Annotated in this window: 54 protein-coding genes (2 of these 54 cut by a window edge); 38 read left to right on the top strand and 16 right to left on the bottom strand. The window is 42.4% G+C overall.

Annotated elements, in window-relative coordinates:
* From G7B18_RS17835 to G7B18_RS17825, 3 genes are all read left to right on the top strand, one after another.
* Positions 1-911, top strand: partial view of a sensor histidine kinase gene (locus G7B18_RS17835; RefSeq protein WP_164111703.1) — the 3' portion only. Its footprint begins 85 nt before the window's first position; only the last 911 of its 996 coding nucleotides appear in the window; the start codon falls outside the window, past its left edge; its stop codon occupies positions 909-911.
* Positions 898-1,629: a LytR/AlgR family response regulator transcription factor gene (locus G7B18_RS17830; RefSeq protein WP_164111704.1), complete on the top strand. Its 732-nt coding sequence runs from the start codon at positions 898-900 to the stop codon at positions 1,627-1,629. The genes G7B18_RS17835 and G7B18_RS17830 overlap by 14 nt, the downstream gene beginning before the upstream one ends.
* A gap of 92 nt (positions 1,630-1,721) precedes the next feature.
* Positions 1,722-2,111: a hypothetical protein gene (locus G7B18_RS17825; RefSeq protein ID WP_164111705.1), complete on the top strand. Its 390-nt coding sequence runs from the start codon at positions 1,722-1,724 to the stop codon at positions 2,109-2,111.
* Positions 2,112-2,316: 205 nt separating this feature from the next.
* Here the strand turns inward: G7B18_RS17825 and G7B18_RS17820 are convergent, their stop codons facing one another.
* The 10 genes from G7B18_RS17820 to G7B18_RS17775 all read right to left on the bottom strand — a co-directional run bounded on the left by G7B18_RS17820 (position 2,317) and on the right by G7B18_RS17775 (position 13,793).
* Positions 2,317-3,132: an endonuclease/exonuclease/phosphatase family protein gene (locus G7B18_RS17820; protein ID WP_164111706.1), complete on the bottom strand. Its 816-nt coding sequence runs from the start codon at positions 3,130-3,132 to the stop codon at positions 2,317-2,319.
* Positions 3,133-3,217: 85 nt separating this feature from the next.
* Entirely contained in the window at positions 3,218-4,078 is an 861-nt protein-coding gene (locus tag G7B18_RS17815) for an endonuclease/exonuclease/phosphatase family protein (protein WP_164111707.1), read from the bottom strand.
* A gap of 3 nt (positions 4,079-4,081) precedes the next feature.
* Entirely contained in the window at positions 4,082-5,680 is a 1,599-nt protein-coding gene (locus G7B18_RS17810) for a RagB/SusD family nutrient uptake outer membrane protein (protein WP_240452901.1), read from the bottom strand.
* Positions 5,681-5,692: 12 nt separating this feature from the next.
* A complete protein-coding gene (locus tag G7B18_RS17805; RefSeq protein WP_164111708.1) occupies positions 5,693-8,968 on the bottom strand; it encodes a SusC/RagA family TonB-linked outer membrane protein in 3,276 nt (1,091 codons plus the stop codon).
* Between the two features lie 102 nt (positions 8,969-9,070).
* Positions 9,071-10,111 (bottom strand): FecR family protein, encoded by a 1,041-nt coding sequence (locus G7B18_RS17800; protein ID WP_164111709.1) that lies wholly within the window; start codon positions 10,109-10,111, stop codon positions 9,071-9,073.
* Between the two features lie 39 nt (positions 10,112-10,150).
* Positions 10,151-10,705 (bottom strand): RNA polymerase sigma factor, encoded by a 555-nt coding sequence (locus G7B18_RS17795; protein WP_164111710.1) that lies wholly within the window; start codon positions 10,703-10,705, stop codon positions 10,151-10,153.
* A 767-nt stretch (positions 10,706-11,472) separates the two neighbouring features.
* Positions 11,473-11,904 (bottom strand): hypothetical protein, encoded by a 432-nt coding sequence (locus tag G7B18_RS17790; protein WP_164111711.1) that lies wholly within the window; start codon positions 11,902-11,904, stop codon positions 11,473-11,475.
* Positions 11,905-11,953: 49 nt separating this feature from the next.
* Entirely contained in the window at positions 11,954-12,703 is a 750-nt protein-coding gene (locus G7B18_RS17785) for a hypothetical protein (RefSeq protein WP_164111712.1), read from the bottom strand.
* Positions 12,622-13,053 (bottom strand): hypothetical protein, encoded by a 432-nt coding sequence (locus tag G7B18_RS17780; RefSeq protein ID WP_164111713.1) that lies wholly within the window; start codon positions 13,051-13,053, stop codon positions 12,622-12,624. Before G7B18_RS17780 ends, G7B18_RS17785 begins: the two co-directional genes overlap by 82 nt.
* A 104-nt stretch (positions 13,054-13,157) precedes the next feature.
* On the bottom strand, positions 13,158-13,793 hold the full coding sequence (locus tag G7B18_RS17775; protein WP_164111714.1) for a fibronectin type III domain-containing protein: 636 nt from the start codon (positions 13,791-13,793) through the stop codon (positions 13,158-13,160).
* A 1,082-nt stretch (positions 13,794-14,875) separates the two neighbouring features.
* Here G7B18_RS17775 and G7B18_RS17770 point away from each other — a divergent pair.
* From G7B18_RS17770 to G7B18_RS17635, 28 genes are all read left to right on the top strand, one after another.
* Positions 14,876-15,070 carry a cold-shock protein gene (locus G7B18_RS17770; protein WP_079643937.1) on the top strand — a complete coding sequence of 65 codons (195 nt, stop codon included), beginning with the start codon at positions 14,876-14,878 and terminating at the stop codon, positions 15,068-15,070.
* A gap of 172 nt (positions 15,071-15,242) precedes the next feature.
* On the top strand, positions 15,243-15,749 hold the full coding sequence (locus tag G7B18_RS17765) for a winged helix-turn-helix domain-containing protein (RefSeq protein WP_164123668.1): 507 nt from the start codon (positions 15,243-15,245) through the stop codon (positions 15,747-15,749).
* A 46-nt stretch (positions 15,750-15,795) separates the two neighbouring features.
* Positions 15,796-16,299 carry an adenylyltransferase/cytidyltransferase family protein gene (locus tag G7B18_RS17760; RefSeq protein ID WP_164123666.1) on the top strand — a complete coding sequence of 168 codons (504 nt, stop codon included), beginning with the start codon at positions 15,796-15,798 and terminating at the stop codon, positions 16,297-16,299.
* A gap of 102 nt (positions 16,300-16,401) precedes the next feature.
* Positions 16,402-17,397 carry a mannose-1-phosphate guanylyltransferase gene (locus G7B18_RS17755; protein WP_240452900.1) on the top strand — a complete coding sequence of 332 codons (996 nt, stop codon included), beginning with the start codon at positions 16,402-16,404 and terminating at the stop codon, positions 17,395-17,397.
* Positions 17,398-17,402: 5 nt separating this feature from the next.
* Complete coding sequence (rfbB, locus tag G7B18_RS17750) at positions 17,403-18,452, top strand: dTDP-glucose 4,6-dehydratase (protein WP_164123664.1); 1,050 nt, start codon at positions 17,403-17,405, stop codon at positions 18,450-18,452.
* Between the two features lie 61 nt (positions 18,453-18,513).
* On the top strand, positions 18,514-19,083 hold the full coding sequence (rfbC, locus tag G7B18_RS17745; protein ID WP_164123662.1) for a dTDP-4-dehydrorhamnose 3,5-epimerase: 570 nt from the start codon (positions 18,514-18,516) through the stop codon (positions 19,081-19,083).
* Between the two features lie 76 nt (positions 19,084-19,159).
* Positions 19,160-20,020 carry a glucose-1-phosphate thymidylyltransferase RfbA gene (rfbA, locus tag G7B18_RS17740; protein ID WP_164123660.1) on the top strand — a complete coding sequence of 287 codons (861 nt, stop codon included), beginning with the start codon at positions 19,160-19,162 and terminating at the stop codon, positions 20,018-20,020.
* Positions 20,021-20,025: 5 nt separating this feature from the next.
* Positions 20,026-21,333, top strand: a complete 1,308-nt coding sequence (locus G7B18_RS17735; RefSeq protein ID WP_164123658.1) for a flippase — start codon at positions 20,026-20,028, stop codon at positions 21,331-21,333.
* A 2-nt stretch (positions 21,334-21,335) separates the two neighbouring features.
* A complete protein-coding gene (gene glf, locus G7B18_RS17730) occupies positions 21,336-22,451 on the top strand; it encodes a UDP-galactopyranose mutase (protein ID WP_164123657.1) in 1,116 nt (371 codons plus the stop codon).
* A 271-nt stretch (positions 22,452-22,722) separates the two neighbouring features.
* Entirely contained in the window at positions 22,723-23,499 is a 777-nt protein-coding gene (locus G7B18_RS17725) for a glycosyltransferase (protein ID WP_164123655.1), read from the top strand.
* Positions 23,500-23,502: 3 nt separating this feature from the next.
* A complete protein-coding gene (locus G7B18_RS17720) occupies positions 23,503-24,630 on the top strand; it encodes a glycosyltransferase (protein ID WP_164123653.1) in 1,128 nt (375 codons plus the stop codon).
* On the top strand, positions 24,623-25,783 hold the full coding sequence (locus G7B18_RS17715) for a hypothetical protein (RefSeq protein ID WP_164123652.1): 1,161 nt from the start codon (positions 24,623-24,625) through the stop codon (positions 25,781-25,783). Before G7B18_RS17720 ends, G7B18_RS17715 begins: the two co-directional genes overlap by 8 nt.
* Positions 25,784-25,818: 35 nt before the next feature.
* The gene (locus G7B18_RS17710; protein ID WP_164123650.1) at positions 25,819-26,880 is read left to right on the top strand and encodes an EpsG family protein; all 1,062 of its coding nucleotides are present in this window, start codon (positions 25,819-25,821) and stop codon (positions 26,878-26,880) included.
* Position 26,881: 1 nt separating this feature from the next.
* Complete coding sequence (locus tag G7B18_RS17705; protein WP_164123648.1) at positions 26,882-27,883, top strand: glycosyltransferase; 1,002 nt, start codon at positions 26,882-26,884, stop codon at positions 27,881-27,883.
* Positions 27,880-28,788, top strand: a complete 909-nt coding sequence (locus G7B18_RS17700; RefSeq protein WP_164123646.1) for a glycosyltransferase — start codon at positions 27,880-27,882, stop codon at positions 28,786-28,788. Before G7B18_RS17705 ends, G7B18_RS17700 begins: the two co-directional genes overlap by 4 nt.
* A 3-nt stretch (positions 28,789-28,791) precedes the next feature.
* Entirely contained in the window at positions 28,792-29,397 is a 606-nt protein-coding gene (locus tag G7B18_RS17695) for a sugar transferase (protein ID WP_164123644.1), read from the top strand.
* Between the two features lie 9 nt (positions 29,398-29,406).
* Positions 29,407-30,048, top strand: coding sequence for an acetyltransferase (locus tag G7B18_RS17690; protein WP_164123642.1), 642 nt, complete (start codon positions 29,407-29,409; stop codon positions 30,046-30,048).
* 14 nt (positions 30,049-30,062) lie between these two features.
* Positions 30,063-30,287, top strand: a complete 225-nt coding sequence (locus G7B18_RS17685; RefSeq protein ID WP_164123640.1) for an acyl carrier protein — start codon at positions 30,063-30,065, stop codon at positions 30,285-30,287.
* A gap of 2 nt (positions 30,288-30,289) precedes the next feature.
* Complete coding sequence (locus G7B18_RS17680) at positions 30,290-31,342, top strand: 3-oxoacyl-ACP synthase III family protein (RefSeq protein ID WP_164123638.1); 1,053 nt, start codon at positions 30,290-30,292, stop codon at positions 31,340-31,342.
* Positions 31,342-31,734: a VOC family protein gene (locus G7B18_RS17675; RefSeq protein ID WP_164123636.1), complete on the top strand. Its 393-nt coding sequence runs from the start codon at positions 31,342-31,344 to the stop codon at positions 31,732-31,734. Before G7B18_RS17680 ends, G7B18_RS17675 begins: the two co-directional genes overlap by 1 nt.
* Positions 31,731-33,317: an HAD-IIIC family phosphatase gene (locus tag G7B18_RS17670; protein ID WP_205601727.1), complete on the top strand. Its 1,587-nt coding sequence runs from the start codon at positions 31,731-31,733 to the stop codon at positions 33,315-33,317. Before G7B18_RS17675 ends, G7B18_RS17670 begins: the two co-directional genes overlap by 4 nt.
* Before the next feature lies 1 nt (position 33,318).
* The gene (locus G7B18_RS17665) at positions 33,319-33,537 is read left to right on the top strand and encodes an acyl carrier protein (RefSeq protein ID WP_164123634.1); all 219 of its coding nucleotides are present in this window, start codon (positions 33,319-33,321) and stop codon (positions 33,535-33,537) included.
* Between the two features lie 8 nt (positions 33,538-33,545).
* The gene (locus tag G7B18_RS17660) at positions 33,546-34,298 is read left to right on the top strand and encodes an SDR family NAD(P)-dependent oxidoreductase (protein WP_164123632.1); all 753 of its coding nucleotides are present in this window, start codon (positions 33,546-33,548) and stop codon (positions 34,296-34,298) included.
* 14 nt (positions 34,299-34,312) lie between these two features.
* Complete coding sequence (locus G7B18_RS17655) at positions 34,313-35,464, top strand: DegT/DnrJ/EryC1/StrS family aminotransferase (protein WP_164123630.1); 1,152 nt, start codon at positions 34,313-34,315, stop codon at positions 35,462-35,464.
* Positions 35,465-35,508: 44 nt separating this feature from the next.
* Positions 35,509-35,928, top strand: a complete 420-nt coding sequence (locus tag G7B18_RS17650) for a WxcM-like domain-containing protein (protein WP_164123628.1) — start codon at positions 35,509-35,511, stop codon at positions 35,926-35,928.
* A 417-nt stretch (positions 35,929-36,345) separates the two neighbouring features.
* Positions 36,346-37,116, top strand: coding sequence for a polysaccharide biosynthesis/export family protein (locus G7B18_RS17645; RefSeq protein ID WP_164123626.1), 771 nt, complete (start codon positions 36,346-36,348; stop codon positions 37,114-37,116).
* 2 nt (positions 37,117-37,118) lie between these two features.
* On the top strand, positions 37,119-39,515 hold the full coding sequence (locus tag G7B18_RS17640; RefSeq protein WP_164123624.1) for a GumC family protein: 2,397 nt from the start codon (positions 37,119-37,121) through the stop codon (positions 39,513-39,515).
* Between the two features lie 362 nt (positions 39,516-39,877).
* A complete protein-coding gene (locus G7B18_RS17635; RefSeq protein ID WP_164123623.1) occupies positions 39,878-40,675 on the top strand; it encodes a tyrosine-protein phosphatase in 798 nt (265 codons plus the stop codon).
* Between the two features lie 145 nt (positions 40,676-40,820).
* Here G7B18_RS17635 and G7B18_RS17630 read toward each other — a convergent pair whose 3' ends face one another.
* From G7B18_RS17630 to G7B18_RS17610, 5 genes are all read right to left on the bottom strand, one after another.
* The gene (locus tag G7B18_RS17630) at positions 40,821-42,155 is read right to left on the bottom strand and encodes a sensor histidine kinase (RefSeq protein ID WP_164111743.1); all 1,335 of its coding nucleotides are present in this window, start codon (positions 42,153-42,155) and stop codon (positions 40,821-40,823) included.
* Entirely contained in the window at positions 42,152-42,832 is a 681-nt protein-coding gene (locus G7B18_RS17625) for a response regulator transcription factor (RefSeq protein ID WP_240452899.1), read from the bottom strand. Before G7B18_RS17625 ends, G7B18_RS17630 begins: the two co-directional genes overlap by 4 nt.
* A gap of 21 nt (positions 42,833-42,853) precedes the next feature.
* Positions 42,854-43,711, bottom strand: coding sequence for a hypothetical protein (locus tag G7B18_RS17620; protein WP_164111744.1), 858 nt, complete (start codon positions 43,709-43,711; stop codon positions 42,854-42,856).
* A 2-nt stretch (positions 43,712-43,713) separates the two neighbouring features.
* On the bottom strand, positions 43,714-44,070 hold the full coding sequence (locus G7B18_RS17615; protein WP_164111745.1) for a hypothetical protein: 357 nt from the start codon (positions 44,068-44,070) through the stop codon (positions 43,714-43,716).
* Positions 44,071-44,145: 75 nt separating this feature from the next.
* The gene (locus G7B18_RS17610) at positions 44,146-44,910 is read right to left on the bottom strand and encodes a hypothetical protein (protein ID WP_164111746.1); all 765 of its coding nucleotides are present in this window, start codon (positions 44,908-44,910) and stop codon (positions 44,146-44,148) included.
* Positions 44,911-45,398: 488 nt separating this feature from the next.
* Here G7B18_RS17610 and G7B18_RS17605 point away from each other — a divergent pair, with 488 nt between their 5' ends.
* The 7 genes from G7B18_RS17605 to G7B18_RS17575 all read left to right on the top strand — a co-directional run bounded on the left by G7B18_RS17605 (position 45,399) and on the right by G7B18_RS17575 (position 57,195).
* Positions 45,399-48,620: a discoidin domain-containing protein gene (locus G7B18_RS17605; RefSeq protein WP_164111747.1), complete on the top strand. Its 3,222-nt coding sequence runs from the start codon at positions 45,399-45,401 to the stop codon at positions 48,618-48,620.
* Between the two features lie 255 nt (positions 48,621-48,875).
* On the top strand, positions 48,876-49,400 hold the full coding sequence (locus tag G7B18_RS17600) for an RNA polymerase sigma factor (protein WP_164111748.1): 525 nt from the start codon (positions 48,876-48,878) through the stop codon (positions 49,398-49,400).
* Between the two features lie 52 nt (positions 49,401-49,452).
* Complete coding sequence (locus tag G7B18_RS17595) at positions 49,453-50,598, top strand: FecR family protein (RefSeq protein WP_164111749.1); 1,146 nt, start codon at positions 49,453-49,455, stop codon at positions 50,596-50,598.
* Positions 50,599-50,688: 90 nt separating this feature from the next.
* Positions 50,689-54,078: a TonB-dependent receptor gene (locus G7B18_RS17590; RefSeq protein WP_164111750.1), complete on the top strand. Its 3,390-nt coding sequence runs from the start codon at positions 50,689-50,691 to the stop codon at positions 54,076-54,078.
* 31 nt (positions 54,079-54,109) lie between these two features.
* Positions 54,110-55,951, top strand: coding sequence for a RagB/SusD family nutrient uptake outer membrane protein (locus G7B18_RS17585; protein WP_164111751.1), 1,842 nt, complete (start codon positions 54,110-54,112; stop codon positions 55,949-55,951).
* A gap of 16 nt (positions 55,952-55,967) precedes the next feature.
* Positions 55,968-56,387 carry a DUF5017 domain-containing protein gene (locus G7B18_RS17580; protein WP_164111752.1) on the top strand — a complete coding sequence of 140 codons (420 nt, stop codon included), beginning with the start codon at positions 55,968-55,970 and terminating at the stop codon, positions 56,385-56,387.
* Entirely contained in the window at positions 56,365-57,195 is an 831-nt protein-coding gene (locus tag G7B18_RS17575; RefSeq protein ID WP_164111753.1) for a family 16 glycosylhydrolase, read from the top strand. Before G7B18_RS17580 ends, G7B18_RS17575 begins: the two co-directional genes overlap by 23 nt.
* Positions 57,196-57,438: 243 nt before the next feature.
* Here G7B18_RS17575 and idi read toward each other — a convergent pair whose 3' ends face one another.
* A protein-coding gene (idi, locus tag G7B18_RS17570; RefSeq protein ID WP_164111754.1) for an isopentenyl-diphosphate Delta-isomerase crosses the window boundary here: on the bottom strand, positions 57,439-57,671 show its end. The gene runs 292 nt beyond the window's last position; the window shows 233 of its 525 coding nt (coding positions 293-525); the start codon falls outside the window, past its right edge; the stop codon is at positions 57,439-57,441.

The raw sequence follows: 57,671 nt of genomic DNA, 5'->3' as shown, positions 1-57,671 counted from the left end.
ATATCGTCAATATCATACGGTACCGGGATACCACCTTTTTACAGTTTCTTGGAGGGATACCTTTAATTATGGCAGTTTTTTATCTGAGCTTTCATTTTGCAAAATCTAAAAAGGGATTTACCCTACGTAACGGATTTGTTTTATTGGTCATTCCATTTGCTGTGTTATTTTTTTTTATTTGTGATTATTGGATTTATGACCTCCTGCCGAAAATCAATATCCGAATCTCGAATTATGAGAGTCGGGATACGGTCGATTTTGCGATGAATTATTTGCAATATCTGATCAAGTATAGTTTTTACGGCGTTTTTTTTGCCAAGTTGGAACAGGTTAAGAAAGTGAAGGTACTAGAGGCCCGCTTGTTATTGAAAGGGATAGATCCACATTTTAATTTTAATGCCTGGAATGGGATTTTGGCACGTGTAGGAGGTAATATCAAGGAGTTGATGTCTTTTATCAATGGGCATATTGCCTTACAGCTGTATGTTTTAAAAGCCCAAAAGCTGGATCAGGATGTTGTTGTTGTCGAAATGGAATTGGCTAAGATGCAATCTTGGATCAAAGCCCTCGATCGTGATGTTCAGATCGAAGTTAAAGGCGAGCCAAGTGGTCAGTTAATCTTACCTACAGCAGGAATAGAGCTGCTGGGCAATGCGCTGAAGTATAGCAAGGCTGGTACACCGATCGTGGTTCTCTTTTCTTTGGAAGCAAATGGATTAATATTACAGATACAAAATGTGGTAGATGATACAAGGTCGGCAGCTGGACTTGGCTCTGGAATAAGGGATATCAAAAAGAGAATACTGTTAAATCCTATTCTCAAAGGCGATATTCAGCACTACTGTACAGATGGGCTATATACAATCAATTTGATACTCAAATCAAAAAATAAGAAGTATGAGGAAAATTAAAACAGTGCTTTTGGATGATGATTCAAATGCAAATGAGCTTATGAACGGGATTTTAAAAAGTATCCCCCGGATCGAAGTCGTAGCAATGTTTACAGATCCGGTAAAAGCACTCAATTATTTGTATAAAAAGCCTGCCCATCTATTGATCTTAGATAAAGAGATGCCCGGTGTAGATGGATTGGAGGTCGCGCAACAGCTACCCAGCGAGATGGTCTGTGTAATGGTTACGGGTTACGACAGCTTTGCGCTCGAAGCTTATGAGTATAATATTGTGGATTACCTACTCAAAAATCTTACGTTCAGCCGGGTCAATCAGATGGTCCGCAAGGTAGAGTCTGCGCTTGGCCTCAGTAATTCCCTGCCTGCCGAGGCGCTCAGCAGTCGTTATTTTACGGTTAAACGTTCCAATGAAAAGCGTTTAATACCGTACGATGAGCTGTTTTACATTGAATCGGCAAAGGATGAATCCGAGTTGTACTTTATTGACGGTACGCATTTGACGATAACGGAACGTATAGGTGTATTTCAAGATGATCTGCCAGTTAGTGATTTTAAGAGGGTTCATAATAAGTATATTTTAAACAAGACCTATGCTCGAACATTAAAAGATAAAATGATTACTATTTCCTGCGCAGGTAATAGTAAGGTTATTAATGTGGGCAATACCTATGAAAAGAGTGTAAACGAATGGTTTAATGATAAACTGATCAAGGGCTAATTGTGGTTTAAAACTTAATTGATTAATTTTTTGCAGTTCTTATGGTTGAATTTGGTCGTGTTGCAGGAGTTGCAAAAGGAAAGTTTAGGCATATGGAAAGAAAAAAAAGAAAAGAGATTTTGGTAGAGACTGCTATACAGATCCGACTGCTCCTGGAACAGTTGCTTGCACACAAGATGCAGCATGAAGGAGGGAAGGGAGAGGGGTTTAAGGCCGTGCAAGTTGAACCTCTGGTACAGCATCGGGTTGGACGTCGTGTCATCCATGTGCGCGACCTGGTATTGGCCGAGGGCGACTGGCTCATGACCACCCTGGAAGCACTGGATGTGCTAAATTTCTCGCGCGGTACGCTGTTATCGCATCGGGAGCAGGGCTTGGTCACCGAGGTGCGGATAGGAAAAGAAGGAGGTGGCGTGCGCTTTATCTCCAGCGAGGTGATGCGACTGCGGGAGTTGTATTCGGTGCCGAAGGGGAAGGTGTAGTTTCAGGTTATGGAGGTTATAGGGTTAAGAAGGTTAAGAGGTGATGAGTGACTAGTGACTAGTGGTGGGTAGGGAGGAGGTTATTTAGTTACGAGGTTGTGTATTTATAGGGTTAAAAAGGTTAGGAAGGGTATAATAAAATACGCCTGAAGTATTTTGCTTCAGGCGTATTTTATTTAGATAACTTTTCGACAGAGGTAGATTTTTAATCGTATTGGTATATGGCGACCACGGGTAGGTGATCTGATGCATATTGACCGGTCATAGCTATCGCCGACAATAAGCTATACGTTTGTTTTGCCAATGGGTTATACACGATAAAATCAATTGCTTTAGTTGGGTTTACGACAGGGATCGTAAACTGGCAATTACCCATGCAGGAAAAGTTGAACCCTTTCTTGAGCAGAGTCATTTCTTCCGAATCTGGTGTCGCATTAAAATCTCCGCCGATGAAAAGCGGCTTTTTGAGCTGCTCACTCATATCATTGAGAAACTGTGCCTGTGCTACGCGGATGGTATTCAGATCAAAATGTGTGGACCCAAATTCCATAGTGTTGCCATCCGGCAAGGACACGGTAGCTAAAGCAATACTACGCTGCTCGCCTCCCACAATCGCAGGCAGATCAAAGCGACGTTTGTTGCTCAGCGGATATTTACTAAGGATTGCATTCCCATATTCTCCTCCTTTATAATCAATGGATTTGGAAAAATAATACTCCATGCCGAGCAATTCGGCTAATTTTTTGATCTGATCGATCTGATCGGCGACATTGGGCGAACGCGTGGTGTTCACGTCGACTTCCTGTAAAGCGACTACATCGGCGTTGCTTTTCTTGATGACGGCCGCAATATTGTTCAGGTTGATCACGTCCGAATTGTAGGGTGCACCATGCCTGATGTTATACGTCATCAGCGTCAGTCTCTTTTTTGGTGTTTCGGGCTTGGTCTCTTCACCTGAGCTGCTGCAACAGGTAATGACCAAAAACAGAAGTGCCGTGATAGCAAGTAATCCTTTTCTCATTTTTTTGATTTGTTAGTGGTGAAACCACCAGATTTATATAGCTTCCTAAGAGCCCTATAAATCTGGATGATTTACTATTGCGTTTCTATTTTTGCGTTTTTACTTTGATTTCTGCTGTTGTAGGGAAAAAAGTGTTGGCCGTTTCTGGATTTTTGAACGCTTCTAACATCTTATCCACAATAAGCACGTTTGCAGGATCCTGATAGGTGATGTAATCAAAGGTGCCAGTGGGGTTAGCCTTAGGAGCATTAAAAACACAGCCTGTAGCAGGACAGGCATATTTGAAATTACCTTGTATATAAGTCAGTGCAGCCCCTGGTGCCGACCACTGCTCATTAAAATTCCCAACGAAAATAACAGGATTCGTTAGATTCTCTGTAGCACGAAGGATATCAATGGCTTGCAGCCTCCGGTCGTCAGCATTGGTTTCTAACTCTGTCCCTGCAAATTGAACAAATATGCCATCCTCCACCTCTACTTTTATCATAGCCAGCATCCGTTGCTCCCCTCTATTTGGATCCTTGGTCAGATCGAGGCCAAACCTTTCGGTGATAGGGAATTTAGAAAGCACGGCATTGCCAAACTGTCCTCCGCCATAGCTCCGGCCTTTCATGAATACCTGCATCCCTAGCTCGTCACCGATCACCTGCGGTCGGTCAACACCTCCGGCACGGGTTGTCTTGCTGTCACATTGTCTCAAGAATAATAGATCCGGATTGTACGCTTTTATCATCGCGACCATAGCCGGAAAATTTGTAGCGTTACTTCCCAAATTCATATTCACCGACATGATTTTCAATGTCTTGACGGGGCCGGTATATTCATTAGGATCTAGAAATTTGGTAGGAGTAACATTCCAGTCCCCGGCATCAACCGATTTACGGCAGGACTGCGCCAGGATCAGCACTACACAAACGCCTAATAGGGTAAAAAATATTTTTTTCATCTCTTAATAATTTGGATTTTGAACCATGTTCGGATTTGTACTCGTTTCCGTTTCCGGTATCGGCCACAGGTATTCGCGATTGCGGTTGTATTTGCGCATCTGCACTTGTACAATTTCGCCAGTAGCCGGGTTGGTGGCCCCATAGACCTGTCCATTCATCACATCGGTGTCTATACCCCAACGGCGTATATCAAAATAACGCCCACCTTCAAATGCTAATTCAGCCTGTCGCTCACGGCGGACCAGTGTACGCATACGCTCCTGAGAATTGTACACCGTAGTCGTTACAGCTGGCATAGTAGCCCGCGCACGCACCTGATTGATGGCATCAAGTGTCTCTGCATCGTTCCACTCACCCAGCTCGATCTTGGCTTCGGCATAGGTTAATAAAATCTCGGCATAGCGAATGATCATAAAGTCAAGCTCACCTGACTTTTTCTGCTGATCACGGGCATCGATATATTTCTTGATCCAATAACCTGTAGCCGTAGATTTGGTCAAACCAATCTTGTCGGCAGGACTATAAAAGGGATCTAGTGTGTATTGTCCCAAAAACTTTTCATTGGGCACAAATACGGAGGCCGAAAGCCGTGGATCCCGTCTATTCAGGTGGTTAGGGTCTTTACGGTAGATGGCCAGCGAATCAGGCCCCAGCTCATAAATGGTTTTTCCTTGTTTTGTTTCATAGTTGTCAACTACCCGGTTAGTGGGCGAAAGATAGGTTTCGCCACCTATACCATACGGGGCAAAGGAAGTCCAGGCATTGCTCGCTCCCTGCTCTTTGAAGAAAATACGCTCATTGTTCAACTCGCCTGTATAACTGAACAGCTCGCTGTAGCTGGCCTGCATATTAGCGGTATTCTGCCACAATTTGTACACCTTCGAATCAATGATCTTCTTGGAGGCCATCTTTGCGAGTTCATAATCTTTTTTGTAAAGACCCAATCGCGATAATAGCGCCCAACAGATGCCGCTTGTGATTCTTGTCCTATCGGCATTGGTATAGGTCGACGGCAACAGCTCCGCACATTGTTTCAGCTCTTCGGCGACAAAATCATACACCTGATCCTGTGGGATCCTCGATTGATTATTTTCCTCGAGTTTTAAGGAAGCCGTCAATAAGGGAATATCTCCATAGAGCATCATAAGCTCCATGTGGTAGTAGGCCCTTAGCGCACGGGCTTCCAGCTTCATCCTTTCTTTCAATCCTGCATCTGCAAATACCTTGTCCACATTTTCCAAAAAGCGATTCGCTCTTCGGATGCAGGTGTAATCATCCTGCCACAAGGACTGCGAAACACCCCAGCGACTGGTAGCTAACCCTCTGGTAAAACCATCGTAATCTCCCTTAAACTCGCCCCGTTGTACTGCCTCGTCCGTAAGGCCTGAATAGTACATGATGTTACGTCCCGAAGAACCTCCCGGGATTCCCGCATAAATGGAAGACAGTGCGTTGTAGGCATCGGTTTCGGTATTCCACCACTTGTCATCCGACACCCCCGTAGGACTGTCTATAGTCAGGAATTTTTCGCAGGATACCTGCAGCATTCCCACCGCAACCAAGCTGTATATCAATATTCTCATCTTATATATCGTGTTCATATTTTCCCCTAATTAAAAGTTTGCAGTCAGTCCCACGGTAAATGTTTTCATAATTCCATACGTCCAAGAACCACCTTGCGACTCCGGATCTGCCATTTTTACACCGGAGAATAAAAATGGATTCTGCGCGTTCAGATAGATACGTGAACTCTTGATACCGTATTTATTCAACGTCTTTCCGCTCAGACGGTAACCTGCCTGGATAAATTTGACCCGCATATAGCGCGCATTGAACAGCCAAAAATCACTGACGAATACGTTGGTACCCGGTGTGGTCTTTATGCGTGGGTACATGGCATCCTGATTGTTCTCGCGCCAAGAATTGGCAGCACGATACGTAGTAGGTACACCGCCCGAAGCGCTCATATTGAGCGGATGCCATAGGTAACCACTCGATTTACCACCCAGATTGGCAGAATAGTCGTGATTGCCCGCTCCTTGGAGTAGCACCTCTATATCAAACTTTTTATAATTCACACTGAAGTTTGCAAAGTAATTAATACGAGGTGTAGGGTCGCCGATCATCTGCTGATCATCGTCGTTGATCAGGCCATCTTGATTGAGGTCCTTATAATGAATATCACCCGGGCCTTGGCTCTGGTTGGCCAACAGCACATTAGCACGCCCGTACTCATCAAAATTGGAGAGCTGCAGAATACCATCCGATACATAACCGTAATAACTGCCCAGTGCATAACCTTCACGCTGCCGTATGATTCCTGTTTCACCAAAGACACCACCAGCCAGTTCTATAATTTTATTCTTATTGTAAGTGATTCCAGGTTTTACGGAGATAAAAAGGTCAGGAGTGATCTGCTCATTATACGTGATCTGGGCCTCTACCCCTCTATTCATCACTTTTCCGGCATTCAACCGGATAGCCCCCAAGGACCCGGATGGAGGGATCATAGGGCGCATCAACATATCTGTCGTCAGCTTATCGTAGTAGTCGAAGGTCAATGCAAACTTGTTATTGAAAAGTGACATATCAAATCCAAGATCCGTGATCCGTACCTTTTCCCAGCTGATATCCGGATTGCCCCATACCGACTCGGTCCCATTGCTCTCATTGATCAGATTCTGATATTGGTAGTAACCTATATTCTCGTTGCCCAAGTGACCATAAGATGCCCTTAGCTTCAAATTATTGATCGCATCCAGTTTGAAGAAATCCTCATTGTGCACATTCCATCCGACGGCAACCGAAGGGAAGTAACCCCATTTGTTGCCTGCCCCGAATTTGGAGGATCCGTCGGCACGGAAAGCCAACTCGGCCAGGTAGCGGTCGTCGTACGAATAATTAACTTTACTGTAGGCCGATGCTAAAGCGGACATATCCCAGTAACCTTCATTAAAACGCTCTATAGAAAACCCTCCTAAGGCAAATACATTGTGCTTATCGAATCGTTTTGAATAATCTAAGGCTCCACTGCCGAAAATGTAAGTATCCCGCTTGTTCGAGTATGAATTGCGCTGTACCGCCCAGGTCTGTACGAGCTGCTTGCTGTAATAATCAAAGAAATAAAAATTATCACGGTTCTGTTTATACACATCGGAGTTGAGTCGGTAACTAAACTGTCCTGTTAGGTTAAGGTTATCGGTAATCGTCCACTTAGGCTGCAAATTGATGGTAGCTTGGTCAAATTGATAACCGATGGAGCCGCCGACCTCTGCATAGGCCACTGGATTGACGATATCTGCATAGCGTCCATAGATGGTAGGCCATCCTTCTTCGGCCGGATATTTGGGCAATATATTAGGCGGGAGCCTGTACAGGTCGTCCAGCATACGGATACCACCGTTGCCCAATCCACGATTGGGGTACAATACATTACGACGGATACCGAGTACATCTAAATTGACCAAGAATTTCTTGGATAGTGATACGGATGTATTGGCCCTAATATTGAAGCGGTCCATTTTGTTGACCGGCAACATCCCTTTTTGATACATATAATTGCCCGTAATGGCAAACCTAGCGACATCGTTACCTCCGCTCAGCGCCAGTGAATGGGAGGTCAATGGCGCGTACTCGTCGATGACCTCCTTGGTCCAGTTGGTATTTGGGAAATTGATGGGATCCTCACCCGATTCGGTCTTGCGGATCTGTTCATCATCAAAAAAAGCAGCTTCGCCTGATGCCAGGGCCGCATAATTATAGGTACGCATATAGGTCGCGGCATCAACAAATTCGGGCATCAGTGTCGGGGTCTGCATACCATAATAGCCATCGTACAACACATTGATCTGTCCGGCCTTACCTCGTTTGGTCGTAATCAGGATGACCCCATTGGCTGCTCTGGCACCGTACATGGCAGCCGCTGCCGCATCTTTCAGAATAGTCACACTTTCTACCGTTACGGGGTCGATATGGTTCATATCCATAGGGACACCATCTACAAGCACCAATGGGTCGGAGTTGTTCATCGTAGATATACCTCTGATCTTGATCGTAGCGGCATCTCCGCCAGGTAGTCCCGATCCCTGCTGCACGTTGAGGCCCGTGACACCTCCTTGTAAGGCTTGAGAGAGATTGGTAATTGGCTTACCTTCAATATTAGACTTGACATCTAGGGTAGCTACCGAACTGGCAATATGCTTCTTTTGCATCTCAGTCATCCCCACAACGACGACTTCTTCTACATCTGCTACATTTTCCTGCAACGATAAGCTTAAGTTATTTTCATTCTTATTGACCAATACCTCATATGGACGGTAGCCTACGAGTGTAAAGACCAGTTGTGATCCTTTGGGTACTGCAACATCGTAATATCCGCCGGCACCGGTTCTACCTACGGATGCTCCTCCTTTGATCGAGATACTTACGTTTTCTAAAGCCTGTGGAGGTTCCTGGCTATTGAACACACGTCCTTTAACGGTTATTTTTTCCTGCCTCACCTCTTCTCGGTCTGCCCCTTTGTGGTAAGAGGAATGGGGTACGATCGTGATCTGTCCATCGGACTCCTTGAAGGTGAGGTGATACTTAGGCAGCTCTTTGGACAAGAGCTCCTTGAAATCCCGGTTTTTGGTGTTGACCGTGATCCGCTTGTTAGCCACCAACTGATCCGAATACAATAAAGCCACATCGACCTGTGTCTGTACCTGCTCAAGAAATTGTTTTAGTGTTGCGTTTTCCATTTTGAGGGTGACACGCTGAGGAAAGGCAACTACACTGATCGATAGGAAGATACCGGTCAGTGCTAATGATCCTATTTTCATGCTATAGCTCCATTTTGACGGCAATCGCCATCGAGCGGACGCGTATTGTTCCGCTTGTTTATTTTTCATAATTTTGAATAGATTAAATTGTGCAAACGATTTATTGATCAATCGATAAAGGGGAGGTGCAACTCCTATTTATCTTCTTTGTGATACCATTCTTTTTTTGATTTATCTTTTTCTGATCCAGACCTCCTTTTCTATTTGTGTGATTTCGTAATCATTCAGTTCATAGAGACTTCTCAGTGAAGTCACAATATCCACATCGATATTGAGCCTACCGGAGTAAGCTACTGATGATGCTCTAAGCCGGCTGTCCAGATGTATCCGCACATTGTAGATACGCTCCAGTCTACGTGCCAGCTCATCGATACTCAGCTGCTGCAATACCAATTGGCGTTTGGTCCAGAGGACATCATCCCCCTTGGCATTACGGTTGATACTTATTTTCTTATTCTTGCTATCGAAGCTTATCCGTTCTCCTGGTTTCATGCGGATTCCTTCAAAAAGACCTTTCGTACTCTCCAAAGACACAGCTCCTGTGAGGAGCTCGATGACAGTATGGTTATCCTCCTCGTACGAATTGACATTGAAAGTCGTACCCAATACATGGATTTGGGTCTCGGCTGTACGCACGACAAAAGGCCGCCCGGTATGGGTTACATCAAAATACCCCTCGCCGTTGAGGTATACTTCGCGCGTACCCTGACTCATATCTTTTTTAAAGGTCAGATAGGACCCGGCGTTGAGCCAAGCCGTAGATTGATCGGGCAGTACAAAGGCCTGCCGTTTTCCGTAAGGGACATACACGGTAGCATATTCCACTTCGTTATCCCCGACATGCTCGTCAAGCTTAAGTATATCCTCATCACCATCCACCTTTAGGGGGTTGACCTTGGCGCGATCCTGCCCCCTCACAGAAGATGCCAGTAATAAATCGCTCCCTGCCTGAATAGCTCTTTGATTGTGTTGTGCGGTCTGTATGATATCGTCTTGTTGAATTAGTTCTTTCGCGGGATTATAGGGAAAGTACATGAAAAACAACATCAGCGCAGCGGCGATCCCCGTAGCATACCCCCATACACGTCTATAACGCCTTCTACGGTGTTGCCTCCTTATCGATTGATAGAGTGCGGTCTTGGCATGCGTATCGAACAATTCACTCGTGCCAAGGTTAAAAATCTTTTTATAGTTCTCTTTATTTCTGTCCACAATAAGTGTATTTACTTATATAGAGCAGCGATTGTCGTTTTATTGACTATAAATTATAAAAAAAATAACAGAGAGTGCTTCGGGCGAGTTCAACTCCAGGCGAAGCTGCTTCATCCCCCGAAAAGAAAGTGTCCTACAGGTCTCTATATGGATCGACATCATCTCGGCGATATCCTCATACTTGAAATCCATGTAATATTTTAAGAAAAGTACCTCCCTTTGACGAGTAGGCAATTTTTTGAATTTTTCGCGTAGCAGGATAATTTGCTCTTCCTTCATCTCCTCCTGCTCAAAACTGTTGTCCTCAGACCAGTTCAGGATTTCCTCTAACTGTACATTATTAAACTTGTCCTGCGCGACTTTATTGCGCAACAAACGTCTACGCAGAGAAGCAAATAGATAGTATTTAATATTTACTTCCTTCGCTATCTTGACATTCCCAAATAAATCGGTGAAAAGATCATGAATGCAATCTATAACGGTGGCATGATCGGTATGGTAATGCGTACCATATTTGTACAGATCTTCAACATACTCGTTATAAATCTGTTCAAATGCGCTGGTATCCCCCTCTATAAATTTAACCCAAGACATAGCTAATTTACATTTTTTAATGGCTTAAAAAGCTTTAGCAAAGTTTGATAAATTCTATTAATTAAGTGTTATCTAAAGATTAACTTCAGTTTTACTTTTTGCTCAATGGTTTATTAATCAGATTCAAGGTAAATATTTTATGCAAGATTTGCAAAGTCATCACCAGCCGATACTCTTCGCAAGAATATCTTTGGTAGATATGTGGAGAGGTCCTCTAAAGGAAAAAGTAAGATTATTTTTTTTTGGATGGTTAAGTGTTTGTAGATTAGTTGTATGCGGAGTTAATTGTTGTTTTTGTAATGGTCATTAACTTAATGGTGGTTAAGTTAATGGCGATTAAGTTGTCTGTATCATGAAGTTTATAATAGCGGTTTGAGCTAGTAGATTATCCTGATTTATATAAAAAATACGCCTGAAGGGATTTGCTTCAGGCGTATTTCGATTGGAAGCCTTTTCTCAACGTCATTGCGCGGAGGAAGAATGACGACAAAGCAATCTGATTACAACGAAGTCCCGATTTATCAGGATCAAAAATGCAGATTACTTTCGCGAAGTAAATTCGGGACAGGCACCCTATTTTACCAATGACAGATACCTACGGTGATCTCGCAAGCTCGGTTTGTAAACTGTATCGTCTTTGCGAGGTACGAAGCAATCCCCCTATTAACAATGAGATTATCTACGATGAGCCCTTCGGGGTTGCTTCATTTCATTCGCAATGACGCGTTTTTAGGTTTTTCAACCTTTTTAAGACAGCTTCATTTCGTTTAGATACGTTTTCGCCAGAAGTAAAAATACCCTAAAGATCCTATTCCGAGTAGGGCAATTACATAAATGTACCAGGGGAGTTGCTGTTTTCGGATCCTTTTTTGCTCTGTTTTGGACGAGTATTGTTCGATGGCCGCGCTATCTCTGTTGCTTACATTGGATTGCTGCTCGCTTTTATGTACCCACTGTTCCTCGGCATATAGCCATCCGCTCTTTGCCCAAAGGCCGCTATCGGGATGAAAGTAAAAAATGGAATCGCTCGCAAAGTGCCAGTACCGCCAGTTGCTATCCTGCTGTAGGTAGTATTGCCATTTTTGAAATTCAGAACGGCTTACCTGCTTTATAGCTTTTTGCTCCTCCAGTCTGTGCTTGCTCGTACGGCAAGAGAAGGTGAGGAGAACGAGAAGGGTAACGAGGGTGGTGTTTTTCATGGTTAGATAGTTAATAAAGTTTATAAAGTACAGGGTTACTTGCCACTCGTCACTCATCAACCCAATCCGCTAATGCATGTACCGTGCGGAGATGTCTGCGTCGGGATTCTACCCGGTTGTTGCTGTTACCTTCGATGCTCACTAGGTAATCTCCTGATGCCTGCTTGACCAATCCTACGTGGTTGATACGTTTAGCCTTGGCACCATATATACCGAAGACATTCGCTGCTACTCTGTCTTCATCATGCTGTGTTCCGCCTGTCCCGAGAATCGGGAATTCACTTCGGAGAGGACCCGTCAGTTGGCGGCGACGCGATGATCTATCGGTTGTAAGCAACTTTCCTTGTTTCCAGTACACCCTAGCTTTCGGGAATAGTGCCGGGCTCCAAGGATTGCAGGGCTCTTTTAACCCCGCTTGTCCATAACACCATGATACGAAACTTGCGCACCAGTCGTAGCCTTTGCCCAGGTCGGTGTAGCGGAGGTATTCTTCCACGCGCTTTCCGTCGTTGTTGCCAGTAGCTTCTTTTACGCCTATCTCAGCAGAAGCAATAGCTATTATTGATGGACGAAGTGTTTGATTCTTGTTATTGTCCTCTGTACCGGACAGGCGGGGCACTTGGTATCGGCCAAGTGTCCAAGTTCTTGATTTGTTTGCATCTTTATTCATCAAGGAATAAAGATGAGCCCCTCGCGGCTTGAGCGAGAATAAAAAGTCTAAAATACCACTTCTATCGCCTTCAATACTGCATACAACAGTAAAAAGAATACCGAAAAATAAAGAATACATTGTTGCCATGATGAGAGTTTATTAAAGTGATGATCAAACTGTTTACGAAACGATTGAAAAGGATGCCATAGCAGCTCCTGCAGCCATATGCTGATATATACCGCCAGCCAACCGACCAGTAACCCAAAGATCAGCATAGTCAAGGTGCCAAAATCGAGTACCCCGATGGTGGGATCGAGCAGCTGCAATACGGTAGATAACATGATCCAGCCGATGATTAGGAAGAGGGAGCCGAACATTAATTTCTGTATAGTGTTTAGATCCCTCCACTGCGGTCCCCGATAAAACATCGGGACACGGCGGGATGACGATATAGTGCCTTGAAGCAGCCATGAAGCGTTATTTGTTATTGTTTGCATGATATGTTGTTTATAAGGTTGATAAAGTTTATAAGGTAGGCGGATCTGCAAATCCGCCTAATTATTAATCCTTGTTACTTCGTTACTGAGTCACTCAGTTTGAGCTAACGAACGATCATCGATACGGGATCTGACCAATCGCCTGTGCCTATCTTATTGCGGCCGCGTACACGTACGTAATAGCGTGTGCCAGGTGTCAGCGGAGCGATAATAGTATTGCTGCTGGATGGTGTGAGGTGTGTTTTGTCCCATACAATCTTCTCCGAGATACTATCCATCTCGCCCACCTGTACCTCATATTCGTAAGCATTGTATATTTTGTCAAAATCCACGCGCATCTGTCCGGTCAGGCGGCCATCCCTCAGTATGATCCGGTCCGTGATCCCCGGTTCCTGCAGCGCAGTGGGCTGCTTGTTAAACATCAGGCCGGTGCTGCTCAGCGCCACCGTATTCCCTTGGGCTTCTATATTGACCATATGGGCGAGGTGCGTAAGCATGCCCCGAAGCTTCAGCTTAGCTGCTTTCTTGAGCTCTTTCTCGTGCGAGGAGCCCCCATTTATCGCTACCTCATGCTTGATACGGTAGTCCTCGGCTGCCGCCAGAAGCTCCGCCGCCGTCGGTTTGATGTCTGCACTGAAATTTGTATTGCCTTCCATAAATCCGGCAATCTTGCCCGCCAGGATAGCCAGCTCGCTATCCTTTACATTTGTATAATCTGTTCTTACTTTATCTCTTCTCATGATTTTAATTTTTAAGCCGTAGGCTGTATGTATTAAGCCCTAGGCTGTTTAACTTGTTGTCCTTGGTTTACTTATTTACCCCATCACTAGTCACTCTGTCACTTATTACTAATCACTCATCACTAGTCACTAATTAAGGCGGTGCTCTGATCTGCTTTTTCGTTCTGTTCATACTACGAATTTGAGCTTAATAGCAGGGCTAGTCGATTTTTTGGACAAGATTGTACAAGATTGTACAGGCGTTGTACACACGCTGTACAGGTAGTGGTTAGATTCTCCACTTTGGGTATATAGATCTCGTTTTAGGATTCCTTTTTGCGCCAGCCGTTACATCAAGTGGGCTGGCTGATGCATCAAATGCGCTGGCCGATTTATCAAATCACCTGCACGATTCATCAAATAAGCCGCACGATGCATCAAATGATACATAAGATAAATCAAGTGGGCTGGCCAATGCATCAAATGCCTTGACCGATGTATCAAATAACCTGGGCGTTTCATCAAATAGGTCGCACGATGCATCAAATGATACATAAGATACATCAAGTGGGCTGGCCGATGTATCAAAAAACCCGGGCGTTTCATCAAATAGGTCGCACGATACATCAAATGATACATAACATACATCAAGTGGACTGGCCGATGCATCAAATGTGCTGGCCGATGTATCAAACAGCCCGTGCGTTTCATCAAATAGGCCGCACGATACATCAAATGATACGTAAGATACATCAAGTGGCGCAACTGATAAAGCAGATGCCTCAGCCGATGTATCAAAAATAAAAGCAATAATTCCTTGCTTATTAAAATATTAAGTGTACATTTGTTTTATAATCAGGCTCTGCCTAAGCAATTTTTGAGCTTGTTAAGTTTACTCTTCTCTTCTCTCATCCCTTGCATATCCAGCTGCTATTTTTGTTATCAATTGATGATACGTACGTTTTCGAAACTTGGATATTTTCAAGAACCTTAAAATTACCACTATCTTTTTCTTGCCAGCAAACAGTGTTATATAAGTTGTCCGATGACAGCTTAATGGTGCGGCCTGATGTAACAAAATTTTTTAATAAATAATTAATACAATGCAAGAAGGAACAGTAAAATTCTTTAACGAGACAAAAGGATTTGGTTTTATTACACCAAAAAACGGTGGACAAGACGTATTCGTACATTCAACAGGTTTGATCAACAATATCCGTGAAAACGATAGCGTAACATTCGAAGTAGAAAACGGACAAAAAGGAGTTAACGCAACTAACGTTCGCGTAGCTTACTAAATAGAAAGAAAGTCATATCTTCTTGAAGGAGACGCTCGAAAGGGTGTCTCTTTTCTTTTTATAGCCATTTTGATGGGATATACCCATCCCTGGTTCCTCATCACTTTTTTTCTTTTATATTTTGAATTTTTAATTTATTACGAGTACTTTTGTGACTCAACGCTATTAGCCAATGTTGGATTCATTGATCACGTCTAAGACAAGACTTAAGCTATTAATCAAATTTTTTGTTTCTGCGAGCAATCGCGGGTACCTAAGAGGTATTGCCGAAGAATTTAATGAATCGACCAATGCGATCCGTAAGGAACTCAACCAATTGACCGAGGCAGGCTACCTTATTCGCGAAGAAGGGGAGAAGCGGGTATTCTACCGGGCCAATTCCAAACATACACTATTCGGTTCTCTACAGGGCTTGATTCATCATTTTTTGGGTATCGACCAGATTGTCGATCAGGTACTGGCTCGTGCCGGAGATGTCGAGCAGGTGGCGCTATTGGGCGACTATGCCCAGGGGATAGATTCAGGTCATATAGAGGTATTGGTCACAGGGCAAAATATAGATTCGGCATATTTATTGCAGGCAGCAGAGAAAGCCGAAAAACTGTTAGATAAAAAAGTGAGTTTATATTTAGAGACACCAGAACAGGTGCGATCAAAAATAATATTGTATAGTAAATAAGCAGATAAGCAAATCCGCGAATAGGCAAATAAGCAAATAAACGAATATGCAAAACAACGAATCAACAAATCAGCGAATAAGCGAATCAGCATCAAAACGCCAAGATTACAATCCAGGGCCAAGGGTAGGTATTACTTTCTCGACCTTTGATTTGTTGCATGCCGGTCACATCATGATGTTGGCCGAGGCAAAGCGTCAATGTGATTATTTGATCTGTGGCCTGCAGATGGATCCTACGTTGGATCGACCGGAGAAAAATGCGCCTACACAAACCGTAGTCGAGCGTTATATACAGCTTCGTGGCTGTCAATACGTGGATGAGATCGTCCCTTATTCGACCGAGCAGGATCTCGAAGATATCTTGCGTTCTTTCAAATTGGATGTCCGTATTGTAGGCGATGAGTATGCGGATCGTGATTTTACCGGAAAGCAGTATTGTATAGATAAGGGCATTGAACTTTATTATAACAGTAGAGATCACCGTTTTTCCAGTTCGGGTTTACGTAAGATTGTAGCAGATAAGGAGAATCAGAGAAACGGGAAGGGGTAAAGCCCTATTCGTCATTTCGAGCTCGATTTTTGTCGATGCGTGGCAATCTATTTGGAGAAAACCCTGCAATTAAGCAATAGACATTAAAAACAAAAATATATAGTGAGCGTAGTACACGTATTATTATCAGGAGGAATAGGTAGCCGATTATGGCCTTTGTCCAGAAAACAACAGCCAAAGCAGTATTTAGATTTATTTAATGGCCAATCTTTATTTGGCTTGACGGTACAACGGAATGCAAAAATTGCAGATGAAATAATTGTCGTCGGAAATAAGGATAATGCACATCTTAGTGAGAAAGCAATGATTCATGGTGGACTGCCCTACCGCAGTATTGTGGAAGCAACGCCAAGAAATACGGCTGCCGCTATTGCTTTTGCGGCCTTTGCTGTAAATACAGAGGATATATTGATTGTAACCCCATCTGATCACATGATTTCAGGCGATGAAGCTTATGAATCAGCGATGAAAGCAGGTGTTGCAAAAGCGAAGGAAGGTTTTATTGTTACTTTCGGAATACAGCCTACACGTCCAGAAACAGGATACGGTTACATCGAATTTGATGGCGATAAGGTGAAGTCATTTCGTGAGAAACCAAATCAAGATACGGCCGAAGATTTTATTGAACGAGGTACATTTCTGTGGAATTCGGGTATGTTCTGTTTTCAGGCGTCCGTGTTTTTGGAAGAACTGAAAAAATATGAACCTTCCGTTTATGATGCAGCTAAATTAGCTTGGGAAAGTGCTGAGGAAGGTAAACTAAACACAGAACTTTCTTTACAAATTCCGTCTATATCGGTGGATTATGCAGTGATGGAACGATCCAAGAAAATACGTGTAGTACCTACCGAATTTGAATGGTCGGATTTAGGTTCCTTTGAAGCCTTGTATGATTACTTAGTTGCTAGCGGTTATCCCAAAGATGAAAATGGGAATATTGTAATTGGTACCGATAAATTTGCTGGTTTTGTTGGGCTTAAAAATACCATCTTCGTTCATACAAAAGATGCCTTTTTAATGGTTCAGAAAGAAAAATCACAGGACGTTAAGAAGATATATAATATGCTGGAGAAGCATCAGTCTAAGTTATTGGATTAATAGGGATGAATAAAACTATACTAATCACAGGTGGTGCAGGCTTTATAGGCTCCCATGTCGTGCGAGAATTCGTAAATAAATACCCGGAATATCGCATTGTCAATCTGGATGCGCTGACCTATGCCGGTAATTTGGAGAACCTGAAGGATATAGAGGAAAAAGCGAACTATACCTTTGTCAAAGCTGATATTACGGATGCGAAACATATTTTAGAGGTGTTTCAAGAATATCAGCCCGATGGCGTAATCCACCTGGCAGCCGAATCGCATGTGGACCGTTCGATATCGGATCCGCTAGCATTTGTCATGACCAATGTGATCGGTACGGTAAATCTTTTGAATGCAGCTCGTGAGATCTGGAAAGATAATTATGAAGGCAAACGCTTCCACCACGTCTCTACTGACGAAGTATACGGTACACTGGGTGAGACGGGGTTGTTCACCGAAGAAACGGCCTACGACCCGCATTCGCCGTACTCGGCGTCAAAAGCTTCTTCCGATCATTTTGTCCGGGCTTACCACGACACCTACGGTTTGCCGGTGGTATTGACGAACTGTTCGAATAACTATGGGCCGAATCACTTTCCTGAGAAATTAATCCCATTGTGTATCCACAATATCTTAAACAATAAGCCGTTGCCTATCTACGGTGATGGCAAGTTTACCCGCGATTGGTTGTTCGTGATCGACCACGCAAAAGCCATTGATCTGGTATTCCACCAAGGCAAAACAGGTGGCGCCTACAATGTCGGGGGCTTCAACGAATGGCAAAATATTGATCTGGTGAAAGAATTGTGTAAGCAGATGGATGAGAAGTTGGGAAGACCGGCAGGCACAGCCGCACAGCTGATCACCTTTGTAAAAGACAGACCAGGACACGACTTACGCTACGCCATCGACGCGACAAAGATCAATCAGGAACTTGGTTATCAACCATCGGTCACCTTCGAACAAGGATTATCCATTACGATAGATTGGTTTTTATCGAATCAAGAATGGCTAGACAACGTAACCTCAGGGGAATATCAAAAGTATTATAACGAGCAGTATAAATAGAGTTAAGAAGGTTAATAGAGTTAAGAAGGTTAACCCTATCAACTGTATAAACAACAAACAAATGAAAATCACAGAAACCAGTCTAAGAGGCTGTTATATATTAGAGCCTGCAAAATTCGGGGATAGCCGAGGGTATTTTATGGAAGGCTTTAATGAAAGAGCTTTCAATGAGGTGACTGGTACGAACACACATTTCGTGCAGGACAATCAATCATTTTCCACGAAAGGCGTGCTTCGTGGATTACATGGGCAGTCGGGCGAGCATGCGCAAGCCAAGCTCGTTCGTGTGTTGGATGGCGAGGTGTTGGATGTGGCGGTTGACGCAAGGCCAGATTCGCCAACTTTCGGTCAATATGAAGCCGTTAGACTAACAGCAGAAAACAACCTGCAATTGTTCGTTCCACGTGGCTTCCTGCATGGATTCGTCGTGTTGAGCGAAACAGCAACGTTTTTTTACAAATGTGATAATTACTATAATAAAGAATCCGAATGTGGCGTGTATCCACTAGATGCAGATCTGGCAGTAGACTGGCAAATCCCGGTAGAGGAAATGCTGCTGTCGGATAAAGACAAAGAAGCACCTTCTTTTAAAGAAGTGTTTGGTTCCATAGAGATCAGTAATATTTATTAAGAAACTAAAACAATGAGCTGGTGGTAGATAGCAAATCGCTATAAGCTATAAGCCAATAGCCATAAGCTAAAAACGCATGAAAGGAATAATACTCGCCGGCGGCTCCGGCACACGATTACACCCTTTAACATTGGCTGTATCCAAGCAGTTGATGCCGGTATACGATAAGCCCATGATATATTACCCCTTGTCTACACTAATGTTGGCAGGGATTAATGAGATATTGATTATTTCTACACCGCAAGACTTACCAAATTTTGAAAAGTTGTTGGGAGATGGCTCACATTTGGGTTGTAAGTTTTCGTATAAAGAACAACCAAGTCCGGACGGTCTCGCACAGGCTTTTATCTTGGGTGAAGAGTTCATTGGAGATGATAAGGTAGCTTTGATCTTAGGCGATAATATTTTTTATGCATCGGGTATGTCCAAGTTATTGCAAGGTTCAGCGAACCCAGATGGAGGAGTAGTTTTCGCTTATCAGGTTTCTGACCCAGAGCGTTATGGGGTTGTTGAATTTAATGAAAACAATGAAGTGGTCTCCATTGAAGAGAAACCTACTGAGCCTAAATCCAATTATGCAGTCCCAGGTCTATACTTTTACGACAATGATGTAGTGGAGATTGCTAAGAATATAAAACCATCACAGCGTGGCGAACTAGAGATCACGGATGTGAATAAAGAATATCTGAAAAGAGGAAAACTGAAAGTAGGTGTATTTGATCGTGGAACCGCTTGGCTGGATACTGGAACTATTCAGTCCCTAATGCAAGCAGGGCAATTTGTACAGGTAATAGAGGAACGTCAGGGGCTGAAAATTGGTGCAATTGAAGAGGTTGCTTATCGTATGGGATATGTTAGTAGAGAAAAGTTGAGAAAAATAGCTGAACCTCTGCGTAAATCTGGGTATGGAGAATATTTGATAAGGGTCTGTATATAGTTGAAATGGTTAAGAAAAGAAAGTTGCTAGAAAATATAGCTTCTTTGAGCGTGGTGCAAATGGTTAACTATGTATTTCCATTGATAACAGTACCTTATGTTTCGAGAGTAATTGGACCAGATGGTTATGGTGCAATAAATTATGCGACAGCTTTTGTTGCTTATTTTTCACTATTTATAGGTTATGGTTTTGATTTGACTGGGACTAGAAAAATAGCGAATAATTCTTCAGATATGAAGACTATAAGTCAGACTGTTTCTGAGATTTTATTAGCGAGGATCTTGTTATGTTTCATTTCAATAGCACTTTTTTTATTTAGTGTTCATTTTTTTTTACCATCTCAAACTGATTTAAAAGTTACTTGGATTCTCTTTGTCGGTTGTATCGCAAATGTTATTAGTCCACAGTTTCTTTTTCAAGGCTTACAGGAGTTAAGTATTTTTGCTAAATTAAATTTATTTAGAGGGGTGTTAAATGTTATTTTGGTTTTTCTATTAGTTCGAGATTATAATGATTATTATTGGTTGCCTGTCTTGACCGTATGTTTCAATATTGCCATTAACGTGTTTTTAGTGATTTTTAGTATCAATAGGTTTAAGATAAAATATAGTTTTGTTCCCCTAAGACAATCTCTAAAGTTGATTATAAATGAAAGAATAATTTTTTTTTCAACAGTCGTTATTAGTCTATATACAACAACAAATATCGTTATCCTTGGTTTTTTTGCTGATGTATCCCAAGTGGGTTATTATACCACTAGCCAGAGTTTCTTAAATATAGTCAGTACGGTTATCACTATACCTTTAACAACGGCTTTATTTCCGTACATCGGGAGGGCGTTCGGAGAAAGTCGCGAAGAGGGACTAGATGTGGTACGTAAGATTTTACCAATTGTTTTTTATGGTACTTTAATTGCGTCGCTATTTCTTTTACTATTAGCACCTTGGTGTATAAGGATAATATATGGGAATGAATTTGAACCATCAATAGCTGCTTTACGAATAACCGCATTTTTACCATTTATTATTTGTTTATCTAATATTTTCGGGATACAAGTAATGTTAAATTTAAAACTGGATAATGTTTTTCTTAAAACAACATTGATTGCATGTGTTATTGGAGTCGTATTTAATATTTTTATGAGCAAAAATTTTGGATATATTGGAACAGCGTGGAGCTGTCTGATTGTAGAAGCTTTTGTTACATCTATGATGTATCTGACCTTAAGGTCTCAAGGTGTTGAGGTAGTTTATGGTGCGTATTTCAAACCTAAATTTTTGATTTTTAGTTTTAAACGGTATTTAAAAAAATAATAATGGGTAAGTATTTAATAATAGGCTCTGGTTTTTCTGGAGCGGTGATTGCGGAACAATTATCGCGGGATGTTAAAAATTCTATTTTGCTTGTAGATGAAAGGGCTCATATTGGGGGGAATTGTTATACAGAGAGGGATCCTGAAACCAATGTAATGATTCACAAATATGGACCACATATTTTTAATACGGATAATAAAGAGGTTTGGGATTATATTCAACAGTTTTGTGAAATGGTGCCTTTCGTGAATCGTGTGAAATCCATATACAATAATCAAGTGTATTCATTGCCTATAAATTTACACACAATAAACCAGTTTTTTGGAAAGACTTTTGGACCTGAGGAAGCTAAAGGTTTTATATCATCTATCGCAGATAATTCGATAAATGATCCTAAGAATTTTGAAGAACAGGCTTTAAAATTTATAGGTAAGGATTTATATGAAGCTTTTTTTTATGGATATACCAAAAAACAATGGGGGTGTGAACCAACTAAACTACCGGCTAGTATTTTGAAGAGGTTGCCAGTGCGATTTACATACGATGATAATTATTATGCTAATCCTTTTCAAGGGATCCCTAGAGATGGATATACTGCAATTTTTGAAAAAATGTTAAGTGCTCCTAATATAGATGTTAAATTGAATACTCATTTTGATTCATCATGGGATGTCTCAGGGTATGATCATGTATTTTATACTGGACCTATAGATGCTTTCTTTACGTTCAAACATGGCAGATTATCTTACAGAACCGTTTTCTTTGAACGGTTCATAGAAGAGGGAGATTATCAAGGAAATCCAGTTATTAATTATGCAGATTCCAATATTCCGTTTACTCGTATACATGAGCACAAGCATTTTACTCCGTGGGAAAGCCATGACAAAACAACTTATTTTAAAGAGTATAGTAAGGAAACTGAAGAGAAAGACATACCTTACTACCCTAAAAGATTAAGTGAGGATATGTTAATTTTGGAGAAATATTTACAAGAGGCGTCAGTGCTAAACAATGTAACATTTGTGGGGAGGCTTGCGACATATAGATATATGGATATGCATCATGTAATAAAAGAGGCGCTTGAGGCTTCAAAAAAAGTAAAAAATGATAAACGATAGAATACTAATTTTCGCACCTTATCCATATGGGATTAACAATGGTGGCCCCTCGGGATTTTTAGCCCATAATTTGATAGACAAGCCTCGGGATTTTTTTGACATATCGGGCGATTTCTTTAATGCAGAGTCTTTTCTTTCCAAGCTAAAAAGGAAATTTTATTTTGCAGCACATAAGAAGGACTTTTTTTCCTTTTATTATAAGACGTTAAATGCTCAGAAGTATAAATATATATACTTTCATGATTGTTTATCTTTTTATCACTGTAAAAATTTGATTCCCAATAATCAGGTTGTTATATTGCAATCTCACTCTCCGGAACTTCCTTCTGAGGAAATAAAATCTATTAATCCAAGCGATGTAGAGAGATATAGCCTGAATAAAAAGGCAGAGGAGAGTTCATTTCAAAGAGCAGATATCATTGTTTTCCCGAATGAGGGCTGTCAAAAAATCTATTCCAGTTTGTTGACAAAAAATTGTGATGTAAAGTATATTTTGAGTGGGGCAAAAAACACTTTTGCTGGTCGAGAGGCTGAAAAGGAAGTCTTAAAAGAGGAAAAAATTAATTTGATGTATATTGGAAGAAGAAACAGTATAAAAGGTTTTGATATTGTTTATGAGACGTTTAAGGAAGTAGCAAAAGAGCGAGACGATCTCAATCTCTTTATTGTAGGAAAGGGGGACAATTTAGATGGCCCTGGGATATTTGACGTGGGCTTTTCCAATGATCCTATGTATTGGTATAATAGTGTGGATTATCTTCTAAATGCAAATAGGAAGAGTTATTTTGATTTATCTATTATTGAAGCTTTGACTACAGGAGTACCAATAATTATGTCATCAAATTTTGGTCATGAATATTATATAAATAAATCAGATACTATTACAACATTTAGCGACGTTAATTCAGGCGAACTTAATAATATTCTTCGAGGTCCTTTAAAAAAAAGGGACAGGAAAAATAAGAAAAACTTTGAGTTATATAATTCTGACTTAACAGATAGTCATTATTTTAATAGATTTACATCTTTTGCCGAAGAGCTTTTTTGAGATATGGAGATTGCTATTTACTTAGATGATTACTCTGGTTTAGGTGGTGTGGAAAAAGTTACCCTCGATTTGGCGAATGCTTTATCGGTATACTATAGTGTCACAATAATAAGTAGGACGAAAAGTGCCATTTCTCCTGTGTTTGATTATTCTGACAAAGTGATTGTGTTGGACTCTTTTAAAGGGAAGTCTTTGGATGTTTTATCTGAGGTCTTAAAGCAGCATAAAATCAAGTCATTGATTGTACAAATTCAAAATTTAAGCAAGTGTTACAGAATTGTAAAAAAGGTTCAAAGGGACCTCGGCATTAAAGTTTTTAGTGTCTTACATTCTTCTCCAAATGCATATTTAAAATTTTTGGAGAGTTTTGGTGCTGTCTCTTTATTAGGTGTTGCAAAAAGAATGAAGTTTTCTCTGTATTGGAAGCCGTTAAATTTTTTTTTGCTAAAAAAAATTGTGAGAATTTCAACAAAATTTATTTGTATTAGTGAGGGGGCTATGAAAGAAATGTATATGATATTTTCTTCTGATTTTTTAGAGGATAAGGTAATATTAATATATAATATCTTGTATACGGATTCGGAGAAAGTTGATTTTGTTAAAAAAGAAAATTTAATCGTTTATGGTGGAAGGCTTTCAAAAGATAAAAGAGTTGATTTGTTGGTTAAAAATTGGATTGAACTCAAGAGATATCATGGACAATGGAGGTTTGAGATTTATGGAGATGGAAGCGAATTAGAAGAATTGAAAAGGCAAATAGCAAAATCGGGATTGACAAATATTCATTTAATGGGAGTGAGTAATGGGATGTTGGACGTTTTATCGAGATCGAAAATTTGTTTATTGTATTCTGTCGTGGAAGGATTGCCAACAATATTGTATGAAGCCGCTTTAATGGGAAATGTTTTGGTGTCGTATAATTCTTACGGGGGAGCCTCTGACCTGGTAAAGCATAGATCAAACGGTTTTGTTGTTAATAATGAGGTTGAATTACAAAGTACTCTTAAGATGATTTTAAACAGAGATATTGATTTGAATATTTTATCAAATAACAATGCAAAGGTGTTAAGTTCTTTTAATAATGAAGATGTGGTGAATTCTTGGATTGATTTAATAGGGGTTGATGAATAACAATATCGTATACGTCGATTTATTCTCGGTAAAAAATTTTCATGAGAAATTCAATGCCTCGGTTTTACTTAGCTTGGTGAAAAAGGCAAATGAAAATGGTGCTAATATATCAATATTTGCAACTAAGAGTTCTTTTGTCAATTCTTATGAATTCTTAAAAACGAAAGGCTATTTGGAAGAAACTCCGAAAATCGAATTCAATGAAATTAAGTTACCTCATGGTACTAACTCATTGTATATTTTTCTGCGCCATTTAGTTGGTTTCTTCTTTGGGCTTGGTATTTTATTCAAATTTAGCAAGAATCATACTATTATTTTTTCACAACTCAATCCGTTTTTGGCTTTTTTTTTCAAATTTAATATTAAGTTTAATTCTAGAATATTGATAATTTGCCATGGGGAGCTTGAATTTTCAATCTCAAAGTCTCCAATAACAAAGCCACTTTTTCTATATTCCTTGTTAATTAATAGGTTTTTAAAAGGGATCAATTTTATGGGGTGTCAAATTATTGTTCTTGGAGATTCTATAAAAGCGAATCTCCAACACTATTTTAAAGACATTCACTTATGCAAAGTTATATCTATCGATCATCCTTATTTCTACGAACATAAAGATATTAGTAACGAGGAGTGTTTGGAAATAAGAAAAGTAGGAATTGTTGGTGCTATATCAAATAGTAAAGGCTTCTTGGATTTTGTAGACTTTTCTTATAAGTTGAGACTGAACCCTTTTGTATCAAAAATAAGCGTCGTAGGTATCGGACGGCATAATTATAATGTTTGTGACTATACAAATATTGAATTTGCTTTTAAGAGAGGGTATTTCGCTACACATAGTGAGTTTAATATTGAAGTTGCTAAGTTGGATGTTATATTGTTTTTTTATAATATGGAATCCTATAAACTGACATGTAGCGGAGCTCTATTCGATGCTGTTAATCATAATAAAATTGTGATTTCGTTACGAAACGATTATTTTGACTATATGTTTAACAAATATGGGCCAATAGGAGTCTTATGTAATTCTGTTGATGAGATGATTCAAGCTTTAAATAATATAGTTTGTAAAAAAATTGATATTAAGATTTTTCATGAAAATATGAGCATATGGAGAGAAAATACCTCGTCCGATAATTTTAGTTTACCAAGTTAATGTATTTGTATCTAATATTCTTTTTGATATCAGTTATGTCTTTTTACGACATTAAGGCTAATAGTAGAGAAAAAGTAAATGCTATCTTTTTTCTGTGCTCCTTGGTATTGTTCTTTATGTCTTGGCTAAGATGGGAACGAGGTACAGATTGGAATAACTATTTGCTTTTTTTTAACTATGTAAATGCTGCAAAGGAAACTGGGCTTGAATGGGGATTCATTAAATTAACAGAATTGTCTAAGTTAATACATGATGACTACACATTATTTATGTTGCTTCAGGCAATTATAATTTATTGGTGTATGACTAACTCCTTAAGGAAGTATTCTAATTATCCTTTAATTAGTCTCCTTCTTTGGTTTTCCTTTTCTTTTGCGGGATTATTTTTCGTTAGACAGACGATTGCTATAGCATTGGTTTTTTATTCTTTTCGGTATTTAATGGAAAGAAGAATTTTCTTTTTTTGTGTTTTTGTAATATTAGCTAGTCTTTTTCATAGATCTGCTTTAATAATTCTTCCATTTTATTACATATCTACGCTTGAACTATCTCGGAAGCAATTGTTAATTATTTTGATTTTGTCCTTTGGGGCTTCCTCATTGGCAAAAGGTTTGTTTTCGACTTTGAGTTTTATAGGCAATGCTGCAATTTCAAGTAGGCTAGATGATTATTTGGATCAGAGTCAATTATCTAGTTTTGGGTCTAAGTTTAGTCCTTTTGAAACGATGGTACGAGGTAGTATATATAGAGTGTTTTATTTGCTGATTTTTATTGCTTATTTCTATCAGGATATTTTGAAAAATCGGGTCCTACTAATTCTTTTTAATCTGTATTTTTGGGGAGCAGTTATTTTCATACTTTTAGTTCCAATATCTACTGCTATGATAAGGTTGTCGTCCTACTTTGATATTGCTCATATAATTTTGGTACCACTATTGATGGCACAATTTAAAGGAAATAAAAAGGGAGAGCTAATATTGATTTTTTTGGTTTTAATATCTTTTGTCAGATTTATAGGGGTTGTAACTGGTTATGAAGAGTTGTATATACCATACAAATGGATATTTAATAAGGAACTCCCCGTAAAAACTTTTTAAGATGATTTTAATAGATGGAATTTTCGTAAATAATGGAGGAGGTAAGATACTGCTTGACTATTTAGTGGGTGAATTAGAGAAGACTAATTTGGAGGTTTATTACCTAATTGATTCAAGATTAAGTAGTTCTTACAGTGTGAAAAAGACGAATTTGATAGAATATCTTGATGCAGATTTGTTAAAAAGAAATTTGTTTTATAGGAAGAAAGGTTCCCTTTTTAGTAAGGTTCTTATTCTTGGAAATGTTCCGCCATTAGTTAGATTGAATGCGAAAGTCTTTACCTATTTTCATAATACTATTTATTTAGGTATTCCCAAAGAGTTTTCTCTCATTGAAAAGATCCGATATTTTTTTAAAATATTTATCATCAAATGGTATAAGAGAAATACTGATATTTGGTTAGTTCAGACTGAATCAGTTAGAGATAGACTTAGAACAGATTTTGGAAATAAGACAGATGTGTTGGTAATGCCTTTTTATCCCAGCTATAGTAATGAAATGCATCAAGAGAAAATTAAGGACACTTTTCTTTATGTTAGTAATGCCCAACCAAATAAAAATCACTTTAGATTGTTGGAAGCTTTTAGAAAATCTTATGATAAGATGAATAGAGGGCGATTAATTGTAACAGTAAATGAGAACTTCAAAGATATTATAAGAGATATTCAAGAAAGCCAAATGAGAGGATATCCTATCGATAATTTGGGCTTTGTTAAAAGGGAAGACTTAAAAGCTGTTTACGAAAAAAGTGAATTTGTTATTTATCCGTCATTATCAGAGAGCTTTGGTTTAGGAATTGTAGAAGGAATAGAATTTCGGTGTAAAGTGATTGCTTCGGACTTAGACTATACTTTTGCTGTTTGCGAACCTTCTAAAGTTTTTAATCCTAGAGATATTGATTCTATTGAGAAAGCTATTTCGGATGCGTTTAGAGAAGTCCTCCCCGAAAGCAAACTACTTGTTTCTGATAAAGTAATCGATTTAATAAATTTATTAAGATGATAGGAAGTAGGGTAAAGATATTGTTAGCCACTTTTAACGGTGAAAAATTCATTGAAGAACAAATACGATCTATCTTATGTCAAAAAGACGTAATTGTAGATATATTTATAAGTGACGATAATAGCACTGATAGTACAAAAAAGGTACTTTCAAAACATTTTCCTGAAATCAATGTAAGTGTTAATTCTCCCGGAACAGGATCTGCAGGTAAAAATTTCATTAAAATGGTTTCTAAACTAAATTTTGATGAATGTTTTGACTATGTAGCCTTTTCTGATCAAGATGACATATGGTTGCCTGAGAAAGTGAGTGTTGGGATAAACTTGATATTGTCGAGTGAGTCCGAACTATATTGTTCAAATTTGACTAAATGGGATACAGCTACAAACAGGTTTAGCATACTGAAAAAAGATTTTCCCCAAAAAAAATTTGATTATATATTTGAAGGAGGAAGTGCAGGGTGTACTTATGTTTTTACAAAAGAATTTGCAAAAAAATTACAGGCCTTTATAAAAGATGTTGATTGTGCAAATTGGAAAAATTTTTCGCACGACTGGTTAGTTTATTTTTTCGCTCGATCAAGAAAATTTAAAGTTGTGATAGATAGTAATTCTTACATTCATTACCGTTTACATCAAGAAAATGTGCATGGACACCTCAATAAATTATCTTGGAATACTTTAAAAGAAAAATCATCACAAGTCTTTGACGGATATTATCAAAAACATATAAAAAACTATATAAAATATTTAAATAAAGACTCAGAAGAATATTCAATTTGTAAGAAATTTCTAAAAGGTTATTTTTCAAGAAATGCTATTATTTTAAAGTATAATACTGAATTAATGAGAGATAGTAAAAAGTTCCTCATTTTTGCTATCTTGAATTTATTGAAATTTAAATAAAATATGTACAAAAAATATATCAAACGTCTTTTTGATTTTTTTATAGCCGTAATTGGACTTGTTATTCTCTCTCCTATATTCTTAGGTGTTATGATAGGACTTTATTTGGCTAATCAAGGAAAACCATTTTTCTTTCAGGCTCGTCCAGGATTGGATGAAAAGATTTTTAAAATCATTAAGTTTAAAACTATGAATGATAAAAAAGATGAAAATGGAAACCTGTTATCAGATGCAGAGCGTTTAACTCCTATCGGAGCTTTTGTACGTAAAACTTCTCTGGATGAAATTCCTCAGTTACTTAATGTTTTGAAAGGCGATATGGCGATTATCGGACCTCGCCCATTATTGCCACAATATTTGCCTCTATATAATATAGATCAAATGCGCAGACATAAAGTTAGACCCGGAATAACAGGCTGGGCTCAAGTAAATGGGAGAAATGCTATTTCTTGGACTCGTAAGTTTGAATTGGATGTTTGGTACGTGGATAATTTATCCTTTATTTTAGATTTTAAAATATTCTTTTTAACCTTCAAGAAGATTTTGCTGCGTGAAGGAATTTCGGCTGACGGTCAAGCAACAATGGAGGCATTTAATGGGAGTAATTAATATGAATATATGAAAAGAATAGCAATTGTAGGTGCAGGTGGTTTTGGTCAAGAAGTGTATTGTATTTGGCGGGATATGTTAAATTATGAGCAAGTTTCTTTTGAGTTTGTAGGCTTCTTTGATGATAATGGTTCTTTAACCGGGAATAATTTTGGCGAGGTTGTTGGGGGGATAGATTCGTTGAATTCAGTAGATTATCCTTTGGATGTGGCAATTGGAATTGGTTCTCCAAAAATATTACATTCGGTTAGAAATAGAATCAATAACCTGAATATTAAGTTCCCGAATATCATTCATCCATCGGTTCAGTTTCTAGATTCTGAAACTACTGTGTTAGGCGAGGGGAATATATTGTCTTTGGATGTCATATTTAGTTGTAACTGTCAAGTTGGGGATTTTAATATTTTTAATACTAGAACAACATTAGGACATGATGATGTCGTTGGTGATTTTAATGTGTTTAGTCCAAACGTACAGATATCAGGTAGCGTTGTTATTGGTAATGATAATTTTTGGGGCTTTAACTCCGGGATTTTGCAAGGAAAGCAAGTCGGTGAATTTAATACAATTGGAGCGGGTGCAATATTGCTACGATCCGTAAAAGATGCTGGTACTTATATTGGAGTACCAGCAGTAAGAATGAAATTTTAAATTAAATATATGTCATGGATGAAAATAAATTTATAGAGGATTTTACTTCGATTTTTGATGATGTTGATGTATCTGAGTTGAGTATGGAAACTGAATTCAAAACTTTGGATGAATGGAGTTCCTTAACAGCATTGGGATTACTAGCAGTTATGGAGGAGGAGTATGATGCAGAGCTTTCTAGTCGGGATATTGAAAAATCGACAACAATTCGAGATATTTTTAATATTGTTAAGGGGTAGTTATGGCATTTCTTGAAATTCCAAAAGTCACGATCAAGGGTATATCAGCATGTGTCCCTAAAAAAATTGTTAGAAATGAAAAGTTAAGTAATGTTTTTCCTGAGGAAGATTTAAAAAAGACAATTGATTCAGTGGGAATCATTGAGCGACGTATCGTAGATCCAGAGGTTTGTGCTTCTGACCTATGCTTCAAGGCTGCTGAAAAATTGTTAAATGAAATGAATATTGACAGAAATTCTATCGATGTTCTGATTTTCATGTCACAAACAGCTGATTTTAAGATTCCTGCTACAGCACCAATCTTGCAACATAGATTAGGGTTGAGTAAGGATTCAATTTGTTTTGATATGACTTTAGCTTGTAGTGGATATGTTTATGCTTTAACAACGGCTTTCACATATTTAAACTTGCCAAATGTTAACCGCGTCTTGTTGTTAGATGGCGAAACGTTTTCTAAGATTGTAAATCCGAAAGATAAGACGAATGCATTGCTTTATGGAGATGCAGGAACGGCAACTCTCTTGGAGAAAAGTCATAACCAAAATTTTGCGGCAGTCTTACATACGGATGGTGAAGGATTTGATGCTGTTTGTGTTCCTGGAGGAGGATGTCGTAATCCTTTTAGTGAAAAAAGCTTAGAAGAAAAGGAACGTTATGACGGTAGTTTAGGAAATGAGCTAGAAGTTTATATGAATGGTATCGATGTCTTTAATTTCACACTTCGAGTTGTTCCTAAAAGCATAAAGGAGCTGTTGGAAAAAACAGGGACAGAAATATCGGATTATGGCTCTATTGTGTTTCACCAAGCGAATAAATTTATGATCGAGTTTTTCGCAAAGAAGCTTAAATACGATATGAAAAATGTTCCAATAAGCTTACACAAATTTGGGAATACAAGTTCTGCTACGATTCCTTTGACAATTGTTAGCGAATTGAAGAATTGGTGTTCAGCTAATAAAAAGATTATAGTTAGTGGGTTTGGGGCGGGACTTTCATGGGCTACGGCATCATTAGATTTAGCCAATACTCATATTTGTGAATTAATTGAATATTAATGAAAGTACATCATTATGGGGTAGCCACAAAATCTATCGAAAAGTCCGTAAAGGTATTTTTATCGTTAGGTTATGAGGTCTGTTCGAAAGTAGTGTTTGATCCTTTACAGGGTGTCAATTTGTTGTTCTTAAAGAACGTAAATGACCACTTAATTGAATTGGTAGAGCCTGCTCAAGAAGATAATCCGGTATCAAAGATTTTATCTAAATCTGGATCTTCACTCTACCATATTTGTTATGAGATAGAGAATCTTGAAGATAAAATTGAAGAGTTAAAAAAACAACGATTTATTTTAATACTTCCTCCAACTCCTGCAATAGCGTTTGATGGTCGGAAGATTTGCTTTTTATATAATTCGACTTTGGGATTAATTGAGCTATTAGAGAAATGATGAAAAACTTCGTTTATAGAAATTATACAGTAGAATATCTTTTCGATAATACTACAGCTTTTAGTGGGTATGGAGATGTTTCGTTGCCAGCCGAAGATTTTGAAAATATTATATTGTTTTATCAGGTGGATCCTAGCAAGACTCCAGAAGGCCAGATTGAAGAAATTGAGGAAATTAAGTCGAAAATTAGTTTGATAACAAATTTGATCTCTGATAAAAGAATTGTTATTTTAACACTTTCACTAAATTATGCTAATAATTGGCAGATAAAACACGCAGAATTAAGCACTGCTCTTTTAGGTTTTAATGAAGTGTTTCTTAAGGAGGTTTCAAATGAAAAATCAAATGTAAAAGTAGTTGAAATAAACCATTTTTTTCAGGAAGAAACACTTGAAAAGATTGATTGGCGTTTTCTCTTTACTTCTCAGATGATTATAAATCCCAAATTAGGAAAGCCTTTTAAAAAGTGGATGTCAAGGCAACTGGATTTCCTAAGTCTGAAACGCAAGAAGTGTATTGTCTTAGACTGTGATAATACATTATGGGGTGGTGTTGTAGGTGAGGACGGAGCTCATGGAGTTAAATTAGGTCAAGACTATCCTGGCAATACCTTTAGAGCTTTTCAAGAACTTCTTTTAATGTTATCTCACAAAGGAGTAATTCTTGCGGTTTGTAGTAAAAATAATTTAGAAGATGTTCAGGAATTATGGCGTGATAATACTAATAATTTAATTAATGATAAAGTACTTTCAGCTTATCGAATCAATTGGCAGAATAAAGCTGAGAATATTAAGTCTATAGCAGAGGAGTTAAATATAGCGACAGATAGTTTCGTCTTTATTGATGATAATCCTATTGAGCGGGGACTTGTGAAGGAATTTTTACCTGAGGTGGAAGTGCCGGATTTTCCTGCGAAGGCCTATGAATTAGTAAGTTTTTTTTGGAAAGTTTATAATGAGTTCTTTGCAACATTTGAACTTTCAAAAGAGGACTTCGAGAAAACAGAACAGTATAAAGAGAATTTTTTTCGGAATGAAAGTAAAAAAGTTTTCGAAAATATGGATGATTATCTGAGTAGTCTCGAAATAATAGTCGATGTGATTCCTGCAGATGAGAGTAATATTAATCGCCTGGCGCAAATGACACAAAAGACAAATCAATTTAATTTGAGAAGTAAACGTTACACGGAAGAGGAGCTAAAGTGGAAAATAAATCAAGGTAATCATATTTTTTGTGCAAACGTAAAGGATAAATTTGGAGATAATGGCATTACTATTGAATGTATCGTCGAAGAAAGGGATGACGTCCTGTTTTTAGATTCCTATTTACTGAGCTGTCGTATCCTTGGTCGTGAGATTGAAATAATAACATTGTTAAGTATTATTAAGAAGTTAATGCGAAATACGGGTAAATCAATGAAAGCAGAGTATATTCCTTCTAAGAAGAATGGGATGACTAGGGATTTCCTTGAAAAGGTAGGGTTTCGGTTAGAGTCAGAAGATCTGGAAGGAGTGAAAAGTTATATATTTGATGCTGAACAAAAAATTAATATTAAAGATTATTATACAATAAATATAGATTAAAATGAAAGAGAAAATTGTAGAGATAATGTCCGAAGTTTTTGAGTTGCCAATTGATGAATTCCCCATTGATATAACGCAAGAGAATATTGAAAACTGGGATTCCTTAAGACATTTGAATTTGATTGTTGAGTTGGAAGATGCTTTTGATAAGTCTTTTGAACCTGAAGAAATATCAGAAATGGTCTCTATAGATAGTATTATTGCCTTTATTGAAAAGTAAAAGTTGAGATGAATCTAGATAATCAAAAGATTTTAATCGTTGGAGCATCCTCTGGAATTGGAAGATCAACTGCTATAGGGCTTTCTAAAGCCGGTGCGAGGTTAGTTTTAGTTGCTCGTACCGAAAATAAATTGAAAGAAGTTATTGCTTCTTGTGAAGGTGAAGGACACACCTATTTTGCTATTGATGTAAAAGATGAAAAGTCTTTAGATGAGGCTATTACTGCTTCTGCAAAAGGAGAGGGAGGGGCTTTTACAGCTTTTGTGTACTCTGCAGGGCAAGAGGGCACTGTACCTTTAAAATTCGCTAAATCTGAGTTCTTAACAGATATTGTTCAAGTAAACACAATTCCTGCATTACTTATTACTAAATCTTTAATGAAAAAGGGTAACTTTTCTTCAGTTGGAGGTTCTATAGTTTTTATAAGCTCGGTAATGGGAAGCTTAGGACAACCTGCTAAGGCAGCTTATTGTATGTCTAAAGGAGGGCTTTTAGCCGCATCAAAAGCACTAGCTGTGGAATTAGCTTCAAAGAAAATTCGAGTAAATTCTATATCTCCAGGGATGGTGATGACAGATATGTCGTCCAAAATTTTAGCTTCTGTAAGCGAAGAGAACGCCAATGAGATTAAGAGAATGCATCCTTTGGGTATTGGAGAAGTGCAGGATGTGGTGGATGGAATTCAGTTTTTAGTTTCAGATAAATCTAAGTGGATAACAGGTATAGATTTATTAATTGATGGCGGTTATAGCGCACAATAAAAGCAAATATAAAAATGTCAGATAAAATATGGCTTTCTTCTCCACATATGGGAGGAAATGAATTGAAGTATATACATGAAGCATTTGATGCGAATTGGATTGCGCCTTTAGGCCCTAATGTAAATGGTTTTGAAAAGGATTTGAAAATTTTTTTAGATGCTGATGTTAAGGTTGCTGCTTTGTCTGCAGGTACAGCAGCGCTCCATTTGGCTTTAATTGAATGTGGGGTTGGTTATGGTGATGAAGTAATCTGCCAGTCAATGACATTTTCTGCGTCAGCAAATCCAATAGCCTATCAAGGAGCCCTCCCTATATTTATAGATTCAGAGAAAGAGACTTGGAATATGTGTCCCATTGCGCTTAAAGAGGCTATTAAGGATCGATTGGCTAAAGGTAAAAAGCCAAAAGCTATAATTGTGGTCCATCTGTACGGAATGCCAGCCAAGATGGATGAAATCTTAACGATAGCACAAGAGTATGATATACCGGTTATCGAAGATGCCGCAGAGGCACTAGGATCTACCTACAAAGGGAAATCCTGTGGTACTTTTGGACGATTTGGTGTACTTTCCTTTAACGGAAATAAGATTATCACGACTTCGGGAGGGGGGGCTTTGGTATGTCATACTCAACAAGATAAAGATAAGGCGGTGTTCTTATCTACCCAAGCGCGGGATCAAGCGGCACACTATCAGCATTCACATATTGGCTATAATTACCGCATGTCAAATATTAGTGCAGGAATAGGCCGTGGACAGATGGAAGTACTTAGTTCTCGTGTACAAGCGCGTCGTGCAATGCATGATTTCTATGTAGAGTTATTTAGAGGTATCGATGGTGTTACTGTTTTTACAGAGCCGAGTGGGGATTTCTATTCGAACCATTGGTTGTCTGCTATTACAATTGACCCCTCTTTAGCTGGTAAAACTAGACAAGATCTGCATTTAGCATTTTTGGAAGATGATATCGAATCTCGCCCATTATGGAAGCCTATGCACATGCAGCCTATCTTTGCGGAATCTCCTTATTATGGTGATAAAGTAGCAGAAACATTGTTTGATAATGGATTGTGTTTACCGTCTGGTTCTAACCTGACAGATCAAGATAGAGAGCGGATAAGGAACGTTGTGCGAGAGCAATTCGTAGAAATAGGTATAGACAAGTAAAGCATTAAAGATTATAATCTTTAAAGAGTCTAGTTACGATTGATTTGATAAAAGGTGGGATAGCAAAGGATCACCGCGGGCAGATTCGGTTTGTCAATGATTTTGATATGTCGCAGGTGAAGCGCTTTTATATTATTAAGAATGGCGATACGGAGTTGGTAAGGGGCTGGCGTGCGCACCGTATTGAGCAGCGCTGGTTTTATGTGCAGTCGGGGTCGTTTACGCTGGATTTGGTGAAGATCGATGATTGGGCGAATCCTTCTCCAGACCTGCCGGTGCAACGACGGATCATTAATGCATCCGATATGCAGGTGGTACATGTGCCGGTAGGCTACGGAACTGCTTTTCAGGCTTTGGAAGAGGGGTCAGAATTGACGGTGTTTGCCGATTATGGAATTGAACATGCCGCGAAGGACGATTATACCTGGCCGGTAGATTTCTTTGTAAATAGGAAATCGCTATAATTGGAGATTGCTTCACGCTGTTCGCAATGACGGGATACCGATAATATCAGTACAAGCAAGCACAAGTAAAGGAGGGCTTGCTTGATGAATAGGCTAGTAACCCAAGTATAAAAGTGATGCGAAGAGTATGGTAGCGATCAGGAACAGGCTGATCGCGACAAGGAATGTACGGGCATCATTATGCAATGTTCTAAAAAGTAGCGTAAATCGATTCATAGCGTCTTAAATAGGTAGTAGGTAAAATGCTAGCAATTTCCTTGCCAAAGATTGTGAGTGACAAGCGGAGAGTGATCAAGTTAGGAGAGTGAAGGAGTGAAAATGAAAATGTTATTTTAATATTACTATTAATATTTTACTTTTGTGGTTGGTTCATAAGAACTGGATTGATTATTGCTTGTAGGCTTTAAATTATATTGAATGAATAAAATTTACCTCGCTCTTTTAGTACTTTTGACCTTTGCTTCTTGTGCTTCACGCAAGAATATTGTGTATCTGCAACCTTCGCAGTTGGAGTTGGAGAATATGCAGACCAAATATGCGCCGAAGATACAACAAGAGGATTTGTTGACGATTACCGTATCGGCTGCGGATGTAAAGGCGACGCTACCATTTAATCAACAGAATATTTATCAGGCTGCAGCTGGATCTGCTACGGACATGGCGTTTAAACCGACCTATTTGGTGGATGCCAACGGCGAGATTGATTTTCCGGTATTGGGCAAGGTCAAAGTGGGTGGATTGAGCCGGTTGGAAGCGACAGACCTATTGCGGAATCGGTTGAAACAATATATTGTGGATCCTGGGGTGAATATCAGCTTTACGAACTTTAAGATCACGGTATTGGGCGAAGTGAATAAGCCGGGGACCTATAACCTCCCGCAGGAAAGAGTCACCGTATTGGAAGCCCTAGGCTTAGCCGGGGATATGACCATAAAAGGCGTGCGGAATAATGTATTATTGATCCGGGAGAAGGACGGCAAAAAGCAAATGGAGCGTTTGAACCTACTTTCCGATTCGCTACTGAACTCGCCCTATTATTACCTGGCACAGAACGATGTGCTCTATGTGGAGCCCAACGGATCGCAGGTGCGTAACTCCAGCCTGGGGCAGAATACCAATGTGTGGATATCCATTACTTCATTAATCATTACGATAACGGCACTCATTGTGACCAACGCGAATAAATAAGCATGAACCAGCCTACAATCAATAATACGACAAAGACAGAAAGCGAAGAGCAGGAAATCGACTTGAAACAACTGGTCGAGCAGTATGCTTACTATTGGAAATGGTTTTTGTTTTCGATAGTACTGGCTGTACTGGCTGCGTTTCTATACCTCAGGTACAGCACACCCCAATATAAAGTAGATGCGAAGATTCTGTTGCAGAAGGAGGACAAGGCCTCGGGGGAGATGGCCGGGCTGGCCGAATTGAGCAGCCTCACCGGGGGCGGTGGGCAATCGGCTTTTGTCATTGACCAGATCGAGATTGTCAAATCGCGCCGTATACTGCGCAAGGTGATCGAGCAGCATAACCTGCAGCACAGCTATTTTGTAAAGGGGAAGATTAAAGAGACCGAGGTGATGCAATCGCAATCGCCAATTAAGGTGACGACCGGGCAGGCCAAAGATCTGCAGAAGGAAGCCTCTTTTACACTAAAGATCATCGATAATACCCGGTTCTCCTTGGTCGAAAAGAACGGTGCAGAGCAAGATAATCTCCAGTTTGGGAAGTCGGTAGCTACGAATTTTGGAAGCTTGGTGTTTACGCCAAATAAGGACTTTGCAAAAGCTATCGGACAAACTATTGTTGTTAACTTAAGATCTATCGATAAGACGATCGACGATCTGCAAAAAGCGGTACAGATCAGTCCCAGTTCGGAAAAGCAGTCCTACATCGTCTCTTTCTCGATGACGGGGCCGATCAAAGAAAAGTCCCAACTGATTATCAACAGCCTGATCGAACAGTATAATGCCGATGTATCAGACGATAAGAATAAAGTCACAGCCGCGACCTCCAAGTTTATCTCGGCACGGTTGGACTTGATCTCTCGGGACCTGGACTCGGCGGATCAAAAGGTGCGGGACTTTAAGTCCAGCAATAACCTGACGGACCTGATGGCCGAAGCGGAGCTGAACCTGAAAACCATGTCGGAAGCGGATAAGGATGTACTCGAGAAACGCACGCAGCTGCAGTTGGCAGATTATATGAAGGAGTCGATCCAATCGAATTCGGATCTGCAACTGCTACCCTCGAATATAGGCCTACAGGATCTGTCCATCGAGAAATCGCTCGTGGAATATAATAAGCTCGTACTGGAAAGAGAAGACCTGCTAAAAAGCTCGACCGTAGATAACCCGGTGGTGAAAAACCTCACCGAGAATATCCGCGCGCTGAACCGAAACCTGATGACCTCGCTGGACAACTACCAGTCGGTCCTAAAATTGTCGCTGAATAATGCACAGGCGAAAAAGAACCAGCTGCAAGGCCGGATCTCGGCGGTGCCTCGGCAGGAGTTGGGATTTAAGGATATCTCCCGTCAGCAACAAATTGTCGAGTCGATCTACCTGTTTCTCTTGCAGAAACGCGAAGAGAATGAAATCAAAGCAGCAGCTCGACCGGATATCCTCAAAATAATTGATGAGGCTTACGGGTCGGATATCCCTGTAGCACCGAAGAAGATGATTATCCTGTTGGGAGCGCTTATCGCTGGGATATTGCTGCCATTTGCAGCCTTGTACATGAAATTCTTACTGGATAATAAGGTGCAGTCGCGCAAGGATATCGAAGCGGTACTGGCAGCGCCGATATTGGGTGAGGTGCCTACTTCATCAGATCCTATTGTACACGATAACGATCGCTCTTCGTTGGCGGAAGCCTTCCGTATCATGCGGACCAATATTTCTTTTATGTTGGGGGCGAAGAAAGATTCAGCCGTGATCTTTGTGACGTCTACGACCTCGGGCGAAGGTAAATCCTTTGTGTCCACCAACCTGGCACGTATTCTATCCATGTCGGGCAAGAAGGTCTTGCTTATGGGAGCTGATATTCGCTCGCCGAAGGTATTGGACTACCTCGGCCTATCGCACCTGCAGCATACCAATGTAGGGATCACACAGTACCTGATCAATCCGGATATGGATATCGATAATATCATTATCAAGAAGCCGGACAATTACCGCTTCGATATTATCTACTCGGGCTACATCGCACCCAATCCGGCAGAGTTGCTGATGAACGGTCACTTTGACGATATCATTAAATACGCGCAGGAACACTACGACTATGTACTCGTAGATACGGCACCGGTGAGCTTAGTAACGGATACGTTACTGATCGCGCACAATGCGGATCTGACGGTATACGTGTCGCGTGCCAACTACCTGGACAAGCGCTTGCTCAATGTGCCGAAAGAGCTCTATGCGGATGGTAAGCTGAAGAATATGTCGGTCGTGGTGAATGATGTGGACTTTGCCAAGGGCTACGGTTATGGCTACGGCTACGGCTACGGTTATGGCGATATGGGCAATAAATCCCTGCGGGAAAGGCTGATGGCTAAACTGAAAGGCCTCTTCGGAAAGAAATAGAAATTGATGTGTATGTTCGGCTCCTGACTATGAAGCCGGATATATGAAAATAAAATAAAAAAAGCTTCTGTTCCATTGCAGAAGCTTTTTTTTTGCCGTGGCACCAAACTGGCCCTTAGATAGCGCTAAAAGCCACGGTTTGTAATAAATTTTATACAATCTAGATTGAATATTAAGTTAATATTACGTATCTTGCACACAATATTAGATTGTATTGCTCGGCGGGAGACGGACTGTGGCATAAGTTTTGCTCCTGTAAAAGGTGAAATTTTGATAAAACGATATTTTGCCAGGCTGTCGGTGTAGCGAAGAGCGAGTTATTACGTTTATAGAGTATATATAGACTTTTTTTATTAGATATAATGGGATTTTTTTCGAAGCTATTTGGTAAAGGACAGAGCGAAACCAAGGTGATGACAATGGGCAAACTGGCTTTTCTGGAAGTGGATATGCACAACCACCTGTTGCCCGGTATCGATGACGGTAGCCAATCTACGGCGCAGTCTGTCGCGCTCATCAAAGGTCTGCATGCCATGGGCTTTGAAAAATTTATCTGTACGCCACACATCATGGCCGACGTCCACCCCAATACCAAATCGACTATCGCTGCGGCACACGACAAGCTAAGTAAGGAGCTGTGTACTGCAGACCCCAAGGTACGTATATTTGCGGCGGCGGAGCATATGATCGATGAAGGGCTGGAGGCTATCATCAAGAAGGACAACCTCTGCGTGATGCCGGGAGGCTACGTGCTCATTGAGATGTCCTACCTAGCGGAGTCCAAAGCGCTATTCCAGACGATACTGGATATACAGAACCTGGGCTATAAGCCTATCCTGGCGCATCCGGAACGCTACAACTACTACCACTACAACTTCGATATGTACAAGCAGATCAAAGATGCAGGCTGCCTATTGCAGCTCAACCTGCTCTCGATAAGCCGCTACTACGGTACGGAGGTGAAAGTGGCTGCACTGACCATGATCAAATCGGGAATGTATGATTTTGTAGGTACCGATACGCACCACGAAAAACACCTCGCCGCGCTGCAGGAGGTGGTGGCCAAATATCCGGTCAGGGACCTGTTGAAGACCTGCCCGATCAAAAACCCAACCTTGTTGGATCACTTGCAGAATGATAATACAATAGCGGTAGGCTAATCGCTGTTAATATAACTATAGCAAGAAGGCTTAGCTCGACTACCGAGCTAAGCCTTTTTTTTTTGCTTGCTCGAATAGATTGGTTACTGAGGTCGATATGGACTTGGGGCGTTATGTTTATCAACAGATCAATTGGAATAATAGACTATTGGGGCTCATACGCTTGGCAATCTTGGGCCTCGAACAATAAATAGATAGTGGTACCTCGTTGCTTTTCGGAATGGACCTGTATGTCGATCGCTAGAAAATCGGCAATGCTTTTGGCGATGGACAGGCCTAATCCATTACCTACGGCAAGACGGTGAAATCGCTGGAATAATTTTTCCGTTTGCGTCGCGTCCATGCCGATGCCGGTATCCTGGATGCACAGCTTGAACTTATCGGCTGAAAAGCTACCCCGGATGTCTACCCTTCCGCCCTGTACATTATACTGGATGGCATTGTGAATCAGGTTATAGAGCAATTGAAACAGCAGCTGCCTATGTTGATGGCTTATCCGGAGCTGTGGGTCTACCGTCATGTTCAAGGAGAGGGACTTGGCATCCATAAAGAGCTGTAATTCGGAAATGATATCCTGCAAGAGGGGGTGTAAGTGGACGGTTTCTGTTCGCGAATACTCGCCACTATCTACCCGTGCTAAAAAGAGCAGCGTGCGTACCAGTCCCTGAAGCCGGTCTAGCGTATGGAGGCTGGACTGTAGTTTGTCGATCACGGCGTCGGAAAGCGATGGGGTATCCAGAAGGTTCTCGAGCTTGCTGCGTAACACGGCGATGGGGGTCAATAGCTCATGGGATGCATTGGCGGTGAACTCTTTTTCACGGGTGTATGCAGCGGTAGCCTGAGCCATGAGCTCCCGTAATCGCTGATCCAATAACTGGAAATCTAAGGTAGAGGTAGAAATGGGTTGGGATGCGGCCGTGAAGGGAAAAGATTGGTGCTGCAACCGCAGCCGTACGATATCGCGTAAAGGCCTAAGGATATGGGTCCCGTAGAAATAATCGATAGTGACTGTGGTAATGAGCAAAAGACCGAGAATGCCCAAGGCTACCTTTTGTAAGAGGGCGGCGTATAGGCGTATGCTGGTCTCCGAACGTCCGATTTCGAGGAGGTAGGTAGTGCCGTCGGCCTCAAAATAGCGATGTAGAATGCGGTATTCGATCGTATCTCGATCAATAATACGTGCTTCATTGGCTATGCTGAATGATCCTGGAAGGCTACTGTCGGCTTGTACTTGTTGTAGGGCGATGTAATCTTCCTTGAGCATCGTATAGCTCCCAAAACTGCTGTCGCCTTGTAGATAGTGTTGTAGACCGTAGTGCCGTATATTGTCAAAGACGGCATGCTGTTGCTTCTTTAACACCCCGTCTATCGAATACCGTGCATAAAAGCTGAATAGCCAGGGAAGGATCAATAGGAATAACCCGAAAATAAGTAGTTTCGATAGGGCAAAATATAAGGTGAATTTGCTGTTTAGCTTCACGGCAATACAATTTTATAACCTATGCCCCGTACCGATTGTAGCCAATCGACTGTTGCATATACCGATAGTTTTTTGCGTATGTTCTTGATGTGTACATCGATATAGTTGGAGTCTCCATTGGGGAGGCTGTAATCGCCCCAGACGTGTTCGTACAGCTGCGAACGGCTCAATGGCCGATTGCGGTGCAGCAATAAGAAACTCAGAATATCGAATTCTTTTTTGTACAGCTGTATCTCCTGTTGCTGAAATCGTACACAGCGCTGCTCCAGGTCTATTACAAAACCGCCTAAGGAGATGGTTTCCTGTAGGTTTCCGTAGCGCCGCCGCCATAATGCCTGTAGACGGGCATGTAACTCGACCAGCGCAAAGGGCTTGGGCAGGTAGTCGTCTGCCCCGTCCTGCAGTCCAAGTACGCGATCCGCTACTGCCCCACGTGCAGAAGCAATCAGCACGAAGCTCTCCGGATGATCTCTCTTGATAGCGCGCAACAGCTCAAATCCGCTGCCGTCGGGTAAACCCAGGTCTAATACGATAATAGCATAGGGCTTCTGCGAAAGATAGTGCAATGCCTCGCGCTGGCTGCCCGCAACTGTACAGTCATAACGTAGTCCCTGCAGGTATACCGATACTTCTTGGGCAAGTTCTTTTTCGTCTTCAACTAGAAGCACGTTCATCATAATGGTTTTTAATCGTTACTATTAAAATTGATAAAAATATCCTACATTAAAAAATGAATTTTTACGGGCCTCACTTTGTACCTCTTTGCCCAATAATGAAAGTTGATAGGATGCCAGAAATGAACCGTTGCCATATTGCCAGATAACGGGAAGTTGAAAATTGTAGGATAACAGCGTAAAATCGGTAGAGATCACGGTGGTCTCGGTGTAGGTGACTTCCTGTTGCGTTGGATTTTTACCATTTAGGATACTACCTAGTCCGGGGTGTTTTTGCGTCTCTTCTATATAACTGGTGTAGAAGCGTTGGGTACCCGCCGTGACCGAGATATTGGGCTTGATATATAAAATGTCTTTGGCGGTGAAGGAGTGCAGCGGCACAATCTTGCTGTTGGTTAATGTGACAAAGAAATCGTCTTCTTGACCAAAGTTATAATCGGCGCCAAGATCGGTCTGGAAGAGGTGTGTGAGCCCTAGCTCGACGGTAGCACTGTTGGGATTGGAGGCCTGTAACAACGGAGAGTCTTTACTGTAAAAAGAACGGTTATAGCCGACATTAAGTGTCCCCTTGGAGCCAAGAGCAAATTCAAACCCGGTGCCCACATGCAGTTCGGATGGAAAATTGCCCTCTTTTAACAGCTGGTATCCGCCGGCCGACACGTACCATCCGATGGGGGTACGCAGGGTTAAATCGGTGTAAACAAAGGGCAGCGATTCGCCGGCGGTCTGCCCGTAATAATTTGCATTACTGCTCCACAGGTTGGTCCACGTGAACGTTGTTTTTTGGGCTGTACTATCGGAGGTCTGGGCCTTTGATACAGGCCCCGAAAGTAACAGTACAACGAAAAGACATGTACTGCAAAAGAAACTCGACTGAATCATCGTTACAATTTAATTTTTAGTTTCGTATTGATCTTGGTTTTAACTTTAATAGGGGGGCCTGTACCCTTTACTTTGGGTAATGCTACAGGACGGGGGATTTGCTGGTTGCGCGCTTTAGGGACTATTTTGGGGATCTCTTTTTTTATTTCGGTGTTTTTTTTTGAGCCATGCTTGTCTGGGCGCTGATTTGCTTTGGCGCCTTTTTCTTCTTGTTGGGGGGTACGGATACTATCGGCAATGACGACCCTGACACGTGCTAAAACCGGTCTGGAGCCCCAATCCATAGCCAGGGCCGAGTCGGGTTTGCCCAGACTCAAAAGTACGGCTAGGAATACATACACACGAGATCGAAAATCCATAATCCCTAAAAAAAAGTTACTTTGAGGTGATCCCTCACCTCAAAGTTAAACATAACATCTAAAATATTCCAAGACCTACTTGAGGCCGCCACGGATTCTTGTATTGGTACGCACTTTTACCGGAGTGGTACGGATGTCGGTTTTGGTGTGGACACGGGTATTTACCTGGGGCGATACGCGGACATTTGCCTGTACCTTAGGCGATGCCTGTACGGCAGCATGGGGCGCTACGTCTACACTTTTTACGGCACGATGGGCTGTAGACTGCGTCTTCCCGACCACGGAGGCAACCTCACTGACCACGGCGCCCTTGGTGCCGGACTCAACTTGGGCATGAGCGACCGCGCTCACTGCGGATCCATGCGTGACCTGCTGTGCATTGGCATCTCCTTCTGCAGCTGCTACACCGGTAGCCAACGCTGCTTCTACTTCGTTTTCGTTTTTGGCCTTGGCGGAAGCTGCCTCGCTCACGATAGCCCCTTTCTGTCCGCCTTCGATACCATGAGCAGTTTGGCTAACGAGTGTTCCGTGTGCATTTTGGGTGTTTTCAACGGCTCCATTGGAGGTTTTCTCTGCCAGCTTCGTCGCTTTGTCTGAAGCGTGCTGTGCCGCCTTTTCAGTGCGATCGGCCGATTTTGCCGCACGCAGCGCACGGCCCTCGGCACTGGCTTCTACGGCTGTCTCAGATTGGACAGCACCTTCGGTTTTCTTGCCCGTCTGCGAGGCATTGTCTGCTTTCTTTACAGCTGCAACAGCTGTATTGCTTTTTGTGGTTGTCTCTTGGGCTGTAACTGTTGCGCCTAGCAACAGTGCTACAACGAATAATCCTAAACTTTTCATAAGTGTATCATTACTTGGTGAGCGCGTAAGCTCGTTTTACATGGATTAGTATTTATAGATACTAATCTAAAGCAGGATTATGAAAATAAAATGAAAATGAATTTTTTTTTATAAAATTTCCCGTTTTCTTTTGTAAGCTACTGATAGTTACGGAAACGTTTGCATGGATAATGTACCTGCTCTTTATAAACTTATAGCTATAATAGCCTTTCAATTGGTAACCAAAATAAAAAAGAGGGAGCGGCAATGTATAAGACTGGAGATGTAAAATACGCCTACAAAACCTATTTTATTAAAAATTTAAAGGCTTTTTGGAATGTTTGAACTTATGAAATATCCATGTAGCAGAACTGCACAGGCACCAATGGCCGCGGAGCAGCATGCACGCCAACAGTAATAAAGTCGTGCATAACGTACTTTGGATATTCCATATGACCATTAAAAAAAAATAAACCGAGCTTGCGAGCTCATGAAATAATTATACACATATGAAATGTAGCCTGAGAAAGGTAGTGGTGATGATACTGGGGCTTTGTGGGCTGTGGTCTGTGGCTTACACGCAAGAAGTACTGGATCTGGCCGGTGAATGGCAGTTTCAGCTGGATCCGCAAAAAATCGGAATGAAGGATGCCTGGTTTCTGAAACAAGGACTTGAGGATAAGGTGGTATTGCCCGGAACCACGGATACCAATAAAAAAGGGTACAAAACAAGTCCCTGGCCACATGATTCGATCACGAGAAAGTTCTCCTTTCCGGAGGATTTTGAAAAACCCGAATGGATATATGAACTGAATACGGCCCCCTCACAGCGCTATAAGTATATAGGCCCGGCCTGGTACCAGCGTGAAATAGATATTCCGAATGACTGGAATGGAAAGGGGGTCGAACTCTTTCTCGAAAGAAGCTTGTTTAAGATAAACGTATGGGTGGATGGCGTTCGTGTTGGAGAGGATGTAGCCCTCTACACGCCCAGGCTATTTGACTTGACGCCGTTTGTGAAGGCCGGAAAAAAACATCGGATCACAATATGTGTGGACAATACGAATCTGATCGGTGGTATGGCGCATGGCTATACCTACCATACCCAGACCAACTGGAATGGTGTGGTCGGAAAAATGGAACTGCGTAAGATAAATGAGCTGCATATCCGATCCATGCGTGTATTTACGGATATACATGACAAGAACGTAAGACTGGAGGTGGAGCTGGATAACCATACCGGGAGAAGGCTGCCAGCGCAGTTCAAGGTGCTGGTAAGGGGCAGCGACGGCAAGGTGGTCGCCCAAAAGATATACGCCAGAAAGGTAGAGCAAGGTAAAAGGATACAGGAGATTGTGCTGCCTATCGACAAGGCTATCGTGCTCTGGGATGAATTTACCCCTGAGCTGTATAGACTCGAACTGGAGGTGCAGGGTGAGGGACTCGCCTTTATGGAGACGAAAAGAGAACGCTTTGCTTTCAGGAAGATATCCACCAATGGCACCCAGATATTGGTTAATGATAGGCCCGTATTTCTGAGGGGTACCCTGGATTGTGCGATTTATCCCAAAACGGGGTATATGCCGATGGATAGGGCCGCGTGGGAAAAGGTGCTGGGCACGGTCAAGGAATATGGAATGAATCACCTCAGGTACCATTCGGTATGTCCGCCAAAGGTAGCTTTTGATGTGGCCGACGAGATGGGGATCTATCTGCAGGCTGAATTGCTATGGGGGCCGGAGCCGACAGCGACAAACTATGCGACAGAATACCTCTACAACGAAGGCTACCGCGTACTCAATGAATATGGCAACCATCCTTCATTTGTACTGATGGCGCTGAGTAATGAGCTGTCGTATGCTGATCTGCCCATGAAGAATAGAATCGTGGATGGATACCGCAAATATGATCCCCGAAGATTGTATGCCACGCAGGCGGGACATGTCAATAAGATGCATACGGCTAGTGAGGTAAGGTTTAATAAAACCTGGGAAAATGAAGAGATATGTAATATACCCAGGGAAGAGCTGATAGAAAGTAATGATTTTGACTTTGCTGCCGGTAAGGGACCGGATGAGCCGCCGCTCGTGATACATGAAAATGGTCAATGGGTGATGTATCCGGGCTTTGATTTTATGAAAAAGTTTGATGGCGTGATACAACCAGACAATTTTGTGCCGATGTATGATCGGCTGCTGGCCAATGGTCTCGCGGAGAAAGATCGGGAAATGGCGAAGGCGTCCGGCAGGCACGGGGTATGGCATATCAAGCAGGTGCTGGAGTCTATGTACCGTACTGGTGGGGTGTCAGGGTACCAGTATCTGGGGCTGCAGGATTTTCCCGGTCAATCGGAAGCTATGGTGGGGATTCTGGATCCTTTTTGGGATAGTAAAGGCTATGTGCGCCCGGAGGAGTTTAGAAGTTTCTGTTCGGAGGTGGTGCCGCTGGTACGCATGAAGAAATGGACCTATACCACCGGGGAGTCTTTGGATATAAAGGCGGAGGTCTGGAATTTTGGACCGGCAGATATAACGGGGAAGAGGCTGGCATGGGCGGTGTACAGCCCGAACGGGGAAAAGCTAATGAAGGGTAAATTTGAAGCGGGGCAGATAAAGCAAGGGGAGTCTACACCGGTAGGCAGTCTAAACTTGCCGCTGGATAAGCTCGATAGAGCGGGCAGCTATATGTTTGAGCTGGCCTTAGAAGGGACAGCCTATCGGAATACGTGGGACTTTTATGTATACCCTGTGGTGCAGCCGGTGGATCCCAAAGGGGTGCATGTGGCTGAGGTGTTGGATGAACAGGTTTTTGCCGTGCTGGAGTCGGGCGGAAAGGTGCTTTTGCAGTGGCCGCTCGAGGGGCATGGAAAGAATGTACAGAAGACGTCATTCACCCCTCATTTCTGGTCTTTTAATAGAGGTGCGCTGGGAAGGGTATACCCGGGTACGGCAGGTATGCTGTGCGACCCTGACCATCCGGTGTTTAAAGGATTTGAGACCAGAAGCTTTGCGGATCCGAGATGGATGCATATGATCCATTTTGCAAATGCATTTATATTGAACGATCACAAAGACATTGATCCATTGGTGCAGATCATTGATGATTACCATAGGAATAACAAACTGGCAGCGGTGTTCGAACTCAGGGTGGGGAAGGGTAAATTGATGGTGTGTGGACTGGACCTGGTATCGGATGAAGCCAAGAGACCGGAAATACAACATTTTAAAAACAGCCTATTGGCGTATATGCAAAGTGATGCGTTCGACCCGAAAGTGCAGATGGATAGCGTGGCCCTGGAAAGCTTAATTCCGGATCCTAAGACCGTGACCCGGGTGCTGGAGGGATCGAGCCGATGGCCCCTGCACGATTATAGGGATGTGCTGGATGGCGATCCTGCTACCTTTTGGAGCAGTGAGTGGAATGGGGAATGGAGGGCGAGCAAGTCGCATTATTTAATAATAGAGCTGCCGCAGTCTAAGCTGATCCAGGGCTGTACCTATACGCCCCGGCAGGACTCTGAAAACGGAAGGGTAGGGAAGTATGAGCTATTTGTCAGTATGGATGGAAAGAGCTGGGGAGAGGCTGTGGCAAGTGGTTCTTTTGAAAACGTGGCGCAGGTGCAGCAGGTGAAGTTTGAAAAGCCCCGGGAAGGGAAGTTCGTGAAGTTTGTGGCGCTGGAAGAGGTCAATAAAAGAAAATGGGCTGCAATAGCTGATCTTGACTTTTTCTAGTGTTTTTCACAGCGTTCCAGACACAATGGTGAAAAAAGAGCCCTAGGGTAGGGATATCGTGCTATCCCCGGTAATAGGGGATAGCAGAGCGCTAGGCCAAAAGGTAACCGGCGGAATGGAGAATGGAAAAAATACCCGCAAATAGATAGCACCGAACGGAAACGTTTGCATGGATAATGTATCGCTCCTTTATTAACTTTTACTATAATAGTGCCACTATTTGCAGCCTGGAGCTGAAATGGGAACCTTAGAATTATGACAGCGGAGATCACCGAATTACTTTTTAAGCAGTATTATGCGAGGCTATGTGTCTATGCGACCGCCCTATTGGGCGATCCGCATGCTGCGGAAGATGTGGTGGCTGCGGTATTCCTCAATATGGTAGCCAACGCGACCAGCGAAGTGCAGCGCATCGGACTGCCCTACCTCTATCGTGCAGTCAAAAATGGTTGCCTGAAAAATATACGTAAAGAGAATACCCATACCAAATACCTGTCCAGTGGGATGATCGAAATCAGTGAAGAGGGCTATGATCAAAGGATTATCCAGGCTGAACTGACGGTCGCCCTGTCTGCACTGTTGGAGGAGCTGCCCGAAGGATGTAGCCGCATCCTAAAAATGAGCTATGTCGAAGGACTCAAAAATGCGGAGATAGCAGAGAAGCTCTGTATCTCGATACACACGGTAAAAAGCCAGAAAAATAGAGGCTTAATGTTGTTACGGGAACGGGTGTCGCTGCACTATCTGCTGACCATATTGCTGTTTCTGAAAAATTTCTAAAAAAAAATAATTTTCTTTCCATCCTTTTCCGCTCCCAGTGGATTATAGAGATATGGAACAGCACGCAATCCGATTGGCGCAGCTAATCGCTAAGTATATCAATCAGAATATCTCATCCGACGAATTGGAGGAACTGGAGGCCGCGGTGCCTCCGTCTGAACTCAAAAAAATCTTGTCTGATTTTGAAAAAGGACGCGAGGTACAGGACGAGCTGTTGGTTTATTTTGAATCTAAAAAGCAACAAGCCTGGAAGAATCTACAAGCTACCGCCAAGCCCCGCTCTAAGTGGAAAATATATTATAAATATACTGCTGTAGCGGCTACGCTATTGTTGGCCGCAGCGTTGTCTCTATACTTTTTACGTAGGGATGCGCGGCAGGGGGTATACTATAACGAGGTCATACCGGATCGGGTATTTGGCCAGAAAAACGACGTCAGCCCCGGTAAGATGCAGACACTGGTGGAACTGGCCAATGGAGAGACGGTCGTGGTGCAGGATAAGATCCTGAAAATAGGAGCAGATAGCGGGCGGAATGATGCTGCTTCGGGGTTTTTTACCCAGCAGATGGATAATATAAAGACGATAACTACCCCGAAGGCGAGCAATATCGAACTATGGTTGCCTGATAATACGCGGGTATGGCTCAATGCGGCCAGTACGCTGACAATCGATCGCGCATATAATACACGGAATAGGATGGTGTACCTCAAGGGAGAAGCTTTTTTTGAGGTGGCGAAAGATGCGGAAAGACGATTTATGGTCGTCTCCGATAGGGATACCGTAGCGGTATACGGTACCTCTTTTAATGTCAATAGCTATGGCAAGCATCCTGCTGCTACCCTGCTCGAGGGCAAGGTCCGTATGCAGGGGCAGGAAAGAAAAATGCTGGATCTGCCGGTGGGCTATCAAGGTAGATGGCGCAATGGAGAACTCGTAGCGATGAAGGTGGACGTAAAGAAGTATAGCTCCTGGAAAGATGGGTATTTCTACTTTAAACAGGACAACCTCAATGAGGTGGTGCAAAGGATGGCCGACTGGTACGATATCGAGGTACAGTCGGAGGTAGCGGATAGAATGGTGCATATATCGGGCACAATAGATAAAAAGGCGAGCCTGGCGGAAGCGGTGTCCATACTGAAGGATGTCTCTGGGCTGCACTTTACGATTGAGAATAGAATATTGAAAATAACCAAATAGTGAAACTTATGGATTAACAAGGACGAGTGCTGCGAAATGTCAGCGAATTAACTAACTGTAATATTAAAAAAGAAGATACCAGTCTAAATTATGATGAAAAACCAGATTAAAGATAAGAGCTGGATGGTGCTAAAGTATGGTCTACTGGTGCTGTCCATGTTTTTATTTGGCTTTTGGGCACAGGCAACGGCCCAACTGATCACGCTCAAACAGAGCAACAAGCGTATTGAAAAAGTGCTGGAGCAGATTACCGAAAGGTATAAGATTCATTTCCTTTACAAAGATGATCTATTGCTAAGGATGAAACCTGTGAGTATTGATGTGAAAGATGTCGAGATAGAGCAGGTGCTCCAGGGGCTATTTCGCGAGTCGGGCATTACCTACACGCGACGCAACAATAATATCACGCTGCAGCAAAGCGAAAGACCGAACAGCAAACAGGATAAAATTAAGGTAACAGGCCTGGTAACCGATAGCACAGGATCTGCTATCACGGGGGCTTCTGTAGCTTTGAAATCGAACCCGGCTATAGGTACGGCTACCGATAGAAACGGTAGATTCGTGATCGAGGTAGCGCCTAATGCGGTGCTGTGGGTCAGCTATATGGGATTTACCGGCCAGGAGCTCGTCGTAACCCAGGGCAAGGACTATAAGATCGTGCTCCTGCCGGATGCGGCGGGACTGGAGGAGGTCGTCGTTGTGGGGTTTGGCAAGCAGAAGAAAGAATCGGTGGTGAGCTCGATAGCGACGGTATCGGGGGAGACCCTCCGCGCACCCACACGCAGTCTGAGCAACAACCTGGCCGGCCAGATACCGGGACTGATCGCCGTACAGCGATCGGGGATGCCGGGCTACGACGATGCCGAATTCTGGATACGCGGCACCAGCTCTTTTGCCGGCGGCACATCGCCTCTAGTGCTGGTGGATGGGATACCGCGAAGCCTGAATGATATTGATCCCGATGAAATAGAGACGTTCTCCTTGTTGAAAGATGCCGCAGCGACTGCCGTATACGGCGCAGAAGGAGCAAACGGGGTAATACTGATCACATCTAAAAGGGGAAAGATCCAAAAAACAGCCATAGGCTACCGCGGCGAATACTCCTACTCGACACCGACCAGGGTGCCCAGGATGGCCAACTCCTTTGACTACCTCCGTATGTATAATGAAGCGCAGGTAAATGATGGGTTGCTACCGGCATTTGGCGACGACCTCTTGGACAAGTTCCGGACCAATGCCGATCCGGATCTATACCCGAGCAGCAACTGGTACGACCTGCTGCTGCGTGACAATACCTACAATACAAGACACAACCTCAACTTTAGAGGTGGTGGAGACAGAATGCGTTTTTTTGTGAATGCAGGCTTCTTTAACGAAAGTGGTCTGTTTGTGTCCTCCAAAGAGTATAACAACAACTCGAACTATAAACGCTACAACCTGCGGAGTAATATCGATATGGATGTGACCAATACAACGACCCTAAGGGTGGATCTGGCAGGGCAGTATGGGCAGGTGAACAGGCCATACTACGATCAGACCGTAATATTCGATCGCTTCTCGCGGATACCGCCGCACCTATTCCCAGCGATCTATTCGGATGGAACACTGGCGGCACACCCTTCGCAGGATAATAATAAGGTGAATCCTTACAACCAGCTGCTGGAGTACGGCTATAGAAAGGAATGGCGGTCATCCATACAGAGCCGTGTGGATATCGAGCAGAAGCTGCCCTTTCTGACACAGGGGCTACGCGCTAAAGGTACCGTGAGCTACGATGCCTATGGGGAGTTTCAGATGGCCAGGACCCGCACGCCGGAGACCTTTGTGGCTACCGGTAGGGATGATGAGGGAAAGCTGATATTTGTAAGAAAAACCAATAAGACGGCGATGGGTGAGCCCACGGAATCGAACTCGGCAGAGAAGAAAATATACCTCGAGGCCTCGCTAAATTATGACCGCGTATTTGCCGATAGACATGATGTGTCGGCTATGGTACTGACCTACCAGAAGGAAAGGCAATTGCACAATCAGGCCCTATCGTTCCGTAAACAGGCGTATGTAGGACGGGTAACCTATAGCTATAACCGGGTATACTCGATGGAAGCCAATTTTGGGATCACCGGGTCGGAGCAGTTTGCCGAAGGCAACCGCTTTGGATTCTTCCCGGCAGTAGGGCTGGCCTATGTCGTGACCAATGAGCCTTTCTTCCCAGAGCACCTCAAACGCTACCTATCTAACTTGAAGCTACGGGCATCGGTAGGACGAACAGGTAATGACGATACCGGAAGTGAGGCTAACCGATTTATATACCGTGGCCAATTTGGAGCCTATTCTTCATATCCGATAGGTATCGGGACAACAGGAAGCCTGGATAATCTAAATGGACTGACAGAAACCCGATTTGAAGCACCGATGATAGGCTGGGAAATCGAAAATAAAAGAAACTTTGGTATTGATCTGGGTTTGTTCAATAACAACCTGCAGATCACGGCAGACTACTTTCAGAATGACCGCTATAATATCTTGCTCCGCAGAAGAACAATAGTCAATGCCGCAGGATTCATGTCCAACCCTTGGCAGAACTATGGTAAGGTGCAGAATAAGGGGGTAGATGGATCGGTGACGTACAACCAGAAGCTGGGAACAGACTTTAGCATGCAGCTACGCGGTAACTTTACCTTTGCGCGTAATAAGATAACAGAGTACGATGAGGTAAAGCAGGTCCACCCTTGGATGGAGCTGACGGGCAAACGCCTCAACGGTATAAATGATGTCTATGTAGCGGATGGATTGTTTAAGGACGACGACTTTAATATATACACCGATGCAGATGGTAAAATTGCTTATCAACTGAAACAGGGCATAGCGCCATCGGAGCAGATGGCCAACCCGAAACCGGGGGATATCAGGTATAAAGACCTGAATGGGGATGGTATAGTCAACGCCTTTGACCGTATTAAAGATGCCGCAATGCCTACCGTCCCTGAGATTGTTTATGGGTTTGGAACCAGCTTTAAGTACAAAGGGGCTTTTTTGAGCCTGTTCTTTCAAGGGGCGGCCAATGTATCGACCAATCTGAACAACCAGTCGAATGCGACATTGCCTTTCCACTGGGGCTTGTTGGAGAGTAATGTGCGGGCCGAGGTACTGGAAAGTAGGTGGACTGTCCAGCAGCCGGGACAGGATGTATTCTTTCCGAGGTTGCAGACGGTGAATATGACCAATACGAATACCGGAAGTACATACTGGATCAGAGATGCCTCGTTCATAAGGCTGAAAAATGTCGAACTGGGGTATAATTTTGATATCAAAAAGTTGAATATCATAGGTATACAGTCAATACGCCTGTATGCTATGGGACAGAATGTGGCGCTGTGGGATAAAGTGAAGATGTATGACCCCGAGCTGGGAAATAGTGCAGGTGGTACCAAGTACCCGCTGCCATCGATGTGGACGGGTGGACTGGAATTGTCGTTTTAACCGGTCGGTGTAATTTTAAGAATCGTAAATCATGAACAGAACAATAATAGCTATAGCAATAGCGGCCATGCTGGCCGCATCATTTACTTCGTGTAAGAAGTTCTTGGATGTATCGGACGAGCTGGCGGAGGAGCTGGACTACGAAAAGGTGTTCAGTGAACCGGATAATTTGCGCCGGTTTCATCGCGTAGTGTATACCGGTATACCGAATACTGCCGAATTTATGCGGGAGCTTACGGGCACTGACTTGCCCTGGCCTCAGCTCACAGATGAGATCGAAAGGGCGCAAGGGGCCGACTTTAATATGGTCGCGTTCAATTCGTCGCACACCGCCTATGGGCGGTGGGATCTGTATTATAAACTGATAAGACAGGCCAACGTATTCTTGGAGCGGGCTAAAGCAATACCTAAACAGGGCGATGCAGATTACGTGTCGGATGAGGAGCTAGCTAGCTTACAGGTGGAAGCTCGTTTTTTTAGAGCCTACTACCACTACCTGCTCTTCGAACAGTATGGGCCTGTGCCGATTATGGATTATCTGGTGGATCCGAACAGCAGCAGCCAGTTGGACTTTGCTCGCAACAGCGTCGATGAGGTGGTCAAGTTTGTATACGATGAGTTGACTTTTTGCGCGGGGGCACTAAAGGACCCGAATCTGACAGATGTAAATCGCTTGGGCGTGCCAACAAGGGGGACCGCACTGGCGGTGCGTGCCCGCTTGATGATGTATGCCGCGAGCCCACTATTCAACGGGGGATATGCAGAAGCATTGCAGGTCAGGAATCCCGATGGTAAACAGCTATTCCCGGCTAAGGATAATGCGAAGTGGAATGCCGCACTGAAAGCGATGCAGGAATTTATGGACTATGCCAATACGGGCCACTATGAGCTCTTTAAAGTGATGAAGACCGATGGATCGATAAATCCAGACGAAAGCCTCTACCAGATGTTTATGAGTATGAACAAGGAGGTGATATTCGCGCGGACGAATGGCAATTTTGGAAATATATCGTCTAGGGCCGGACTGGATGGCTGGAATGTACCCCGAGGTGTCCGAAATGGGAATACAACAACTGGATACATGGCGATAACCCAGGAGCTGGTAGACGATTTTTTGATGCGGGATGGGCTGACTATCGAGGAGTCGCCGCTGTATAAGGAAACAGGATTTTCGGTGGCGGGGGATGACCCGACCGGACGTACCGATGTGGGAACCTACCGCATGTGGACCAATAGGGAACCGCGATTTTATCGTACGGTGTTCTATAACAAGCGTAAATGGCATGTAGGCAATGAAGTGGTCGCCTGGCACAGAGGTGGGAATAGCGACAACTCGTCGGGCATAGACAACGCACGTACCGGCTACCTGATGTACAAGCGCATGAGCCGTAGGGTGTACAACCTGAGCCCTAACCCTACCTCGGAATATAGACCGGCAATTATTCACCGCCTAGCGGAGTTTTATCTGCTCTATGCAGAGGCGCTCAACGAAGTGAATCCAAACGACCCCCGTATCTTGGAATACGTGGACAAGGTGAGGGAGCGGGCTGGCGTACCGGCACTCCGCACGATAAAGGCGGGTATCGTAGGTGATCAGGACGCACAACGGGAGGCTATACGACGCGAAATGCGGGTAGAACTGGCTACCGAAGGACAGCGCTACTTTGACGTGAGGCGTTGGATGCTGGCCGAAACAGATGGTTATAAGCAGGGGGGCGCGATATATGGCATGAATGTATTTGCGAATGAAGCGGGATTCTACCAAAGGACGAAAGTGGAGGACAGGGTGTTCACGAAGGCGATGTACCTGTACCCGATCCCATTGACGCAGATACAGAATAGTAAACTGTTGGTTCAGAATCCATTGTATTAAATTTAATTGTTTAGAGATGAAAAAAATGTTATTTGTTGGCCTTTTGATAGGTGTGCTTGCGGGCTGTAGCAAACAGGAGTACTCCGAGGACTGGAAGCCCGGGACGGGGGATCTGACCATTCAGGTGGATAAATCTGCCATCAAGCAATCGGAGTTTTTTACACTACAATTTGGCGGATATGCGGATAGTATACTGGTGTATGATGGTACGGTGGGCCATGAATACCGCTTTAAAGATAGGACGATGCTGGATGATAAAAAAGTGGCCCCGGATAAACCATCGCATATCGTGAAAACGAGGTTTCAGAATATGATGACGAGTTATAGACTGGGGTATAAAACCCCTGGTCAGTATAAAATGACGGTGCTGGGCAAAGATGTGGATGGAAAGGAAATGGCCAAAACAGAACGGGATGTCACGATACAGGTCAATTAGGCTATCCGCGATAGGCCTAATAGCGATGGTGTTGCTGGTGGGTATGCCCCTGCGTGGGCTGTCCCAGATGGAGGGCCGCAAAGACCGAAGCATAATAGAAAATCCAGGGCTGAAGGTGGACGATTTTATCGGTCAGTATGCGTTGTGCTGGTGGGATGATTTTGAAGGGGAGGTATTGGACACAATAAAATGGAAATATCGCGCAGAAGGATCGAAAAGAGGGTTTGCAACGGTGTCGAGAGAAACTATAGCACTGGACGGAAAGGGAAATCTGATCTTACAGACCCTAAAAAAGGACGGTAAATACTACGTGGGACAGGTGACTACTGATGGAATATTTGCGCAGAAATTTGGTTATTTTGAATGCCGTGCCCAGGTGAATAAATACTTGGGCACGCACTCAGCATTTTGGCTCCAGACCAATACGATGACTAAAGAGAATAATGATCCTTGGAATAATGGAACGGAAATAGACATCTTTGAGTACCATAGAAACACTCCGGATAAAGTGCACCATAACCTGCACTGGAATGGATATGGTGCAGGACATAAAAATGTGGGGCTGGCATTGCCCGCTCCAGGGGTGGATAAAGGGTATCATACTTTTGGTCTGTTATGGACGGAAAAAGAGTATGTCTTCTTTGTTGATGGCGTGGAAACGTGGCGCACTTCGGAGGCGCTATCTAATATCGCGGAGTATATTATCTTGAGTACGGAGCTGACGGGGTTTGGCGGGAATCACCTTCACGCTAACTATCCGGACAGCATCTTGTTTGATTATGTAAAGGTGTATCGGCTGAAAGGGTAATCATGGCAATTTTGGTGTAGACTACAGTTGCCGGTTCTCGCCCCACAGCCGTACGCTGAACCAGCGTATATCGAATAATACGCACGAGTTGCGGTATAGGGTGGGGGATAAGGATGCTGTAGTAGCCCCGATAGTCCGGAATACGATAGTAGTGAAGTTGGGTAAAAAGGATTCTACTGTGAATAGCTATAGAAAAAGGCTTAGCTCGGGAATTGAGCTAAGCCTTTTTTTGTTGGAAGCGTTTTATATTTTGATGACTGATTTGAGGACCAGCTCGGAAAAGGCCTGCCTAAACCATACCGTATACCTGCGGGGATGCTCCAACAGATCGATGATGATAGCGGCGGGGCGCATCCACTTATAGTCCTGCACTTCGAGGGGATGGGGGGTAGGGGTCTGGTTCGAATGGCCTATAAATATATGGTCCAGCTCGTGCTCTATCAGGTAGTTCTCTACGGGTTCGTTATAGACGAAAG

Origin of the sequence: Sphingobacterium sp. xlx-130 (genome assembly GCF_011007405.1) — a bacterium.
Taxonomy (GTDB): Bacteria; Bacteroidota; Bacteroidia; order Sphingobacteriales; family Sphingobacteriaceae; genus Sphingobacterium; species Sphingobacterium luzhongxinii.
This window is presented reverse-complemented; position numbering and strand designations above follow the sequence as displayed.

What these genes read in the sequence shown, in the direction of transcription:
- G7B18_RS17830 (WP_164111704.1), top strand. Translation starts at nt 898, where the DNA reads ATGAGGAAAATTAAAACAGTGCTTTTGGATGATGATTCAAATGCAAAT.
- G7B18_RS17825 (WP_164111705.1), top strand. Translation starts at nt 1,722, where the DNA reads ATGGAAAGAAAAAAAAGAAAAGAGATTTTGGTAGAGACTGCTATACAG.
- G7B18_RS17820 (WP_164111706.1), bottom strand. Translation starts at nt 3,132, where the DNA reads ATGAGAAAAGGATTACTTGCTATCACGGCACTTCTGTTTTTGGTCATT.
- G7B18_RS17815 (WP_164111707.1), bottom strand. Translation starts at nt 4,078, where the DNA reads ATGAAAAAAATATTTTTTACCCTATTAGGCGTTTGTGTAGTGCTGATC.
- G7B18_RS17810 (WP_240452901.1), bottom strand. Translation starts at nt 5,680, where the DNA reads ATGAACACGATATATAAGATGAGAATATTGATATACAGCTTGGTTGCG.
- G7B18_RS17805 (WP_164111708.1), bottom strand. Translation starts at nt 8,968, where the DNA reads ATGAAAAATAAACAAGCGGAACAATACGCGTCCGCTCGATGGCGATTG.
- G7B18_RS17795 (WP_164111710.1), bottom strand. Translation starts at nt 10,705, where the DNA reads ATGTCTTGGGTTAAATTTATAGAGGGGGATACCAGCGCATTTGAACAG.
- G7B18_RS17790 (WP_164111711.1), bottom strand. Translation starts at nt 11,904, where the DNA reads ATGAAAAACACCACCCTCGTTACCCTTCTCGTTCTCCTCACCTTCTCT.
- G7B18_RS17785 (WP_164111712.1), bottom strand. Translation starts at nt 12,703, where the DNA reads ATGGCAACAATGTATTCTTTATTTTTCGGTATTCTTTTTACTGTTGTA.
- G7B18_RS17780 (WP_164111713.1), bottom strand. Translation starts at nt 13,053, where the DNA reads ATGCAAACAATAACAAATAACGCTTCATGGCTGCTTCAAGGCACTATA.
- G7B18_RS17775 (WP_164111714.1), bottom strand. Translation starts at nt 13,793, where the DNA reads ATGAGAAGAGATAAAGTAAGAACAGATTATACAAATGTAAAGGATAGC.
- G7B18_RS17770 (WP_079643937.1), top strand. Translation starts at nt 14,876, where the DNA reads ATGCAAGAAGGAACAGTAAAATTCTTTAACGAGACAAAAGGATTTGGT.
- G7B18_RS17765 (WP_164123668.1), top strand. Translation starts at nt 15,243, where the DNA reads ATGTTGGATTCATTGATCACGTCTAAGACAAGACTTAAGCTATTAATC.
- G7B18_RS17760 (WP_164123666.1), top strand. Translation starts at nt 15,796, where the DNA reads ATGCAAAACAACGAATCAACAAATCAGCGAATAAGCGAATCAGCATCA.
- rfbB (WP_164123664.1), top strand. Translation starts at nt 17,403, where the DNA reads ATGAATAAAACTATACTAATCACAGGTGGTGCAGGCTTTATAGGCTCC.
- rfbC (WP_164123662.1), top strand. Translation starts at nt 18,514, where the DNA reads ATGAAAATCACAGAAACCAGTCTAAGAGGCTGTTATATATTAGAGCCT.
- rfbA (WP_164123660.1), top strand. Translation starts at nt 19,160, where the DNA reads ATGAAAGGAATAATACTCGCCGGCGGCTCCGGCACACGATTACACCCT.
- G7B18_RS17735 (WP_164123658.1), top strand. Translation starts at nt 20,026, where the DNA reads ATGGTTAAGAAAAGAAAGTTGCTAGAAAATATAGCTTCTTTGAGCGTG.
- glf (WP_164123657.1), top strand. Translation starts at nt 21,336, where the DNA reads ATGGGTAAGTATTTAATAATAGGCTCTGGTTTTTCTGGAGCGGTGATT.
- G7B18_RS17720 (WP_164123653.1), top strand. Translation starts at nt 23,503, where the DNA reads ATGGAGATTGCTATTTACTTAGATGATTACTCTGGTTTAGGTGGTGTG.
- G7B18_RS17715 (WP_164123652.1), top strand. Translation starts at nt 24,623, where the DNA reads ATGAATAACAATATCGTATACGTCGATTTATTCTCGGTAAAAAATTTT.
- G7B18_RS17710 (WP_164123650.1), top strand. Translation starts at nt 25,819, where the DNA reads ATGTCTTTTTACGACATTAAGGCTAATAGTAGAGAAAAAGTAAATGCT.
- G7B18_RS17705 (WP_164123648.1), top strand. Translation starts at nt 26,882, where the DNA reads ATGATTTTAATAGATGGAATTTTCGTAAATAATGGAGGAGGTAAGATA.
- G7B18_RS17700 (WP_164123646.1), top strand. Translation starts at nt 27,880, where the DNA reads ATGATAGGAAGTAGGGTAAAGATATTGTTAGCCACTTTTAACGGTGAA.
- G7B18_RS17695 (WP_164123644.1), top strand. Translation starts at nt 28,792, where the DNA reads ATGTACAAAAAATATATCAAACGTCTTTTTGATTTTTTTATAGCCGTA.
- G7B18_RS17690 (WP_164123642.1), top strand. Translation starts at nt 29,407, where the DNA reads ATGAAAAGAATAGCAATTGTAGGTGCAGGTGGTTTTGGTCAAGAAGTG.
- G7B18_RS17685 (WP_164123640.1), top strand. Translation starts at nt 30,063, where the DNA reads ATGGATGAAAATAAATTTATAGAGGATTTTACTTCGATTTTTGATGAT.
- G7B18_RS17680 (WP_164123638.1), top strand. Translation starts at nt 30,290, where the DNA reads ATGGCATTTCTTGAAATTCCAAAAGTCACGATCAAGGGTATATCAGCA.
- G7B18_RS17675 (WP_164123636.1), top strand. Translation starts at nt 31,342, where the DNA reads ATGAAAGTACATCATTATGGGGTAGCCACAAAATCTATCGAAAAGTCC.
- G7B18_RS17670 (WP_205601727.1), top strand. Translation starts at nt 31,731, where the DNA reads ATGATGAAAAACTTCGTTTATAGAAATTATACAGTAGAATATCTTTTC.
- G7B18_RS17665 (WP_164123634.1), top strand. Translation starts at nt 33,319, where the DNA reads ATGAAAGAGAAAATTGTAGAGATAATGTCCGAAGTTTTTGAGTTGCCA.
- G7B18_RS17660 (WP_164123632.1), top strand. Translation starts at nt 33,546, where the DNA reads ATGAATCTAGATAATCAAAAGATTTTAATCGTTGGAGCATCCTCTGGA.
- G7B18_RS17655 (WP_164123630.1), top strand. Translation starts at nt 34,313, where the DNA reads ATGTCAGATAAAATATGGCTTTCTTCTCCACATATGGGAGGAAATGAA.
- G7B18_RS17645 (WP_164123626.1), top strand. Translation starts at nt 36,346, where the DNA reads ATGAATAAAATTTACCTCGCTCTTTTAGTACTTTTGACCTTTGCTTCT.
- G7B18_RS17640 (WP_164123624.1), top strand. Translation starts at nt 37,119, where the DNA reads ATGAACCAGCCTACAATCAATAATACGACAAAGACAGAAAGCGAAGAG.
- G7B18_RS17635 (WP_164123623.1), top strand. Translation starts at nt 39,878, where the DNA reads ATGGGATTTTTTTCGAAGCTATTTGGTAAAGGACAGAGCGAAACCAAG.
- G7B18_RS17625 (WP_240452899.1), bottom strand. Translation starts at nt 42,832, where the DNA reads ATGATGAACGTGCTTCTAGTTGAAGACGAAAAAGAACTTGCCCAAGAA.
- G7B18_RS17620 (WP_164111744.1), bottom strand. Translation starts at nt 43,711, where the DNA reads ATGATTCAGTCGAGTTTCTTTTGCAGTACATGTCTTTTCGTTGTACTG.
- G7B18_RS17615 (WP_164111745.1), bottom strand. Translation starts at nt 44,070, where the DNA reads ATGGATTTTCGATCTCGTGTGTATGTATTCCTAGCCGTACTTTTGAGT.
- G7B18_RS17610 (WP_164111746.1), bottom strand. Translation starts at nt 44,910, where the DNA reads ATGAAAAGTTTAGGATTATTCGTTGTAGCACTGTTGCTAGGCGCAACA.
- G7B18_RS17605 (WP_164111747.1), top strand. Translation starts at nt 45,399, where the DNA reads ATGAAATGTAGCCTGAGAAAGGTAGTGGTGATGATACTGGGGCTTTGT.
- G7B18_RS17600 (WP_164111748.1), top strand. Translation starts at nt 48,876, where the DNA reads ATGACAGCGGAGATCACCGAATTACTTTTTAAGCAGTATTATGCGAGG.
- G7B18_RS17595 (WP_164111749.1), top strand. Translation starts at nt 49,453, where the DNA reads ATGGAACAGCACGCAATCCGATTGGCGCAGCTAATCGCTAAGTATATC.
- G7B18_RS17590 (WP_164111750.1), top strand. Translation starts at nt 50,689, where the DNA reads ATGATGAAAAACCAGATTAAAGATAAGAGCTGGATGGTGCTAAAGTAT.
- G7B18_RS17585 (WP_164111751.1), top strand. Translation starts at nt 54,110, where the DNA reads ATGAACAGAACAATAATAGCTATAGCAATAGCGGCCATGCTGGCCGCA.
- G7B18_RS17580 (WP_164111752.1), top strand. Translation starts at nt 55,968, where the DNA reads ATGAAAAAAATGTTATTTGTTGGCCTTTTGATAGGTGTGCTTGCGGGC.
- G7B18_RS17575 (WP_164111753.1), top strand. Translation starts at nt 56,365, where the DNA reads ATGTCACGATACAGGTCAATTAGGCTATCCGCGATAGGCCTAATAGCG.